General features: G+C 44.4%; 58 protein-coding genes (2 of these 58 running past the window's edge). 4 read left to right on the forward strand and 54 right to left on the reverse strand.

The features are described 5' to 3' along the window. Nucleotides 1-1628, reverse strand: the 5' portion of a protein-coding gene (gene uvrA, locus SALPA_RS05335; protein ID WP_145090629.1) for an excinuclease ABC subunit UvrA. It extends 1207 nt beyond the left edge of the window; the window shows 1628 of its 2835 coding nt (coding positions 1-1628); the start codon lies at nucleotides 1626-1628; its stop codon lies beyond the left edge, outside the window. 182 nt (nucleotides 1629-1810) lie between these two features. On the opposite strand from uvrA, the gene SALPA_RS05340 reads away from it, so the two are divergent. Further along, the gene (locus SALPA_RS05340; protein WP_145090632.1) at nucleotides 1811-2209 is read left to right on the forward strand and encodes a hypothetical protein; all 399 of its coding nucleotides are present in this window, start codon (nucleotides 1811-1813) and stop codon (nucleotides 2207-2209) included. Between the two features lie 61 nt (nucleotides 2210-2270). On the opposite strand, the gene uvrB is transcribed toward SALPA_RS05340, so the two are convergent. The 18 genes from uvrB to SALPA_RS05430 form a co-directional block, all read right to left on the reverse strand. Next, nucleotides 2271-4343, reverse strand: coding sequence for an excinuclease ABC subunit UvrB (gene uvrB / locus SALPA_RS05345; protein ID WP_145090635.1), 2073 nt, complete (start codon nucleotides 4341-4343; stop codon nucleotides 2271-2273). 144 nt (nucleotides 4344-4487) lie between these two features. Further along, the gene (locus tag SALPA_RS05350; RefSeq protein ID WP_145090638.1) at nucleotides 4488-5729 is read right to left on the reverse strand and encodes a PDZ domain-containing protein; all 1242 of its coding nucleotides are present in this window, start codon (nucleotides 5727-5729) and stop codon (nucleotides 4488-4490) included. Nucleotides 5730-5867: 138 nt separating this feature from the next. Then, the gene (locus SALPA_RS05355) at nucleotides 5868-7004 is read right to left on the reverse strand and encodes a S41 family peptidase (protein WP_145090641.1); all 1137 of its coding nucleotides are present in this window, start codon (nucleotides 7002-7004) and stop codon (nucleotides 5868-5870) included. Nucleotides 7005-7137: 133 nt separating this feature from the next. Continuing rightward, the gene (locus tag SALPA_RS32410; protein ID WP_370516699.1) at nucleotides 7138-8277 is read right to left on the reverse strand and encodes a murein hydrolase activator EnvC; all 1140 of its coding nucleotides are present in this window, start codon (nucleotides 8275-8277) and stop codon (nucleotides 7138-7140) included. A 14-nt stretch (nucleotides 8278-8291) separates the two neighbouring features. Further along, nucleotides 8292-9179 carry a permease-like cell division protein FtsX gene (ftsX, locus tag SALPA_RS05365; protein ID WP_145090644.1) on the reverse strand — a complete coding sequence of 296 codons (888 nt, stop codon included), beginning with the start codon at nucleotides 9177-9179 and terminating at the stop codon, nucleotides 8292-8294. Next, nucleotides 9169-9855 carry a cell division ATP-binding protein FtsE gene (gene ftsE, locus SALPA_RS05370; RefSeq protein ID WP_145090647.1) on the reverse strand — a complete coding sequence of 229 codons (687 nt, stop codon included), beginning with the start codon at nucleotides 9853-9855 and terminating at the stop codon, nucleotides 9169-9171. The genes ftsX and ftsE overlap by 11 nt, the downstream gene beginning before the upstream one ends. Before the next feature lie 115 nt (nucleotides 9856-9970). Further along, nucleotides 9971-10711, reverse strand: a complete 741-nt coding sequence (locus SALPA_RS05375) for a site-2 protease family protein (protein ID WP_145090650.1) — start codon at nucleotides 10709-10711, stop codon at nucleotides 9971-9973. A gap of 210 nt (nucleotides 10712-10921) precedes the next feature. Then, nucleotides 10922-11866 (reverse strand): transketolase family protein, encoded by a 945-nt coding sequence (locus SALPA_RS05380; protein ID WP_145090653.1) that lies wholly within the window; start codon nucleotides 11864-11866, stop codon nucleotides 10922-10924. A 175-nt stretch (nucleotides 11867-12041) separates the two neighbouring features. Then, complete coding sequence (locus tag SALPA_RS05385; RefSeq protein ID WP_094603793.1) at nucleotides 12042-12884, reverse strand: transketolase; 843 nt, start codon at nucleotides 12882-12884, stop codon at nucleotides 12042-12044. A 325-nt stretch (nucleotides 12885-13209) separates the two neighbouring features. Next, nucleotides 13210-14055 (reverse strand): YitT family protein, encoded by an 846-nt coding sequence (locus tag SALPA_RS05390; protein WP_145090656.1) that lies wholly within the window; start codon nucleotides 14053-14055, stop codon nucleotides 13210-13212. A gap of 10 nt (nucleotides 14056-14065) precedes the next feature. Beyond that, a complete protein-coding gene (gene csaB / locus SALPA_RS05395; RefSeq protein WP_145090659.1) occupies nucleotides 14066-15157 on the reverse strand; it encodes a polysaccharide pyruvyl transferase CsaB in 1092 nt (363 codons plus the stop codon). Further along, nucleotides 15150-17219 (reverse strand): DUF5693 family protein, encoded by a 2070-nt coding sequence (locus SALPA_RS05400; protein ID WP_145090663.1) that lies wholly within the window; start codon nucleotides 17217-17219, stop codon nucleotides 15150-15152. Before SALPA_RS05400 ends, csaB begins: the two co-directional genes overlap by 8 nt. 137 nt (nucleotides 17220-17356) lie before the next feature. Further along, entirely contained in the window at nucleotides 17357-18049 is a 693-nt protein-coding gene (locus SALPA_RS05405; RefSeq protein WP_145090665.1) for a DUF2993 domain-containing protein, read from the reverse strand. Between the two features lie 121 nt (nucleotides 18050-18170). Next, nucleotides 18171-19281, reverse strand: a protein-coding gene (gene prfB / locus SALPA_RS05410) for a peptide chain release factor 2 (RefSeq protein ID WP_186450924.1) whose coding sequence is annotated in 2 segments (ribosomal slippage) — nucleotides 18171-19208 and nucleotides 19210-19281 — 1110 coding nt in all. Because the reading frame shifts where the segments join, the coding sequence is not laid out codon by codon here. A gap of 15 nt (nucleotides 19282-19296) precedes the next feature. Beyond that, on the reverse strand, nucleotides 19297-21819 hold the full coding sequence (gene secA, locus SALPA_RS05415; protein WP_145090668.1) for a preprotein translocase subunit SecA: 2523 nt from the start codon (nucleotides 21817-21819) through the stop codon (nucleotides 19297-19299). A 306-nt stretch (nucleotides 21820-22125) separates the two neighbouring features. Beyond that, a complete protein-coding gene (locus tag SALPA_RS05420) occupies nucleotides 22126-22824 on the reverse strand; it encodes a cytochrome b/b6 domain-containing protein (protein ID WP_145090671.1) in 699 nt (232 codons plus the stop codon). Nucleotides 22825-22836: 12 nt separating this feature from the next. After that, nucleotides 22837-23148, reverse strand: a complete 312-nt coding sequence (locus SALPA_RS05425; RefSeq protein WP_021169148.1) for an iron hydrogenase small subunit — start codon at nucleotides 23146-23148, stop codon at nucleotides 22837-22839. Between the two features lie 12 nt (nucleotides 23149-23160). Next, nucleotides 23161-24420, reverse strand: coding sequence for a [FeFe] hydrogenase, group A (locus SALPA_RS05430; RefSeq protein WP_145090674.1), 1260 nt, complete (start codon nucleotides 24418-24420; stop codon nucleotides 23161-23163). Between the two features lie 272 nt (nucleotides 24421-24692). Between SALPA_RS05430 and SALPA_RS05435 the strand changes: the two genes are divergently transcribed. Further along, the gene (locus SALPA_RS05435) at nucleotides 24693-24917 is read left to right on the forward strand and encodes a hypothetical protein (RefSeq protein ID WP_255450858.1); all 225 of its coding nucleotides are present in this window, start codon (nucleotides 24693-24695) and stop codon (nucleotides 24915-24917) included. A 59-nt stretch (nucleotides 24918-24976) separates the two neighbouring features. On the opposite strand, the gene hpf is transcribed toward SALPA_RS05435, so the two are convergent. From hpf to SALPA_RS05550, 24 genes are all read right to left on the reverse strand, one after another. Continuing rightward, nucleotides 24977-25516, reverse strand: a complete 540-nt coding sequence (gene hpf / locus SALPA_RS05440) for a ribosome hibernation-promoting factor, HPF/YfiA family (protein ID WP_145090677.1) — start codon at nucleotides 25514-25516, stop codon at nucleotides 24977-24979. A gap of 164 nt (nucleotides 25517-25680) precedes the next feature. Then, entirely contained in the window at nucleotides 25681-25881 is a 201-nt protein-coding gene (locus tag SALPA_RS05445; RefSeq protein WP_021169152.1) for a cold-shock protein, read from the reverse strand. An 85-nt stretch (nucleotides 25882-25966) separates the two neighbouring features. Further along, a complete protein-coding gene (locus SALPA_RS05450; RefSeq protein ID WP_145090680.1) occupies nucleotides 25967-26686 on the reverse strand; it encodes an amino acid ABC transporter ATP-binding protein in 720 nt (239 codons plus the stop codon). Then, entirely contained in the window at nucleotides 26673-27338 is a 666-nt protein-coding gene (locus tag SALPA_RS05455) for an amino acid ABC transporter permease (protein WP_145090683.1), read from the reverse strand. The genes SALPA_RS05450 and SALPA_RS05455 overlap by 14 nt, the downstream gene beginning before the upstream one ends. 132 nt (nucleotides 27339-27470) lie before the next feature. Then, nucleotides 27471-28256, reverse strand: coding sequence for a basic amino acid ABC transporter substrate-binding protein (locus SALPA_RS05460; protein ID WP_145090686.1), 786 nt, complete (start codon nucleotides 28254-28256; stop codon nucleotides 27471-27473). Nucleotides 28257-28457: 201 nt separating this feature from the next. After that, nucleotides 28458-28754 (reverse strand): zinc-ribbon domain containing protein, encoded by a 297-nt coding sequence (locus SALPA_RS05465; RefSeq protein WP_145090689.1) that lies wholly within the window; start codon nucleotides 28752-28754, stop codon nucleotides 28458-28460. Nucleotides 28755-29128: 374 nt separating this feature from the next. Then, the gene (locus SALPA_RS05470) at nucleotides 29129-29611 is read right to left on the reverse strand and encodes a hypothetical protein (protein WP_145090692.1); all 483 of its coding nucleotides are present in this window, start codon (nucleotides 29609-29611) and stop codon (nucleotides 29129-29131) included. Next, a complete protein-coding gene (locus tag SALPA_RS05475; RefSeq protein ID WP_145090695.1) occupies nucleotides 29612-30919 on the reverse strand; it encodes a nucleotide sugar dehydrogenase in 1308 nt (435 codons plus the stop codon). 15 nt (nucleotides 30920-30934) lie between these two features. Continuing rightward, nucleotides 30935-31090, reverse strand: a complete 156-nt coding sequence (locus SALPA_RS30170; RefSeq protein WP_222427882.1) for a hypothetical protein — start codon at nucleotides 31088-31090, stop codon at nucleotides 30935-30937. A gap of 47 nt (nucleotides 31091-31137) precedes the next feature. Beyond that, entirely contained in the window at nucleotides 31138-33417 is a 2280-nt protein-coding gene (locus tag SALPA_RS05480) for a glycosyltransferase (RefSeq protein ID WP_145090699.1), read from the reverse strand. Nucleotides 33418-33486: 69 nt separating this feature from the next. After that, nucleotides 33487-35544, reverse strand: coding sequence for a glycosyltransferase (locus SALPA_RS05485; protein WP_145090702.1), 2058 nt, complete (start codon nucleotides 35542-35544; stop codon nucleotides 33487-33489). Between the two features lie 173 nt (nucleotides 35545-35717). Beyond that, nucleotides 35718-37223: a flagellin gene (locus tag SALPA_RS32415; protein ID WP_145090704.1), complete on the reverse strand. Its 1506-nt coding sequence runs from the start codon at nucleotides 37221-37223 to the stop codon at nucleotides 35718-35720. A gap of 354 nt (nucleotides 37224-37577) precedes the next feature. After that, complete coding sequence (locus tag SALPA_RS05495; RefSeq protein WP_145090706.1) at nucleotides 37578-37907, reverse strand: hypothetical protein; 330 nt, start codon at nucleotides 37905-37907, stop codon at nucleotides 37578-37580. A gap of 1 nt (nucleotide 37908) precedes the next feature. Beyond that, nucleotides 37909-38301 carry a flagellar export chaperone FliS gene (fliS, locus tag SALPA_RS05500; RefSeq protein WP_145090709.1) on the reverse strand — a complete coding sequence of 131 codons (393 nt, stop codon included), beginning with the start codon at nucleotides 38299-38301 and terminating at the stop codon, nucleotides 37909-37911. 51 nt (nucleotides 38302-38352) lie between these two features. Then, nucleotides 38353-40203 carry a flagellar filament capping protein FliD gene (fliD, locus tag SALPA_RS05505; protein ID WP_145090712.1) on the reverse strand — a complete coding sequence of 617 codons (1851 nt, stop codon included), beginning with the start codon at nucleotides 40201-40203 and terminating at the stop codon, nucleotides 38353-38355. Nucleotides 40204-40235: 32 nt separating this feature from the next. After that, a complete protein-coding gene (locus SALPA_RS05510; protein WP_145090715.1) occupies nucleotides 40236-40634 on the reverse strand; it encodes a flagellar protein FlaG in 399 nt (132 codons plus the stop codon). A gap of 67 nt (nucleotides 40635-40701) precedes the next feature. Further along, a complete protein-coding gene (gene csrA, locus SALPA_RS05515) occupies nucleotides 40702-40938 on the reverse strand; it encodes a carbon storage regulator CsrA (protein WP_145090718.1) in 237 nt (78 codons plus the stop codon). 1 nt (nucleotide 40939) lies between these two features. Continuing rightward, nucleotides 40940-41398, reverse strand: coding sequence for a flagellar assembly protein FliW (gene fliW, locus SALPA_RS05520; protein ID WP_145090721.1), 459 nt, complete (start codon nucleotides 41396-41398; stop codon nucleotides 40940-40942). A 25-nt stretch (nucleotides 41399-41423) separates the two neighbouring features. Further along, the gene (locus SALPA_RS05525; protein ID WP_145090724.1) at nucleotides 41424-41984 is read right to left on the reverse strand and encodes a DUF6470 family protein; all 561 of its coding nucleotides are present in this window, start codon (nucleotides 41982-41984) and stop codon (nucleotides 41424-41426) included. 22 nt (nucleotides 41985-42006) lie between these two features. Beyond that, nucleotides 42007-43935 (reverse strand): flagellar hook-associated protein FlgL, encoded by a 1929-nt coding sequence (gene flgL, locus SALPA_RS05530; protein WP_145090727.1) that lies wholly within the window; start codon nucleotides 43933-43935, stop codon nucleotides 42007-42009. A 16-nt stretch (nucleotides 43936-43951) separates the two neighbouring features. Continuing rightward, a complete protein-coding gene (flgK, locus tag SALPA_RS05535; RefSeq protein ID WP_145090730.1) occupies nucleotides 43952-46075 on the reverse strand; it encodes a flagellar hook-associated protein FlgK in 2124 nt (707 codons plus the stop codon). An 11-nt stretch (nucleotides 46076-46086) separates the two neighbouring features. After that, nucleotides 46087-46587 carry a flagellar protein FlgN gene (locus tag SALPA_RS05540; RefSeq protein WP_145090733.1) on the reverse strand — a complete coding sequence of 167 codons (501 nt, stop codon included), beginning with the start codon at nucleotides 46585-46587 and terminating at the stop codon, nucleotides 46087-46089. A gap of 11 nt (nucleotides 46588-46598) precedes the next feature. Continuing rightward, the gene (gene flgM, locus SALPA_RS05545) at nucleotides 46599-46898 is read right to left on the reverse strand and encodes a flagellar biosynthesis anti-sigma factor FlgM (RefSeq protein ID WP_145090736.1); all 300 of its coding nucleotides are present in this window, start codon (nucleotides 46896-46898) and stop codon (nucleotides 46599-46601) included. Between the two features lie 105 nt (nucleotides 46899-47003). Continuing rightward, nucleotides 47004-47405, reverse strand: coding sequence for a flagellar protein (locus SALPA_RS05550; RefSeq protein ID WP_145090741.1), 402 nt, complete (start codon nucleotides 47403-47405; stop codon nucleotides 47004-47006). 283 nt (nucleotides 47406-47688) lie between these two features. On the opposite strand from SALPA_RS05550, the gene SALPA_RS05555 reads away from it, so the two are divergent. Beyond that, a complete protein-coding gene (locus SALPA_RS05555) occupies nucleotides 47689-48291 on the forward strand; it encodes an HD-GYP domain-containing protein (protein ID WP_145090744.1) in 603 nt (200 codons plus the stop codon). A 50-nt stretch (nucleotides 48292-48341) separates the two neighbouring features. On the opposite strand, the gene SALPA_RS05560 is transcribed toward SALPA_RS05555, so the two are convergent. From SALPA_RS05560 to SALPA_RS05595, 8 genes are all read right to left on the reverse strand, one after another. Continuing rightward, nucleotides 48342-48650, reverse strand: a complete 309-nt coding sequence (locus SALPA_RS05560) for a hypothetical protein (protein WP_145090747.1) — start codon at nucleotides 48648-48650, stop codon at nucleotides 48342-48344. Nucleotides 48651-48710: 60 nt separating this feature from the next. Continuing rightward, nucleotides 48711-49367 (reverse strand): ComF family protein, encoded by a 657-nt coding sequence (locus SALPA_RS05565; protein ID WP_145090750.1) that lies wholly within the window; start codon nucleotides 49365-49367, stop codon nucleotides 48711-48713. Continuing rightward, nucleotides 49361-51556: an ATP-dependent RecD-like DNA helicase gene (locus SALPA_RS05570; protein ID WP_145101754.1), complete on the reverse strand. Its 2196-nt coding sequence runs from the start codon at nucleotides 51554-51556 to the stop codon at nucleotides 49361-49363. The genes SALPA_RS05565 and SALPA_RS05570 overlap by 7 nt, the downstream gene beginning before the upstream one ends. Nucleotides 51557-52120: 564 nt before the next feature. After that, nucleotides 52121-52264, reverse strand: coding sequence for a YvrJ family protein (locus SALPA_RS05575; RefSeq protein WP_021169200.1), 144 nt, complete (start codon nucleotides 52262-52264; stop codon nucleotides 52121-52123). An 86-nt stretch (nucleotides 52265-52350) separates the two neighbouring features. After that, nucleotides 52351-52563: a DUF2922 domain-containing protein gene (locus tag SALPA_RS05580; protein WP_145090753.1), complete on the reverse strand. Its 213-nt coding sequence runs from the start codon at nucleotides 52561-52563 to the stop codon at nucleotides 52351-52353. 78 nt (nucleotides 52564-52641) lie between these two features. Next, on the reverse strand, nucleotides 52642-52866 hold the full coding sequence (locus SALPA_RS05585) for a DUF1659 domain-containing protein (RefSeq protein WP_145090756.1): 225 nt from the start codon (nucleotides 52864-52866) through the stop codon (nucleotides 52642-52644). 46 nt (nucleotides 52867-52912) lie between these two features. Continuing rightward, the gene (locus SALPA_RS05590) at nucleotides 52913-53515 is read right to left on the reverse strand and encodes an RNA polymerase sigma factor (protein WP_145090759.1); all 603 of its coding nucleotides are present in this window, start codon (nucleotides 53513-53515) and stop codon (nucleotides 52913-52915) included. A gap of 205 nt (nucleotides 53516-53720) precedes the next feature. Next, complete coding sequence (locus SALPA_RS05595; RefSeq protein WP_145090762.1) at nucleotides 53721-55634, reverse strand: ABC-F family ATP-binding cassette domain-containing protein; 1914 nt, start codon at nucleotides 55632-55634, stop codon at nucleotides 53721-53723. Between the two features lie 182 nt (nucleotides 55635-55816). Here SALPA_RS05595 and SALPA_RS05600 point away from each other — a divergent pair, with 182 nt between their 5' ends. Then, on the forward strand, nucleotides 55817-56407 hold the full coding sequence (locus SALPA_RS05600; protein WP_145090764.1) for a hypothetical protein: 591 nt from the start codon (nucleotides 55817-55819) through the stop codon (nucleotides 56405-56407). 45 nt (nucleotides 56408-56452) lie between these two features. On the opposite strand, the gene SALPA_RS05605 is transcribed toward SALPA_RS05600, so the two are convergent. The 3 genes from SALPA_RS05605 to SALPA_RS05615 all read right to left on the reverse strand — a co-directional run. Next, nucleotides 56453-56929, reverse strand: coding sequence for a glycosyltransferase family 2 protein (locus tag SALPA_RS05605; protein WP_145090768.1), 477 nt, complete (start codon nucleotides 56927-56929; stop codon nucleotides 56453-56455). A gap of 61 nt (nucleotides 56930-56990) precedes the next feature. Next, a complete protein-coding gene (locus tag SALPA_RS05610) occupies nucleotides 56991-57659 on the reverse strand; it encodes a response regulator transcription factor (protein ID WP_145090771.1) in 669 nt (222 codons plus the stop codon). A gap of 5 nt (nucleotides 57660-57664) precedes the next feature. After that, nucleotides 57665-57671, reverse strand: partial view of a glucose-6-phosphate isomerase gene (locus SALPA_RS05615; protein ID WP_145090773.1) — the 3' portion only. Its footprint extends 1433 nt past the window's final position; the window shows 7 of its 1440 coding nt (coding positions 1434-1440); its start codon lies beyond the right edge, outside the window; the stop codon is at nucleotides 57665-57667.

Raw genomic sequence — 57671 nt, forward strand, 5'->3', positions numbered from 1 at the left:
ACCACTAAGAGCGTGTTGCCCAGGTCCCGCATATGCTTTAAGGTAGCAAGCAGCCTGTTATTATCACGCTGATGCAGACCAATACTGGGCTCATCCAGGATATAAAGCACCCCCACCAGACCGGAGCCAATCTGGGTAGCCAGCCGAATACGCTGGGCCTCGCCACCGGAAAGAGTACCGGCCGCCCGGTCAAGCGTCAGGTACTCAAGGCCAACATTGAGCAAAAAGCCTAGGCGGGCGTTGATTTCTTTTAGTATTTGCCTGGCAATAACCGTCTCCCGCTCACTAAGTGTCAGACTGCTAAAAAATTCCTGGGACTCAGCCACCGTCATCCTGGTTACTTCATTGATATTCTTCCCGCCGATCTTGACAGCCAGCGCCTCTGGTTTAAGCCTGGCCCCCTTACACACCGGGCAGGGCTTGGAGCTCATGTATTCCTCAATTTCCTCCCGTGACCAGTCGGAAGTGGATTCACGGTGCCTACGGGCCAGCAGTGGCAGCACGCCTTCAAAGTTAGCGTGATAGGTCTTGGTATCACCATACATATTTTCGTAGTGAAAAGTAAATTTGTCCTGGCCTGCCCCCTGGAGAATAATCTCCTTGAGATTATCAGGCACCTTTTCCCAGGTATCATACAGCGTGTGCCCGTATTGCTCCAGTACAGCCTCTAATTGGCACATAAAGTAAGAGTTGGTATTCTTGCTAAGTGGCGCAATGACCCCATCAATGAAGGCCTTACTGGAGTCTGGAATAACTAGCGCGGGATCAATCTCCAGGTTATTGCCCAATCCCGTGCAATCCGGGCAAGCGCCGAAAGGACTGTTAAACGAAAACATCCGCGGCGCAATCTCCGGCAGACTAATACCGCAGTCCACACAGGCAAAATTCTGACTGAACATGAGTTCTTTAGCCCCGCCGACATCTACGGACACAATACCGCTGCCTAATTTGAGTGAGGTCTCCAGCGAGTCAGCTAAGCGGCTGCCGATCCCGTCGCGCACTACAATGCGGTCAACTACCACTTCGATAGTATGTTTCTTATTTTTTTCAAGCTTGATTTCATCGGTTATATCATGGATTTCGCCGTCCACCCGTACCCGGACGTAGCCATTCTTACGAATGTCTTCCAGCACCTTCTGATGCTCACCTTTTTTACCGCGCACCACCGGAGCCATTATACTCAGCCTGGCACCTTCGCCTAAGGCCATCAGTTGGTCAACCATCTGCTCTACTGTCTGCTGGCTGATCGGCTTGCCGCATTTGGGACAATACGGTCGGCCGGCCCGGGCAAATAATAAACGCAGGTAATCATAAATCTCAGTCACTGTACCCACTGTAGAACGGGGGTTACGGCTGGTAGTCTTTTGGTCAATCGATATGGCTGGTGACAACCCTTCAATATAGTCAACCTCCGGCTTGTCCATCTGCCCCAAAAACTGACGGGCATAAGCTGACAGCGACTCCACATAGCGGCGTTGCCCTTCGGCATAGATGGTATCAAAAGCCAACGAGGACTTGCCTGAACCACTCAGGCCGGTAATAACCACAAGTTGATCGCGCGGAATGGTTATGTCAATATTTTTTAAATTGTGCTGTCTGGCACCCTTAACAATAATACTATCTGGCATTGTCGGTTCCCCTTTTTAGACTATATCTATTAATTGATATTAATTATTTAATATTTATATTATAGCAGCCTTCTTACTATAATGGTAGCAGTCTGCTAACGTAAAAATAGTACTTGTCCTTCCAAGCTGCAGCAGGTAGAATAATAATATAGAATTTCAGAAAAAGATAGAGGGAGGATTGTATGAGCGAAGAACGTTTTGACCGGCTTGAAAAAATGCTGGAACAAACCCAAAATCAAATGAATCAAATGCAAAATCAAATGGGCCAAATGCAAAACCTGACAGAACAGCTAGTTAAAATGGTTGGCCATAATAATGCTGTTACGGAAGAGCTTAGGGAACGCGTGGATAAACTAGAGCACAAGTTTGATAAGTTAGAAACCAAGGTTGATAAACTGGAAACCAAGGTTGACTGCATGGGAGCACAAATGCAAACTGGGTTTGCCGGACTTACCGCTATGGTTAATCTGCTGGGCGAGAAAGTAGATACGATTCCTCATCTCGAAACCAAACTTGAAATACTTAATGATTACATTTTGAATCAAGCAGCTGATATTCGCATGCTCAAAAAAGCACGCTAAAACAATAATTATGCACCAAAACCATCCGGCTCACGCCGGGTATTTTTTTATGTTCAACGTGCTACTTTTTCTGTCGTTTAACAGTTTTACCGGCAACTTTGGCTTTTCCTGCTTCCACCCCTGCCTTTTGCCGCAATTCGACAATCATATCTCTAAGCTCAGCCGCCCGTTCAAACTCCAATAACTTAGAAGCCTGACGCATTTCTTTCTCCAGATTAACAGCCAGTTCCAACATATCATCCCGCTGCATGTTACCAATGCGGTCGGCTTTGTAGTTAGCCGGAGTTTCCGCTACCTTGGTGGTTTCAATAAGTTCTTTTACCCGTTTTTCAATGGTTTTGGGGGTTATGCCGTGCTCAGTGTTATAGGCCAGCTGAACTTCCCGGCGTCGATTCGTCTCGCTCATGGCCCGGCGCATAGAATCAGTAATTTTATCAGCATACATAATAACCTTGCCATGGGCATTACGGGCTGCACGGCCAATGGTCTGAATCAGTGAGGTATCAGAACGCAGGAACCCCTCTTTATCAGCATCCAGAATTGTGACAAGTGACACTTCCGGCATATCCAAACCTTCCCGCAGCAGGTTTATTCCCACAAGCACATCATGCACGCCGGCCCGCAAATCCCTGATAATCTCCACCCGCTCAATTGTCGCAATATCTGAGTGAAGATAGTTGACCTTAATCCCCATGCCTTTTAAATATTCGGTTAGGTTTTCCGCCATTTTCTTGGTTAGCGTAGTCACAAGTACCCGCTCATTGATTGCCATACGCAATTTGATTTCATCCAGCAAATCGTCCATTTGCCCTTTAATGGGGCGAACTTCGATTTCAGGGTCGATAAGACCTGTCGGACGAATAATCTGTTGGACAACCTGACTGGCTGCTTTCAGCTCATATGCGGCCGGGGTTGCTGAAACATAGACAATCTGATTAATCCGTTCGTCAAATTCGTCAAAAGTCAGCGGCCGGTTATCAAATGCTGACGGCAAACGGAAGCCATTCTCCACAAGTGCTTCCTTGCGTGAACGGTCACCGGCGTACATAGCCCTGACCTGTGGCAGCGTAACATGAGACTCATCAACTACAATAAGAAAGTCTTCCGGAAAATAGTCTATCAGCGTATAGGGCGATTCACCTGGCTGACGCTGGGTAAGATGCCGGGAATAGTTTTCAATCCCTGAGCAGTAGCCCATTTCTAACATCATTTCCATATCATAGCGAGTGCGCTGATCAAGCCGCTGAGCTTCTAATAGCTTGTTATTTGCCTTAAGATAGGCCAGCCGCTCATCTAGTTCGGCTTCAATATCTCCTACCGCACGCAGCATGTTTTCCCGTGAGGTAACATAGTGAGAGGCCGGATAGACAGCAATATGCTTACGTTCCGTGAGAATTTCACCTGTTAGGGTATCGATTTCCAAGATCCGCTCGATTTCATCGCCAAATAGCTCTACCCGCAAAGCCTTCTCGCCATATGCTGCCGGATAAATTTCAACAATATCACCACGCACCCGGAAAGTACCGCGGGTAAAGTTATAATCGTTACGCTCATACTGAATTTCCACAAGCTTGCGCAGAATGTCATCCCGATCTTTGGTTTGTCCCTGCCTGAGTGACAACACCAACCCCCGGTATTCATCAGGCGAGCCTAAGCCATAGATGCACGACACACTGGCCACAATAATGACATCCCGCCGCTCAAACAGCGAACTGGTTGCTGAGTGGCGCAGCTTATCGATTTCATCATTAATCGAAGCGTCTTTTTCAATATACGTATCTGTCTGCGCAATATAGGCTTCCGGCTGATAGTAATCATAATAACTTACGAAATACTCCACCGCATTATTCGGAAAAAACTCTTTAAACTCGCTGGCCAATTGAGCCGCAAGGGTTTTATTATGTGCAATCACCAGCGTTGGTTTTTGCACAGCTTCAATAACTTTGGCCATGGTAAAGGTTTTGCCCGTACCAGTAGCTCCTAACAGTACTTGCGCTATATCACCACGGTCAATCCCAGCCGCCAATTGAACAATAGCTGGCGGCTGGTCACCAGTAGGCACAAACGGGGCTTCTACCTTAAAGGGGCTGCTGCCTTCGTGATGAACCGTATTGAGTTTTGGTACAGTTGCCATAATTATCACCTATATGATTTGATTTATCTTGGATACGAGTCAAAACTCCCGCCTCTATAGGCGGCGTTAAATCAGGTGGAGTAGACTCTCCACCTGAAGCCCCAATGTTTCAGCTATGCTGAAACGAGTTCACTCACGCTGTTTCTAGCGCTTTCTAAACTTATCTTTAAGCCAATCAATTAACCCATACCGCTGGGTAACCATTTCAACATAAAATAACTCGTCCCCATCTGGGACTAAGATTACGCCTAACCGGCGTTCACCTTGTTTAAACTTACTATTCTTACGAACTTCCTTACCTGCCCGTTCGAAAATAATGCTGAACTCTTCTGTGGCCTGACTAATTGCGGCTGCCAAATCATACCGGCTATTTATCGGCAAACCAGCCACGTTAATAATAATATCACCAGGCTTAAACATGTTAGCTGCCGGTGAGTCACTCACCGTATCAAGCACCATAAGCCCATAAGACGGCGGCACAAAACGGGGTGGCACCTTCATCTCACGGCGGTTATCCAGTTGGATAAGCAATTCATGACCGAGCGGGGATAAAATAGCGGCAAACACTTGCAGCCAGACATATTTTGCTGATAACAGCGCCAGCACTAGCAAGAGGATGCTGTAACCTGCCAGGTGCAGCGCAGAATGCCACCGCCGCTGCTGCGGTAAACTTGCTATTGCCATGTCAGTATAACCCAGAGCTGCGACCACCGGCGCCATCACATAGAGTAAGCTCGAGCCACTTGGTGGCTCCTGGACTACTGTTAGTAACGGCCACCATTCCGGCATTTTCATGACACCACCAGAAATAGTACCTGAAGGCATAGTCACCGCCACCAGGATAACCAGCGGCAATGGCCAGAAGTTCTGCAGGCTAAAGGCTCCCACCAACCGCCCATCTTGTTTCTTGACAATCATGGGCATCGCACTGTAGCTGCCGCTAATGGCAATTAACAGGCTCTCGGTAATGTGGAGTACAGCTACCAGTGACAGTACTTGCGGTACGTTAACCTCAGGCCAGCCAAAGATAACATTTGCTAATGCCACCAGCCCGCCGGCATAAGCAAAGCACAAAAACCGCATATTGATAAGCATGAGCGCCAAAGCCACCGGCCAGATATAATTGAGACCAAGCTGATTCAGTGTAACGCCAACAATTGTCAACAAAAAGCTGCCAGTGATACCACCAATAAGCCCATATACCCCAGCCAGCAATATTTGCTTCGTCAAGCTATATTTATAAACACCGAACATTTGCCGCTGGCTTTTTTGCATCTGCCAATACTGATAGCCAACCAAGGCTAGAATTAGCCAAAAATTAACATCCAATACTACATCCAATGTCCCGCGAATAATGAGTGAAATTAGATCAGGCCATGGAAACACCTTGTCTCACCTCAATGCATTCTATATACATCAATAAACAATACACCACCCGGCACGCCTGTACCTTCTTTAATTCAAAATATGCAGATAAGGGTTGGTTTATAAAATTATAAACCAACCCTCCCCTTTAGTACAGTACTACATTTTGCTTTTCAAAACTTCAAGGGCTTTATCCAGCTGCACATCCTTATCTCTGCTTTCCGGCAATTGAACTACAATATCTGGTTCAATGCCCACACCATTAATAGACCTGTCGTTCGGCGTCAGATACTTGGCAATGGTCAGCTTAATTGCTGAACCCTCGTCCAAGCGAACGATCGTCTGAACAGAACCCTTACCATAGGTCTTGGTTCCGATCAGTGTGCCTACGCCAGTATCTTGCGCTGCCCCGGCTACGATCTCTGAGGCGCTGGCACTACCACCATTAACCAAAATAGCGATCGGATATTTCGCGGTTTCCAACTTGGAAGAATGAGTTTCGCGTTGCCCATCGCGAGTAACCACTGAAACCACCGGACCTTTGGGAACAAACTGGCTAGCTACCTTAACACTCTCATCCAAAAGTCCGCCGGGATTATCCCGTAGATCAAGCACCATGGCTTTCATTCCTTGTTTTTCCAATTCCTGCAATTTGCGAACAAAATCATTGCCTGTATTTTCATTAAACATAGATATCCGAATATAACCAATATTATTATCGAGCATTTTTCCAGCCACAGTCTTAATTTGAATGTTGGAACGGGTTAAGGTATAGTCTTGTACCTCCTGCTCACGCATAATGGTTAATACAACCTGACTGCCTTCAGGACCCCGAATCTTACTGACAGCTTCATCAAGCGCCAGATCTTTGGTATCTTGGCCATCGATCTTGATAATCTGGTCACCGCTTCTAATCCCGGATTTTTCACCAGGTGTACCCTCAATCGGAGCGATTACGGTAAGCATTTTATCCTTAGTACCAATAACAATACCTACCCCCCCAAAAGAACCTTCAGTCTCAATCATGAACTCTTTGAACATTTTGGCGTCCATATAGATAGAATGTGGATCATTAAGAGACTTTACCATCCCCTTAATCGATCCGGCTATCAGTGCCTCTACCGGTACCTCTTCTACATAACGAGACTTAACAACCTGTAATGCCCTTAACACCTTAAGCGTACTGACAACATCAGATGACCATGCATTCATCAGATATAAAAAACCGGCCGATGTCGTCAGAAATGTCACTAACACCAATACTACGGCGCCAAAAATTAGTTTACGGCGACTCAATAAATACACCTCGCAGAAGTCGCGGGTTCAATACCGGACTTATCCCTTTTTCTTCTTATCCTTTTAACTATATGTTAAATTAGTTGTAAATATTCTTACCTGGAATAAGATTGCACACTTTCCGTGTCTTTCGTTAAGGCAAATATCCCATGGGGCTAACTGGCGAACCATTTTCCCGCACTTCAAAATGCAAATGCGGACCAGTCGAATAGCCGGTCGAACCAACGCGGGAAATTATCTGTCCTTTGTGTACCCTGGCCCCCTCTTCCACCAGCAGCTCTGAATTATGCGCATATAATGTTGAAATCCCGTTACCATGATCAATAATAATGGCATTACCATAGCCGCCCATCCAGCCACTGGACACCACGACGCCACTATCAGCTGCCGCAACCGCATCACCATAATCAGCGCCAATATCAATGCCGCTATGGAATCGACCAGTGCCAAAAATCGGGTGTGTCCGCCAACCGAATGGCGATGTAATCGGGCCTGAGGCCGGCCACATTAGTGCCCCACTACCACCTGCCGGACCAGCAGCATTACTGCCTGAAGACTGAATCCGCCTAATCATCTGCTCAATCTGACTAGAGGTTTCCATGAGTTCCCTATATGCCTGTTCAGCCGTGTCACGCTCATTTACAGCTGATTCCAATACCTTCTCGCGCTCATTTTTTTGGGATTCAATAAGCGCCTTTTTCGTAGCAGCTTGTGCCTTAAGGTCAGTAATTACTGCCTTGTCCCGCTCAAGTTCAGCCCGTTTCTGAACCACAAGCTCACGTTCGGCCTTTACTTGAGCGACAAGATTTATATCCAGATTAACAACCCGTTTTAGCAACTCTGCCCTTGTAGTAAAATCAGCAAAATCTGTGGCCCCGAATAGAACATCCAGATAATTTACCTGACCATTCTTATAGATATCGCGCATTCTCTTATTAAGAATTTGGCTACGCTCAGCCAGATTTTTTTCTACTTTAGCTAATAACGCCGTATTCACCGTTATCTGCTGCTCAGTAGCGGCAAGTTCGGATAAAATACTGTTGTATTCGCTGGCTGCCGTATCAAGATTACCCTGAATCGTCCGCAGCTGTTCAGAGACACTATCCACCTGCTGTTGGGCCTGTGTCGCTTTATTTTGCTGCATTTCTATCTGCAGCTGAACATCTTCGAGTTCACGCTGTTTTTGATCAACCTCATCCGCCAGCGCCGTTGCCAGTACACCGGCAACCAGTACCATGATCAACAAGACTGATAAAATACGTTTACTAAGCAATGCTCTCCCTCCTGTTACACCTTCATAAACCGCTTAAGTGAAATGGTACTGCCTAACGCACCAATGGCTGTGCCCACAACGAGCAACACAATACTAATATGAGTCAAGAATGGACTCTTAGGAATCAATGGTAAAAAGGCCAGCGATTCATAGACCTTTTCGGTAAGAGTGCTATAGGTCTGGCTCAAGATGAGCATTGCACAAAGTGCACCACTAAAACCTAATATCATGCCTTCAATCATGAAAGGGAACCGGATAAACCAATCAGTTGCCCCAACATACTTCATAATCCCGATCTCTTTACGGCGGGCAAAAACGGTAATCCGAATGGTATTTGAGATAATGAACAAAGCCGCCAGCGCCAGAAAAATAATCAGAATAAGCCCAAAAATCCGAACCAATTTCGTCAAAGCAAACAATTGCTCAATGACTTCCTGACCATAGTTGGCATTTTCTACCCCTTTAAGCTGAGCAATCGCCTGGGACACCGATTTCACATACTCTGGCTTGTCTACCTTTACTTCAAAGGAATTCGGCAACGGGTTAGTGTCTCCCAGGGCCGTAAGCAAGCCTTGCTGCTCGCCTAAACGGTCTTTGAACTTAACCATAGCCTCGCCCTTATCAATAAACATTACCTCTGTTACACCAGCTAGCTTGGTTATCCTTGTGCCTATCTCCCTCATATCCCGGTCAGATAACCCGTCTTCCATGTATACAGTAATCTGTACTTGGGTTTCCAGGGTAGAAGCAATATGATTAAGGTTAAGCACCATAACCAAAAACATGCCCAGAATCAGCAGTGACACCGCCACCGTACTCACAGAAGCAATACTCATCAGGCTGTTACGTCTTAGCGAAGAAATTGCCTCACGCACGAAATATTCAAAGGTCCTAATCTTCATAGCCGTATACTCCTTTTACCTGGTCACGAACAATACGGCCTTTTTCAATAGCAATAACCCGTTTGCGCAACGCGTCGACAACAGTTTTATCGTGAGTAGCCATAATAATAGTCGTACCTGCCTTGTTAATGGTATCAAACACCTTCATGATTTCCCACGAGGTATCCGGATCCAAATTGCCGGTGGGTTCATCGGCAATAACAATAACCGGATTATTGACAATGGCCCTGGCAATAGCTACCCGCTGCTGCTCACCACCTGACATTTCAGATGGATAGGTACGCACTTTGTGTCTGAGGCCGACTAAATCGAGCACATTATGCACTCGTTTTTGCATTTCCCGGTGCGGCGCTTCAACCACCTGCATAGCAAAAGCCACATTGTCATATACAGTTTTATTGGGTAACAACCGATAATCCTGAAATACTATACCCAAGCCCCGTCGCAAATACGGCACATCTTTTGGCAGCATCTCGACGACATTCCGTCCATTAACAACAAGCCGTCCGCTTGTGGGCAGTTCTTCACGTAAAATTAACTTAATGAATGTCGACTTACCAGCACCACTTGGCCCCACGATAAAAACAAACTCACCTTTTGGGATATCTACTGTAACATCAGCTAACGCAACTGAGCCATTGCTGTATACCTTCGACACTTCACTCATGTAAATCAATCGTAGAGTACCTCCATCCTAAATTCAAAGACCAAAACATATAGACTATTCGACGTAGATCCACAAAACCCTCCTTACTCGCGGACTATTGATTATGGATTGTTACTTTATCTCACTACTTCAGCAGTTCCAACGTATACAACGTCGTCAGCCCTAACACGCTTAATAAACCAAAATACCACCATGCCACCTTCAAACGCTGCGTCGTTGTCAATTGATAATAACCGTCCGCTTGTGTCTCTTCCCCCCGCCACAATTCAAATAAAGAGAATAAAAAAATTAGTAAAACCAAAATGTTATAAGTAAATAAGAACACAACACCAATAACAAAACTGCCAATCCACCAAAGTCGTGGCGAGATGGCAGCTGCAATGCGTTCTCCATCCAGTGGAGCGCAGGGAATAAGGTTAAAAATATTCAGCAGGCAGGCGGTATACGAAAGTACCAACATCAACGTACTACTGCTCCACAGATAAAAAGCCAAACATACCAATGCGCTCAGCGTCCCCGCTGCGGGACCACCAATAGCAATATTGGCTGTCATTTTGGCATTGATGGGTGGACGGTTTAAGCTAATAACAGCACCAATGAAAGGGATAAAGGTAGGACCGTTGGCTCTGAGGCCAACAATACGTGAGGCCGCAATATGACCCAATTCATGAACCAATAGCAGCAAGATAAAACCGATACCGAACTTAACACCAAAGGCGAGCGCATAAAAAACCAGCGATACCAGCATAGACACGGCCGTAGAAAGAGTACCGCTCACCTGGACTAGCGCCAGTAATCCTACTATCCCGATCCCGGCCCGGCGTAGTACACGCCGGCCCAGATTTATTACCTGCCAACAGTTCACAGCATCCCTCCTCCCGGACTAAACATCTTCTCTGCCTTTGCCACAATGACCGCAGAAGGGTCACTGCGATAAGCAGGTAAAAAAAATCCCGCACATACATCATAGATATGCATGTGCGGGATTTTTTACCCTAACAGAAAGTAAAACTTTCTTCAAGCAAACACGACTTGTCGCCAAAGGCTCAGCACAAATCGCGTTTTCTTTATTATTTTATTGGTTTTTGCGGCTAACTACCTTTTTAGCCGCAACGACAATCGCTTCTGCAGTTAAATTATATTTTTTCAGCAAGTCACCCGGTGTACCTGATTCGCCAAACGTATCCATAACGCCCAAACGTTCCATTGGAACAGGCGCATTTTCGGCAAGTACCTCGGCAACTGCGCTGCCAAGACCACCGATAATGCTGTGTTCTTCACAGGTCACAATCGCACCAGTGTCACGGGCAGCGGCAATAATGGCCTCTTTGTCAATCGGTTTAATGGAAGCCATAGCTAGTACCCGCGCACTTATTCCCTGGGAAATAAGCTGCTCTGCTGCATGCCGTGCCGGAGCCACCATGACGCCGCAGGCAATAATAGTTACATCTGTGCCATCTGTTAACAGCGCAGCTTTACCAATACGGAATTCATAAGCTTCGCCAAAAACATTAGGTACTGCTGACCGTCCCAGACGAATATATACTGGTCCTTTATGCTCAGCAGCAAAATCAATGGCCTGCTTAGTCTCAGTTGCATCAGCAGGTACAATAACCGTCAAATTCGGTAATACCCGCATGATAGCGATATCCTCAATGGACTGGTGGGAGGCACCATCTTCACCGACAGTCAAACCGGCATGAGTTGCAGCAATCTTAACATTGAGCTCAGGATAACAGATTGAATTGCGCACTTGTTCAAACGCGCGGCCGGTTGCAAACATAGCGAAAGTTGAAACAAAAGGAATCTTCCCCGCAGCGGCCAGACCAGCGGCAACCCCCATCAGATTCTGCTCAGCAATGCCAACATTGAAAAACCGGTCAGGATGCGCTTTAGCAAACACATTGGTTTTGGTCGACTTAGACAGGTCGGCGTCTAATACCACGACATTTTTATTGCGATCACCCAGATCCTTTAATGCCAGACCGTAGGCTTCGCGAGTTGCGAGTTCTTTACCCATTATTATCTATGCACCTCTCTCAGTGGATGCTGGTTCTGAACGCCCATCTGCTTTGTTGCTCCTGCGATCCGTTGCTCAACGTACTACGTGTACGTCTCCGCTACGGTTCTCGGTGCGCCTAGCATCTGGGCATTCATAACCAGCATCGTGTATATTCATAGTTTCTTTAAACCTATTAATCGTCCATAGCCTCTAATTCGGCTAAGAATGTTGTGCACTCTTCACGGGTGGGAGCTTTACCGTGCCATTCGGCAACGTTTTCCATTTGACAAACGCCTTTGCCTTTGATGGTTTTAGCTACTATCATGGTCGGTTTATCTTTTACGGTCTTGGCTGCTTGAATGGCATCATAGATTGCGTTATAGTCATGGCCGTCAATAACAATTACATTCCAGCCAAAAGCCTGCCATTTTTCAGGAATAGGCAGTGGCGACATGACTTCGCTAATCGGCCCATCAATCTGCAAACCATTAAAATCAACAAACGCCGTGAGGTTGTCCAGCTTATAATGAGGAGCAAACATAGCAGCTTCCCATACCTGACCCTCTTCCAGTTCGCCATCACCTAGCAAGGCATATACCCGGTAATCCCGGGCATCCAGCTTACCAGCCAATGCCATACCATTGGCAGCACTCAAACCTTGTCCCAAAGAACCGGTAGACATATCCACACCGGGAATTTTTTTCATCTCAGGATGGCCCTGAAGACGGCTGTTAATCTTGCGCAGAGTCAATAATTCTTCCTTAGGCAAATACCCCTTCTCTGCCAGTGTGGCATAAAGCACCGGCGCCGCATGCCCTTTGGAGAGCACAAAGCGGTCGCGGTCAGCGTCCTTAGGATTCGCCGGGTCTACCTTCATTTCGGCAAAATAAAGCACAGTTAGAATATCGGCCGCAGATAAGGAACCACCGGGATGACCGGATTTCGCCTCAGTAACCATACGTACAATATTACCCCGAATGGATTTGGCCCGCCTGGCAAGCTCAGTGAGCTGCTGCGGAGTTAGTTTTTGTGACATTCTTTCAACCTCCTATAGTCCTTTATCTAGGCGGGGTTAATCCCCAATGTTTCAACTAGTCCGTCGTAATCCACAATGTTTCAGCTAGCTGAAACGAGTTCACTACTACTAGTGCACTATATATAATAAATGTGCCAAGGCCTGAAACTGGCTAGAAATGTCCAGCTGCGAGGCGCGACGAGGACGTACCCGTAGTCGTACTGGGAAGTACGTCGGAGGGAACGCCCACAGGAGTAACACCGTCGCCTATGAGACTGCAATACGTCTCTAGGATGGCAGTGAGCTTGTTGTAACAGCCCGTGTAGATGGGCGTTTATAGCCAGTTTCAGCGATGGGTGGTGAAGCCCTCGCCAAGTACCTCATGCGCATCAGTGACAATAACAAAAGCCTGGCAATCAATTCGGTATACCAGGTCCTTGACAGCAGAAACCTCTCTGGTACTGACTACGCAGAAAACGACCTCACGATTGGCATGGGTATAAGCGCCGCGGCCTGACAAATAAGTCACTCCCCGCCCGAGTTCAGTCATAATGGCCTCTGACACCTTCTCCGGTGACTTTGACATGATGAAAAAAGCTTTGGCATTACTTGAACCTTCTTGCACCAGATCAATGATTTGCGTAGTAACAAATAAAGAAATAAGTCCATATAATGACAACTCCGCACTGCCAAACACAAGACCCGCTGTGGCAATAACGAAAAAATCAACTCCCAAGAGCGCCTGCCCAATACTGATCTTGGTTAATTTATGAATAATAGCTGCTGCCAAATCAGTACCAGCCGTTGTTCCTTTAAATTTAAACACAATTCCCATACCAACACCGGCAAGAATACCACCATATAAAGAATTAAGCAACAAATCGTGGGTGAGAACAGGAACAAACGGTGCCGATAAATCAATGCTAACCGCTAAAATACCCGCACCCAGCAGTGTATTCATACCAAAACGGGTTCCCAGGATTTTAACACTAAGCAACAACATGGGAATATCAAAGGCCAGCATAGTCATGCCTACCGGCAACCCAAACGTATGGTGGAGCACTGTGGCCAAGCCGCTAATGCCGCCTGCCGCAACTTTATTAGGGATTAAAAACATATTAAGAGCCACAGCAGTAATTACCGTGCCCAGCATAATTCCCAAATAGTCACGCAGCCACTTTCTCTTCACCATCGCTACCTCCTTACTTTTTTACCAGGCTAAGCGCGAGTTCGGCATTTAGAAAAGCTTTGTTACGCAAAATAGTAATACGTTCTTCCCGCTCCCGGTTAGGCTGTTTGCGTTCATCCCACATCTCCCGTATCCTGGCCATCAGTTTGTCGGCCGTTACCGACTTTAGAGTACCGACATGTTTTTCGCCTATACTTTCGAGGAAGCGATCAATTTTGGGATCATAGGATATACCCGCCATCGGCACATGCATAACAGCAGCAAAAATAAGCGCATGCAGCCTGATGCCAATTAATAGATCCAAATTACCTACCAGCGAGAGTAACTCACTGGTAGTATATTCATTTGGCAGCACACTAGCCCTATTTTTCATACGCCCGGCAATCTTTTCAGAAACACCGAGGTCATCAGGCCACTGCATGGGGATAAATACCACCTTAGCTCCCAGTTCTTCAATCATCTTGTCAGCAGCATGACCCATCACCTGTTTAAAATGTCCCCAATCCTTCCATTCCCGCACAGAGATACCAATTAACGGCGCCACACCTTCTTGTCCATACTTTTTCAGAATGCTGCGTCCAATGGTTTTATCCACCGGATGCATGGCCAAAACCGGATCAGCCGTTATATGCACAGGCGGTGCAGTTACCTTTAACCGCTTTAGCTCCTCATAAGAGCCCTCGTCACGAACAGTAATAAGGTCAACCATATTACCAATATAACGCATAGCCCCTTGAGCCAAGGCTCCCCGTACCGGACCAATTCCCTGAGCATACAGCATAACCGGCTTACCCAGCTTTTTGGCCAGCATCATAATACTCAGGTAATAGTAGAGACTGCGATCACTGGTCACGTCTTGGAGCAAGCTGCCGCCGCCGCTGATTAACAACTGGCTTTGGGACAGTGCCTTGGCAATCTCCGGGTAATTCAAACGATAGACAGCAGCTACACCGTGCCGCTGCCGGGTATCTTCCGGATTACCAGAGATAACTGTAATTTTAATATTGGGCTCAATGTCAGTTAAGGCCTCAATCATAGCCGCCAACATAGCCTCATCGCCCGCATTGGCAAACCCGTAATAGCCTGAAACAACGATATCACTCATGGGAAACCGTACTCCTTCCCAATCGAGTGATTACGGCTTGAACAACATACACGCCAACAACCGCTACTATGCCAATGATTGCACCTAAAACCAAGCCGTCTAATCCCCGGACGGTGGACATAAGCACAGGTGTCCGCAAATGCGCAAAAGTTTCCACAAGTGACCCCTGAGCAATTGAGGCTACTACGATCAGTAAGTATTGCACCAGGCGCGGCCATTGACGATAGACAGCCATGACTGCCAGCAAAAAGGCCGGATGGCCGATTAAGAACTCTTTTCCCCTTGGCCGGGCGTATAGAAGCTGCTCTAATAGTGCCCTGAGTTTAAGTTCAATCCCCAGTATCGGTACACCGGCCGTATGCCCTGAACGGCCAATATAGACCCAGGCCGCAAACGCAGCCATGCCAACCAATAGCAAGGTTTTCATCGTTACCGGATAATTCAAGATAGTAGTCACCTGACGCCACAAGCCTCTGGCATCTGTCAATTGAACATTGTCAAACAAATTATAACGGGTTAAATACACAATGGTAACCAGCAGCAGCGGAGCAACAAAGGTGAGTTTTACCCCCCGGAATATTTCCATTTCCAGAAAAAAGCGCACATCACTAAGCACAGCACCTAAATAGAGACCGCCTGCCAGAGAAATAAACGTAGCAATAACAACAGCGCCTAAACCGGCGGTAATAATTTTACCCAGAGGAGCCGGACGTTCAAACTGACCGGCAGCCTCCAGCCGCCGCCAACGATCCAACAGCCACGTCATAGCCAAAGCCGGGAAAACACTGGCACTAGCCAGCGCAACCATCTGACGGCTAAGCGTACCGCCGCCCTTACTAATCGGGAAGATCAGCAATACTGCCAATATAGCGGTAAGCGCATACTGCCAGCGCGCACCAAAGGGATAGACCAAAGACAAAAACAGCACCCCAGCCGCCGTTGCACCGACCACAACGAGTGTTAAGAGCCATGGCGCAGGAAAATACGGGTTATAGGTACCAGCCCGGCCAAGGCTGAAACCCTCAGCCACTAAGGCTTGTTTAACACCTGACACATAATTCATATTGGTTTCAGTCAGCGTTTTTCCTGGCTCCGGCTTATCATACCGTCGCAAGAGATTGATCCGGATATTGCGTTCCTGATCAGCCAGCGCCCAGCGCTGAATGGCTTCAGCCGCTTTTAATTTAACTTGTTCATCTTTGGGAATAACATAAACCCGCGCAGACCGGTAGTTATTGGCAGCCGCCAGTTGAGTAAGCCCTTCCTGTTTAAGAAACTGCAGTTGCAGTGGGTGCTCAATCATGGCTAATGTAAGCTGTCGATCTCGAAAACGGCTGGCGGTAAGTGGCAATAGATCAGGATAACCCAAGACCTCCTCACCAGAAAACATGATCGCACTCAGGTTATTAACTGCTGCCAAGCGCTGAAACACTGAATCAACATCTGCAGGGGTTACCTTAGTATAGTTCGTCGGACGGGCAATTACGTAAAAGCCCAGCTTGTCAACTACAGCAAGTTCTGCAGAAGATAGCCCCAGGTTCCATTTCACAACTTTTTCAAAGTTGGCTTTTGCTTCCAATACCGGTCGATCACCATCTGTCAGCAGCGTTACCCTGTCAGGTCCCAAACGGCGGCTTAAGTCAGCCATCACTTCCTGAAAGACTTGTTGATCTTGCCCTATGACATATACATCCTCAGCCTGGATCTTTCCTGCGGCAATTAAACTGCGCCAAAAGGGATCTGTCAGCGTGCCGGTATTTTTCTGGTGAAGAATATCTGCACCAGGCAATGCCGTTATTTTGCCGCTTTTATTGAGTTTTTCCAGGGTAGTTTCATACACAGCCAGACTAGTAATGCCAGCGTCTTTAAATTGCTGAAACATGTCAATTGGACGAACACCCTCGATTTGCGCTAATTCCATGATATCTTCATATTCCATAACCATTTCAACCGTGGAATTGGCCTGTTCAACTGTGTGACGCTGCCAATCGATAGTAAAGGATGCCAATAGGCCAACAATGACCAAGCCAATCAGCCATTTGTTATATGTAAAGGTTGACAAAATCTCTCCACCCTTTTTGAAACTGCCACCTATGTGAGCAGTTCGATAATAATATGTACTATTCCCAACACAAGGTTGTATAAGTCAGATTGCCTTGCTAACACTCACAATGACGACAAACTAACCCGGAACCAGTACTAACTTCGGTTGTCGGTATAAATAATAACCTGACCCTGTTCCATAACAACATCCCGTACATTCACATTAAACGGCATTTTTCTTAAATCCATTAACGGCACTTCTGTCAGCAACGAACCACCGATATTGCCAACTGGGGTATTGTTCAGCCAAAACCGCTCGGTAACAAACGTAATGCGCCGGTTCTCACGGTCACTCACAATCCGGCCATCCAACCTGACATCGACCCGAGCAAAACTACCTACGGTTAACGCACTGGTCACCTGGATTTTTTCAGGAGTTATTGTCACAGCCGCATTTTTAACCCCTTTGACTGAGTTATTGAGAAAGGCAGCCAAGTCCTCTTGCCCGATGGTCGCCGTAAGTTCGACCTCCTTTACTTGTTCAAGCACAAGCTTCCTGCTGGCCAATAGTGACTGAATATCAACCTTTACATCGCGTAAGCTAATATGCATATTGCGAAAGGTTATTTTCTCAGTCTTAACCTCACTAACATCTGCCGTCACACGATCAAAATTGCCGTCAAGCATAAACAGAGCCGGGATTTTGTCCACCCTGGCAGTAGCTTGTTTGCTCCCTGTCAGATCGCGGAGTCCCTGGGCCGCAGCATCTGACACCACCTTGGGCAATACGACTTCCACGGCCGCTATTATCATTACCAGGAACAAAACAATGGTTGTAAAGCGCTTCATAGGGTTAATCCCCCCTTAGGAAAACTTCTCTTCCTTTCATCTTTGGATACGAGTCAAGGCTCCCGCCTCTATAGGCGGCGTTCATTCAGGTGGAGTAGACTCTCCACCTGAATGAACGATTTCACTCTTTGACGCCAGACTCACTCTTTAAGTAAGCTTCGATAAATAATTCAATTTCTCCATCCATTACTGCCTGAACATTGCCTGTTTCGGCGGCAGTCCGATGGTCCTTCACCATATTATAGGGATGGAAAACATAAGATCTAATTTGACTGCCCCATTCAATAGCCTGGTATTCGCCACCAAGCTCTGCCTTCTTATCGGCCTGTTTTTGCCGTTCAAGTTCAAATAGCTTAGCCCGCAATAGGCGCATACACTGCTCCCGGTTCTGAATCTGCGAACGTTGAGTCTGGCATTGTACAATAACACCTGTCGGCAAGTGAGTCATGCGGACAGCTGAGTCTGTTTTATTAATATGCTGACCACCGGCACCACTGGCCCGATAGGTGTCAACCCTCAAGTCTACCGAATTAATAGTAATATCTACTGAATCATCAACCTCAGGCATAACATCGACGGCAGCAAACGAGGTGTGGCGTCGGCCACTGGCATCAAAGGGCGAAATACGCACAAGGCGGTGTACCCCTTTTTCGGCTTTCAGATAGCCATAGACATTAGTACCACTAATCATCAATGTCACACTTTTAACGCCCGCCTCATCGCCTGCCTGAAAGTCCATGGTCTCTACCTTGTAATTGTTCTTTTCAGCCCAACGCACATACATTCTGAGCAGCATTTGTGCCCAATCCTGTGCTTCGGTGCCGCCAGCCCCGGCATGCAGTGTCAAAATAGCGTTATTGTGATCATACTCACCCGAAAGCATCTGGGTCAGTTCAAGATGATCCAATTCCTGCTCCATGCTAGCAAGGCTGGCAGTTACTTCAGAATAAACACTATCGTCCTGCTCTTCCATCCCCAATTGCCATAAAGTAGCCATATCACTGTGACGGCTAAGCAAGTCGCGGTACTGGCTGACACTGTCCTTCATGCGTGTGACCTCTTGGGCAATTTTTTGCGCCTCATCAGTGTCATCCCAGAAGGTGGGATCACTCATTCTATCTTCTAGTTCTTCAATACGTTCCCTTTTACCAGCAACGTCAAAGAGAAACCCTCATTTCTTCAAGCCGTTTAGCCAAGGTCTCTATCGACCCGCGCAATTCATCCAAAAGCACTTCCTCAACTCCCTATTATTTGGCGCCACAACAGCGTTTATATTTTTTACCACTACCGCAAGGACATAATTCATTACGGCCTGTTGTATCGGTATTAATAATTGGTTCAAGCGGCTGGGACTGTTCATCTCCTTCTTCGCCACCACGGGTGGCATGGGCGCCGCGCAGATGATCTTCCGGTTGAGCCTGAGTTACAATATTAACTCTGAATATGTACCGAACAATATCTTCCTGCACACTTTCCATCATTTGCTGGAACATATCATACCCTTCAATTTTATACTCAATCAGCGGATTCTTTTGACCATAAGCCCTGAGACCAATACCCTGGCGCAGCATATCCATGGCATCAAGATGCTCCATCCATTTAGCATCAACCGTTTTAAGCATAACAACTTTTTCAAGCTCTCGCATATTGTCAGAGCCAAATAACTCTTCCCGTCCACTATAGGCAACCTGGGCTACACGCACAAGTTCCTCCCGGAGTTCAAAACGACTTAGCTTGTCAAGTTCCTCCTGCTTAAGTCCACCGCTAGGCGCAAAAAAGCCTTCACAGTATTCAATCAGGCCGGCATAATCCCATTCCTCAGGATATATCTTTTCATTAGCATATAAATCCATACCATAATCAATAATTTTTTCAATCATCATATCGATATTTTCTTTGAGGTTATCCCCTGTCAGGATCTTCTTACGCTGACTGTAAATGACCTCACGCTGCTGATTCATGACATCATCATATTCAAGGACATATTTGCGGATATCAAAGTTACGGGCCTCAACCTTTTTCTGTGCCTGTTCAATGGAACGGGTAATCAATGAATGCTCAATTGGTTCGTCTTCTTCCATACCCAATTTTTCCATAATGCTAGCAATATTATCGGAGCCAAACAAACGCATCAGATCATCTTCCAGCGATAGGTAAAACCGCGAAGAACCCGGATCACCTTGACGCCCGGCACGGCCACGCAGCTGATTGTCAATCCGGCGGCTTTCATGACGCTCGGTGCCAATAATACGGAGACCACCTAATTCAGCAACACCCTCACCTAACACAATGTCAGTACCACGACCAGCCATATTCGTAGCAATAGTTACTGCCCTTGCCTGACCGGCTTGGGCCACAATCTGAGCTTCCATTTCATGAAACTTGGCATTAAGTACATTGTGCGGTACACCCTTTTTCTTAAGCATCGCTGACAATTCTTCCGACTGAACAATAGAGGTTGTACCCACAAGCATAGGCTGCCCTTTGCTATGGAGTTCAGCAATTTCTTCAACAACGGCCTTGTACTTGGCACGCTTGGTCTTATAAATAACATCAGGTAAATCCTGTCGCTGCATCGGGCGATTCGGAGGAATGACAATAACATCAAGATTATAAATTTTACGGAATTCAGTTTCCTCAGTCTTAGCAGTACCTGTCATCCCGGCCAGTTTATTATACATGCGGAAATAATTTTGGAAAGTAATGGTCGCCAGAGTTTGGCTTTCCCTTTCTACCTTAACGCCCTCCTTGGCCTCAATGGCCTGATGCAGCCCTTCTGAGTAACGACGGCCAAACATTAAGCGGCCGGTAAACTCGTCAACAATGACAACCTCGCCCTCTTTAACCACATAGTCCTTATCCCGCTTCATCAAAGCGTGCGCCCGGAGTGCCTGATTAAAATGATGCGACATCTCAATGTTTTCGCTATCATAAAGATTTTTAACATTAAGCAGTTTTTCGGCTTTGGCCACGCCAGCCTCTGTCGGAGCTACCGTGTTGGCCTTTTCATCAATGGTATAGTCATCGCCTGCTGTTAATTTTGGCACAACCTTGGCCAATACAAAGTACATGTCAGTAGACTTTTCACCAGGACCAGATATGATTAGCGGCGTCCGCGCCTCATCCACCAAAATACTGTCAACTTCATCGACAATAGAATAATTTAAAGGCCGCTGTACCATTTGTTCCGCGTAAATAACCATGTTATCCCGCAGGTAGTCAAAACCAAATTCGTTGTTAGTACCATAGGTAACATCAGCGCTATAGGCCAGTTTTCGTTCGTCAAAATCCAAACCATGGACAATAAGACCAACAGACAGACCAAGATAGCGATAGAGTTTTCCCATCCATTCACTATCGCGGCGCGCCAAATAGTCATTTACAGTAACAACATGCACGCCTCTACCTGTCAGCGCATTAAGATATACCGGCAAAGTAGCTACCAGAGTTTTCCCTTCACCGGTCCGCATCTCTGCAATTTTTCCTTCATGCAGAGTGATACCTCCCACCATCTGTACATCAAAATGACGCATAGCCAAAACCCGGCGTGAGGCTTCCCGCACTACAGCAAAAGCCTCTGGCAAAAGGTCATCAAGCGTCTGTCCCTTATCTAACCGGCGCCTGAATTCGACCGTTTTGGCAGTTAATGTCGCATCACTCATGTTTTTAAATTCGGGTTCAAACGCATTGATTTTGTCTACCAACTGTAACATGCGTTTAATTTCTTTTTCGTTATCATCACCAAATATTTTCTTTAAAAATTTAAACAAATTATCAACTCCCCAGCCAAAAACCAAATGTATTGCACAATCAACTTAGACCACAACATCACCTGGTTAGGTCTTTTTCCGCGGTCATAGGGTTAGTATGTGCCTAATATATGATTTTAACAGAAAGCCGGTGCAAAGTCAAAAATTGGGTTGCTTGATAATCAAAAATTAGTTTGAGAAAACAAAAGCGAGATTGCAGCGCTAGTGCTCATAATGACCGAAGGAGTAGACCTGTCGTTCCTCTCGTCATTGCACTTCCCGCGAAGCAATCCCGCTTTAAAATTTTATTTTGGATACCAGTCAGTTTTAGCCTGGCTGCTGCTGACCGGGAGTAGTAATTTTACTACCCTTGACTGGCTCGATTTCATTCTCAACCCATACCGGGTTATGATGCTCTGCCTCGTGAAGCGGCTGAGTTCCATCACCAAACATGCACAAAAATTCGCCCCAATTGTAGATTCCGAGGAAGATATGCGCGAATACACTCACTCCCAGGACGATACCAACTACTAAATGCACCATATCAAACCAATACATAGCTGCCTTAGGAGCCACTGGCAGGAAGGCGTATAACGCCCAACCGGTAACAATCAAAAGAATGCCACCAATCAGCATCATAATCCCCATTTGTTTTTGACCAGAATTCATTTTACCCATTGGCGGCACTGGAATGGTTTTGCCTAATAGCATCTTCTGCGGATAGCCACCACAAATCTTCATCCAGGCCATATCCCGTTCATCAAAGGAAAATATCCGGCGGGTAAAGGCGACAATTCTGTCCAAAGCAAAGATGGTATAAAAAATACAAGATAACGTAAGAATGCTTGCACCTATAATATGGATTTGCATAATCATATTTTGCAGATCTTCACCAAATGGTTTAAGCCAAATAAAAAATCCAGTAAGAGCTGCTGGTAAAAAACCTAAAATTAATCCCCAGTGAAATAGCCGCGAGATAAGAGGGTGCTTGAGTACCCGCGGTCCATGTTCATCATGCTGGCTCATCAATTATCCCTCCTACACTAATTTCGTTCTGTCTACATACTTAGTATGAAACAGTTCTTCGGCCAAATTACTGAGTGGATTCTGGGCAAACTTTTTGTACACATCAGTAACCGCCTGATTGTTGTGGCTTTGGCGGACTTTTGCTTTTACATCATCATTATAAATGCCTTGTGCCCGCAGCTTAATGTATTTTGTGCGGTCTTGTACCAAATCTGTAGCAACATAGGCCCCGGTCCATAAGATTGCACCGGCTACACCTACGATGCCGATGAATTCACGTCGTGAGACCTTCACGGCCTTTTCTACATAATCATAATGCGCCATTGTGTTCCCTCCTTATGACCAAGGCAGTACGGCCTTGGCTTTATCCAGCCAGGAAGTACCCATTGGGTTGATTGGCTGACCGCCACCGTTAACACAGCCGGCCGGACAATTCATAATTTCGATGAAGTGATAAGGTGATTTACCGGCTTTGGTTTCTTCCAGGAGCGCTTTTACGTTTTCTTTGGTGCCATGAGCTACAGCTACTTTCAGTGTAACTTCTTTACCTGTTTTAGCATCTACCATCGTAACACTGGCTTCCTTCACTCCTTTTAGGCCGCGAACAGGTTTGAATTCCAGCACATCCAGTTCTTTGCCGGTGATTACAAAATAGGCTGTCCGTAAAGCGGCTTCCATTACACCGCCGGTATTGGCAAAAATAGTACCTGCGCCACTGTATTGGGCTAAAGGATTATCCTTATCAGTAAACTCAGCAACAGTCCTAAGGTCAATATTCAGCTTCTTAAACAGACGGGCTAAATCCCTGGTAGTTAGCACTACATCGATATCAGGATAGCTTCCTGATCTGCCTTGTGTCTTCCAGTATTCCGAAGCACTTTTGAATTCAGGACGGGAAGCCTCAAATTTTTTGGCTGTACAGGGCATAACGCCTACCATAAATATATCTTCCGGGTTAACCTTCCAAACTTCTTTGGCACCATAGGTTTTTCCGAGTGCGCCAGCCATCATCATCGGTGACTTGGCCGAAGACATATTGGGTAAAAGTTCAGGGTAGTATAGCTCTGCATACCTAACCCAAGCGGGGCAACAAGAAGTAAACTGTGGCAAAGGTCCTAAATGATGCTCCGTCGGCTCTCCTAACGCATAGTGGCGAATCTTGGCAATAAGCTCCATACCTTCTTCCATAATGGTCTGGTCGGCAGTAAAGACAGTGTCAAGAACTTTAAACCCAGCCTGTTTCATTGCTCCATACATTTTTTCTGTTACCAGGCTGCCGGGTTCCATTCCGAACTCCTCACCAATAGCAACGCGAACTGCCGGGGCAATTGTAGCAACAACTGTCAGTTTCTTGTTCTTAAGCTTGTCAATAACCTGATCCACTACGTCAACTGTGTCTTTGGGAGCCCCAAATGGACAGTTAATGAGGCATTGACCACAAGAAATACATTTCTCGCTGTTGATCTTGTGAACGGCACCATACTTGCCCTCAATCGCATCTGTTGGACAAAATGCCTTACACGAATCGCAGCCCTTGCATGTCTTGCTGTCAATCTCGATAATACGGGTTACCTCCTGTGATTGAAAACCTTTCAAGACAAAACCTCCTCACCCATGAAAATTAGTTAGATAGTATGCTAATGTGTAGCAACTATCATTGTGAAATTTGGAACATTTGAAGCCTGAAATATCCCAGAAATAAATAATGCCACGAATTAACTGTAATTTATATTGTATGACTTGTCAATAATTTTGGAATACTCTGATTAAGTTATTTCTTTCACTATCAATATTTTCGTAAAAACAGTTTAAAAATCTACCAATTTATGCATACTATTACCAAAGGATTTACCTTGGGAGGTAGCATTGTGAAGCATAATGTCATGGATATCCTCGACATAGTCGGCCAGCTTGCCGACCTTAAGGCTGTTGACTCCAAAAATACATTAGCCATTGCCGTATTGATAGATCTGCTCATTGATAAAGGACTCTTTAGCAGACATGAATTTGCTCAAAAAGCGCAAGAGTTGGAATCAGCCTCCTTGGCTGAAATAATTATGAAACGCCGGTCCGAGCTACGAACACCCCGATAACATAGAAATCAACACTATTAGAAATAGCTGGAAGATAACTTCCAGCTATTTCTTTGTCGCTAAAATTCCGGTTCAATTAATCCATATCGACCGTCTCTGCGGCGGTACACCACATTAACTTCCTCGGTGTCAGCATTAGCGAAAACATAAAAATCATGATTAATAAGATTCATCTGCATAACAGCCTCATCAACAACCATCGGCTTAATGGCAAACCGCTTGGTTTTTACAATGTCAAACTCATCTTCACTAGCAGTAGCCAAGGGAGCTGCCGGGATTAAATCTGTTTTAAAGCTCCCGCCTTTTAGCTTACGGGACAGTTTGGTCTTATATTTTTCAATTTGCTTTTCTAATTTCTCAATAACCAAGTCAATAGAGGTATACATATCAGGTGTCTCTTCTTCACCCCGAAGAAGAATTCCATTGATAGGCACGGTAACCTCAACAATATGACGGCCTTTGTTAACGGTGAGGATTGCAGTAATTTCACCCATGCTTGCACCATCAAAATACTTCGTGATTTTGCCAACACGCTTGGTGACATAGTCTTTCAGTGCTGGTGTAATATCAATGTTTTTTCCTCGTACTACAATTGCCATATTACCCATCCCCTTTCCTGGTTCCTATATTGTTAATATTCCCTATCAAATCAAAAATTCCTGTTTAAAAATTCAATTTATTTTCTTTTCCTATCTTTTTTTGACATAAAAAAATCAAAACCCGGCGATAATTCATCGCCGGGTATTTATATAGATGATATATCCTAGTTAGCCTTATATACGTTGCTGGCTTGTGGTCCACGAGCGCCTTCAACGATTTCAAATTCAACTTGTTGACCTTCGTTTAAAGTCTTAAAGCCTTCGTCTTGAATAGCCGAGAAATGTACGAACACATCGCCGCCATCTTCTCTCTCAATGAAACCGTAACCTTTTTCTGCGCTAAACCATTTAACTTTACCAATCATGTGAAACTCCTCCTAAGATTGAACTACAGACTGCCTTTTAGCAGCCACAAGAAGAAGTATAGCATAAATTGTCATTACTGTCAATTTATAAAATCTTCGAAAGAAAAGCCTTGGTACGTTCTTCCTTGGCATGCAAGAATACGTCTTCTGGCAAACCTTCTTCAACAATCCGGCCTTCGTCCATGAAAATAACCCGGTCACCAACTTCGCGGGCAAAACCCATTTCATGAGTAACCACAGCCATCGTCATTCCCTCTTCAGCTAACGTCTTCATGACATCCAGTACCTCTTTAATCATCTCCGGATCAAGCGCCGATGTTGGCTCATCAAAAAGCATAACCTTAGGTTTCATAGCCAGTGCCCGGGCAATCGCCACCCGCTGCTGCTGACCACCAGATAACTGCTCCGGATAGGCATCAGCTTTATCTGATAACCCTACCTTTTCCAACAAAGTAAGGGCCACCTGCTTGGCCTCCGCCTGTGACATTTTACGAACCTTAACCGGGGCAAGTGAAATATTTTGCAGTACCGTCATATGGGGAAATAAATTAAACCGTTGGAAAACCATCCCCACTTCTTCCCGTACTTTATTAATATTAGCATCACTCGTAAGAGGAATCCCATCCACAATGATTTCGCCTTCGGTAGGCTGTTCAAGATAATTAATACACCGAAGCAGCGTGCTCTTACCAGAGCCGCTTGGTCCAATAATAACAACAACCTCTTGTTCGGCAATATGGACACTAACATCTTTTAATACGTGTAATTTACCAAATTTTTTATGAACATTCTTAATGCTTATCATCAGTCTTATACCTCCGCTCAAGATAATCCACAAAGCGGGATATTGTCAACGTCATCACAAGGTAAATAAAGGCCACAGTGGTCCAAATCTCAAACGAGCCATAGGTACGGGCAATAACCAGCTGTCCGCGCCGTGTAAGCTCCTCAAAACCAATTACCGACACCAATGATGAATCTTTCAGCATGGCAATAAATTCATTGCCTAATGGCGGAATAATGCGTTTAAATGCTTGGGGTAAAATTATGTACCGCATAGTCTGTGCCCAAGTCATACCCAGAGAGCGGCCAGCCTCCATCTGTCCTTTGTCAATGGACTGAATGCCCCCGCGGAAAATCTCGGCCACATAAGCACCGCTGTTGATACTACAAGCAGTAATTGCAGCAATAAACGGGTCAATCCGCTGCCCAACAATAAGCGGCAACGCAAAATAAATGAGGAAAATCTGCACCAAAAGCGGTGTACCCCGGATAAAGTCCACATATATGGCCGCCAACATCTTAACCGGCCATAGCGTTGACAGTCGCGCTATGCCTACAAACATCCCTATTAAAAGACCAAAACCAACACTAAGCACCGTAATTTGCACCGTAACGCCGGCACCCAGAAGGAGCAGCGGAAACGACTGCAAGATTAACTCAAAATCAAAATTCAAATTTCTCACCCTTGCTAAAATTATATAAGGCGGAATAAAATCACATGTCAATTATATGCGGACAACCAATAGGTGTCAATAAATATAGAAGAAAAAAAAGCGGCGCGATTTCCGCGCCATTGCTGTCAACTCTTACTGGGGAGGCTTCTTGCCAAACCACTTGACATAAATTTTTTCATACTCGCCATTTTTCTTAAGCTCGTCCATGGCTTTGTTGATTTTATCAGTCAACTCGGTGTTTTTCTTGGCAACAGCAATTCCATACTCCTCAGAGTTAAGCGGTTCGCCTACAATCTTGGCATCTTTACCGCCAGCCTGAGCAATATAATATTCGTTAACCGGCAAATCATTAACAACGGCATCAACACCGCCGCTGTTAAGCTCAATAAACGCCTCCGGCGCATTGTTAAATTCCCGGACTGTTACGTCTTTAATCTTTTTAGCTTCACTGGCGCCGGTAGTCCCGATTTGTACAGCAATCCGTTTGCCTTCAAGATCTTTAAAAGACTTTAATGTGTTGTTATCGGCTTTGACAACCATCGACAAACCAGACTTATAATACGGCTTGGAAAAGTTAACCTTTTTCGCCCGTTCGTCGGTAATGGTCATACCTGAGATCGCGGCATCAATATTGCCGGCTTCCAGCGCCGGAATCAGACCATCAAAGCCCATGCTCTGCACTTGAACTTCCATACCCATCTGCTTGCCGACAGCCTTGATCAGATCCATATCAAAGCCAATATAGTCTTTGGTCTTCTCATCCTGGAATTCGAACGGTGCAAACGTAGTTTCAGAACCAACCTTAAGTACCTTACCCTGATCAGCGGTTTTTGCTGACTGTTGACCGCCACAACCTGTCATCCCAAATACCACTATAAACATAGCAGCCATCGATAACGCAATCAGTTTTTTAGACACCCATATACCCCTCCCCTAATTGTACAAAGTTCTCCGTAAATAATTATACGGGTATGTGCTAAATTAGACAAGTGGGTATACCATGTATACATGAATAAGGCTACATAATGTACCCAAGGAAAGTACACCTATTTTATGGAGGATAAGCAGAAACCCGAGATATAATATCCCGGGCAGGTTTGTCACATTTTATTGTATATACTATTGCTCTTTCTTGGCAATAAAGCAGTCACGGCAATAAATAGGACGATCATTGCGAGGCTTAAATGGGACTTGAGTAACTACACCACACTCGGCACATATTGCCTCATGCATTTCCCTGGGGGCTGTCTGAGCTTCACCGCCATCACGACTGCGTCTCCTATTACCCCGACATTCACGACAACGAGCAGGTTCATTTTCAAAACCTTTTTCCGCATAAAACTCCTGTTCCCCTGCTGTAAAAATAAAGTCTTTTTCACAGTCCTTGCACTTAAGAGTTTTGTCCTGAAAAGCCATTAACGAAATCCCCTCACCTTAAGAAATTAAAAACCACTGCTTAGCCGACCTGGTCTTTGACCCCACACTCGCCTGCTGGAAGGGTCGCTACTAAGAATTCAATCTCCTCACTACTGCTTCTCTCGATCAATATATGTATTCATTTTCAAGACCGGCAGGACTTACCTCTAAGCCGCACCATGCTCAAAGCCACTTTGGGCTTCTTACGTGGGTCGTTTCGCCTGCGACTGGCATCGACTTTCAACCACAGACCTAAGCAAATTGGTTCTTATATTAAATTATAGGATTGCCTAGCGAAAAAAGCAAGCACATATTGTTCAGATAGTTGCGAAATTGGTTAAATATTCTATTTCTTTCCACGTAACTGCTCTCGTCTATAAGACAATTCTTTCATCAAACCTTCCTTTAAAATCTAGCGTACTGCATTTTATGTGCTCTTCACCCCGCGCCCATGAACCAAACAAATACACTTTAACAGAGGTATATGGATTATTGATTTCCACCATATCCCCACCAAAGCTGTCAATTACTTTTGTAGGTGAATACAAAGCAATATGTTCTCCTGAGTAGGATGCTGTCACATCAGTACCCGCGTTTTTAAGCTGCAAATTAATATCATCAAGTAACTGCTGCGGCGAATGATTGCCTGGTGACAAAGAAATTGAATAGCCCACTCCGTCCAGTTTAAAGGTCATTGTCTGATTTTCACCGGGAGTAACTACCAAACCACTATCATGCAGTATAGTATCGCCAACCATGACCCCAGGGCCGGGAACGAGGTTCTGCTCCTCAATGGTAGGCGGAAACTGAACAAAGATCACTAAACGTATAGTGAGAAGTTTCTTGCTTGGTACCATCTAAAGCCTTTCAATATTAGCGCGTGCTGTAACCTCTTTAAACGCGTTTTTAGTATCAAAAACCATCTTGGCATGCCGCGCAATCCATTCATAATCAAAGCCACTATGCATTGTCGTCAAAATAACCAAATCGGCCTTATTTAAGGTTTGTTCTGTTAGCTCAAGCGAAGTATATTCCTTACCTTTATATGTAAATTTTGACACAAACGGATCGTGATACACCAAATCAGCACCCTGGCTCTCCAAACAAGTAATAACATCCAAAGCCGGCGAGGTTCGCACATCATCAATATCCTGCTTATAGGTGACACCCAACAATAAAATTTTGGCCCCTTGCATAGCCTTACCAAACCGGTTTAATATCTTCATGCTGCGTTCCAGTACAAACTCGGGCATATAGTTATTAATCTCACCAGCGGTCTCAATTAGCCTAGTATGATAATTATATTCCCGGGCCTTCCAGGTCAAATAGAAGGGGTCAATGGGAATACAGTGACCGCCAACCCCCGGACCAGGATAAAAAGCCATAAAGCCATAAGGCTTAGTCTTGGCGGCATCAATAACTTCCCACACATCAATTTTCATTTTATCGCAGAGAATCGCCATTTCATTGGCCAAACCTATATTAATATTCCGAAAGATATTCTCAAAAATTTTTTCCATTTCTGCTACTGCAGGACTGGACACGCGATAAACATTACCCTCAAGAATATTCTCATACATGGCTGCAGCGACTTCCGTGCAATCAGGCGTAATCCCACCCACCACCTTGGGCGTATTCTTAGTATTATAAAATTTATTTCCCGGATCAACACGCTCGGGTGAGAAAGCCAGGTAAAAGTCTTGCCCGACTTTCAAGCCAGTTTCTTCTAGAATAGGTTTAACCACCTCTTCGGTTGTCCCAGGATAGGTTGTACTTTCTAAAATAACGAGCATTCCCGGATGCAAATACTTGGCAATTTCCTTGGATGAATTCACTACATAAGAAACGTCGGGCTGTTGGTACTGATCTAATGGTGTCGGCACACAAATAGCCACACAATCTACATCCTTAATAAGAGAATAGTTTACTGTCGCCTTTAGCTTTCCACTATTAACCACATCTTTTAAGTCTTCAGGTACAATATCGCCGATATAGTTTTCACCGGCATTAACCATGGCTACTTTTTGTGTCTGAATGTCAAATCCAATTGTCTTATACCCAGCTTTGGCTTTTTCCACCGCCAGTGGCAATCCCACATAACCGAGACCGACAACCCCCAATACTGCCTGGCGACTTTTTATTTTATCCAAAAGCACTTGCTTCATATCGTCACACTTCTTTCACTTGATCTTGCTGCCTCTCATAATCCTGTCCGCAACCGGCACAATGGACTTGACTAGTAACGAGACATAAACATTGTCATCAGCTTGTCCACTATTCTCCAGGCCAAACAGCTCATCACAACCCTCTGCCATGCGGATACAAACGGGAATCATGTTAAAAGCCGAATTACTTATACCTCTTTCAACTTTAAATTGCTATTTCAAAGTTTATTTATTAGTTCTTTCAAATCATTAACACACCTACTATTGAAAATACATTTCTCTTGCAAAATAGATAACTCTTCTTTAATAAGCTCATCTTTACCCCAAATATCACTAAGTTTTGCTAATTTATATTGCTTCATATTCACCTTTTTTCTGATGACTAATAATTTTTCTGATAAACCAAATTCTTTATCAATTAATAATTGCCTTTCTTTATTTATTAAATATTTACACAACAGTTTCTTTTCTTTATCATGCAATTCATTATTGGAAAATATATATGATATTGCATTAAATATACTTATTACAGTATCTTGATTCTTATCAATAAGTTGTTTATCAAATGGATAATTCATGAAAAATGCTACAGGAATTATTTGCACCAACTCTAAACCATTTGCTTTTAATATATTATCAACATAATTTTTATCTCTAAAAATAACATGTGGCGATTCGCTTTTAGTATTCAAAACACTTATTGGGTCAAGCAAAATACAAGTACCATCATCTTTTAATGATTTAGATATATTAGCAATAGTAGCCTTATAATTCTCCTCATTTGTTATATGTAATAAAACATCTGCTGCAAATATTAAATCATACTGTTCATTATAATAATCTGCTTGCGATATATCACCATTAATAAATTTAAATTTTCTATATTTCCCGCTCAATTCGTTAATTGATTTTTCTGCTATATCTATGGCTTTATAAGATATTACCTTGAGATCGTAGAAATATTTTGTAAAGATGCCTATTCCAGGACCCAATTCTAACACCTTTAAATTCCTACAATTCTTAAAAGTATTCTTAATAACATAATCAAGAATATCTAGACGATTTTTATATAAGTATTCATTATATAATCTTCCCAATCCAATATATCCTACTCCTTCGATGTCAAATTTACTATTCAATCTATGATTCCAATAATCTTTATAATCAAAGTGTTGCGTACTTTTTTTATCGTCGCCTACTTCCACTTCTTTTATATTTTTTTTAATTTGTAACAGTTGCTTTTCTAATGAATAGTTTTCTTTAATGAAGTTTCTATATTCTTTTGAATCATACTCGCCTTCAATAACATTTTTTACAGCCTCATCTATGGTATTCCAAATATACTTATGGGGATATATTGTCTTAGCACCAACAAAATTATGAATGATAGGCTTTATACCTTTTGTCATCGCTTGCATAACACTAATATTCTGCGACTCTAAAACACTAGTGCATAATATATAATCTTTATCTTCAAGCCATTTATCTAAATTATCCTGCCATCCTTGGTATAGGATGCTACTCTCTAACTTAAACTCTTTAATCATCTGCTTAAAATACAATACATATCTAGCATCCTGAAAAGTCCCTGCTATATATAGTTTAAACCGTGGATCTTGATTATGTATTGCTCTGAAAGCATGCAACAAAAGCATTGGACCTTTCTTATAGTTAATGAATCCAACATATGCAATATTAAAACCTTTCGTTCTATTTCTAAAATTATATTTACTTAAATCCATACCATTAGGAATTACAACTGTTTGATCTTTACGTATAGATTTTGTGTTTTCCAAAACAAATTTCCTAATATGTTCTGCAACAAAAATTACCTTGTCCACGTTTTCCCATAAAACATTCTTAGTGTAATCAGTAAAAGCCTCATAGCTATGAAGACGACAAATAAGCGTCTTTTCTTTTGCTAATTTTAACTTGCTACCATAGCTAACTAATTCATCACACCATTCAAACCAACAGATATCAGCCCATTCCATCCCCTCGTTAATTTGTTTATAATCATTGACTTTCACAAACCGCGTCTCATACTCTTTGGACATTTCTAAAACAATGTCATCTACAAAGCTGTTTATTGTGCTTTTAATAAAAAATATTAATCGTGGCTTAACTATCACTTTCCCTTTTAATACATTTAGGCTGTCATCGATTTTCCCGGAAAATTCAGGTTCATTACACCATTTTTTTGCTTGCATATAATAGTTATATGCAACAGAATAATTTTCTAATTTTTCATTTACCGATCCCATAGCAAACAATAGGTCAAAATTATTACTGTCCTTTTCAAGTCCTTTAGCTAAAAATAACAACGCGTTTTCTGACTGGTTTTCCTGAATTGCAATAGACGCTTTAAGCGCATATATATCTATATCCTCCGGAGCAATAGCCTCATATTGCCCTATTAGCTCTAAAGCCGCTTTGTTTCTTCCTTGCGCAATAATGGCTTTAACATTATCTTTGATTTGCTTTTTAATATTTTCCATTCTACCTTCCATTTCCTTAAATCAAGACTTTATTTCTCTTCAATAAATTTCATAATTATAGTAACGCTATTAATTCAAAAATATCTGGGATTCAAATAGAAGAACTTCAATATCATTAGGAACAATAGTTCTATATTCCTGGATTATTTTTTTCGCTTGATCTAACTGGTTATTTGTAATCAATTGCTTGATGGTACCTTTCACCTGTTGCTTATATTGTTCAAACTCGTTTTGCTCAGTTTGCTTGGATTCTTGCACTTCCTTCAATAATATCTCAATTCCACGCTTCATACCGGGAAAAGCCTCTAACGCCTGGCGTAAAAACTGTAAGTATTTTGCCTGAGAACTTTCTCTATGAATTGATGCGTGATACATATTAAGCAAAAATACTTCTTCGTCATTCTTCACGTCATAGACCATATTATTATCTAGGATGTAGGTGCTATATATAAATTGCAGATATAAAATACCCTCCTCAAGATATCTATCAAATACAAATTTATATTCAGCATCCTCCAATTTATTAATCAATAAAACGTAGCGGTATAATGCTTTATGCAACTTATGTTCAGATAGATTATTTTTACATTCACTGTTTTGTAAATAATCATATATTTTTTCACTCAAATCATCATACTTCCTTGAAAGCTGATCAAATAAGCAATTAATCCAAATTTCTTTAAAATTTATAAATAATTTTTCTAAAGGATAATGCCATTTTAGTAAATAATACAGTATCCCACTACAGTATAAGGGCAACGTCGAAAAGTCAATATTTTGAATTCTATTAACTGTTTCATTAGAAAAAGCACCAGCTTCATCTTCAATAAGCAACCGGCAATATAATCCATACTCATCGGCAATATCAGTAAACACAACCGCTACTTGGCGCTCCGTTTCCTGGTTAACTTGATTTTGGCTTACTGTTTCTGATAGTTTTTCATAAAATATGCTACGCCATTCCTCTTTAATAGTATTATAATAAGTGCGCAAACTCTGGTATTTTTTCATTTTTACATATAGAAAAATTATATTTCCCATGTTTTCCAGAATTAATTTTTCCGAAGATAACTTTTCCGCACAATATAAAGCTTGTTCATAATCTTCTGTATGCTTATACAAATTAACTAAGTTATAGTATGCAAGTTCCTGATTATTCAAGGTATATTCCACAACAGACAAATTTTTATCCAGCTCATCATACCTTGCCAGCAAATCCAAATAATTGTTGTAATTCTCAATTGCTTCCTTGCATTTACTCAGTATAGCCTGAGCTTCCGCCAAATGAAAATAAATATCAATACAACTTCTATTTATTGTAAGACACTCCAAACAACATTCTTCTACTTTCTGATAATTAGCGGCAAGTTTATATACTAATGCCCTATGAGTAAGGACATATATATATTTAGACTGGTTTTGCTGTTTCTGTTTACAAAAAAGCTGGTATGCTTTCTCAATGCTCTCAATGGCTTCATTTATATCTTTATGCATTGCATAACTTGCTGATAATTGATACCAATAGTAGATATTATCCGGATTTTTTTCCAGCTCTTTTTTTAAAATAGTACCTGTACGATTGAACTTTTTATCCATTAATTCCTTATCATCCGACATATAACCATAATGAACAAATGACGCACCGAGTTGCGTTGCTTTTCCTTTAAATTTTTGCTGATTATGCACTGCGCCTTCGTAATGAAAATAGCCATCATTTTTAAATAGACGCAACGTGGAAAAAATAGTATAATGATCAGCTGTATTTTTTTGGGTGATATTCTTACAAGTTAGTGCTGCGGCCCCATAATCTTTACTGCCCTCCGAAAGTAAAAAATCAATTATTGGCTGTGTTTCTTGCAGCTCTTCATCGGCGTCAATTACTAGAAACCATTCGCCTTTAGCATAGCTAATAGTTATATTGCGCATTTCAGAAAAATGATTATTCCACTTATGATAATACACTCTATCCGTATATTGTTTCGCTATTGCCACAGTATTGTCTTCGGACCCAGTATCCACAATAATCAATTCAGAATCTATAGCATCGCGAATGGGCTGCAGGCTTATCAGGCATCGTTCCAGATTGTTCTCTTCATTTTTCACCATCATACCTATGCTCAGTTTCATAAGGACAACCTCCTGTGTTACATATAAAAGTAAATATAGATTATACACAGAACTTCACAATTACCGCATAAATTCTTCAACAGCTAAAGTTTTCTGTATAATTTACATTTAATGTATATGGAATGGATTTAAAAGAGACTCTGGATAATCCAGAGTCTCTTTTAACTTGTCTATTAACCTTGTAACAATTGAAGTACTGACTGAGGCTGTTGATTGGCTTTGGCCAGCATTGCGGTAGCAGCCTGTTGAAGTATATTGTTCTTTTGGTAATTCATCATTTCCGAAGACATATCTACATCGCGAATACGGGATTCAGATGCAGTGATGTTTTCATTGGAAGTGTTCAAGTTGTCAATCGTATTGGTTAAGCGGTTTTGATACGCACCAATTTGTGAGCGCTGTTGTGAAACAGCATTAATTGCTTTATCAATAGTAGTAATTGCAGCATCAGCGCTTTTCTGAGTGCTTACGTCAATACCAGCTTCAGCGGTTGCGTTAGTCGTTACTTGACCCGCATTAACCGTAGCAGCTTTCGAATCAGTATGATCAACGTTAAATGTCAGTGTGTCACCACTGGTCGATCCCATCATCGTATCGTAGTCAAACTTCAAATTAACTGACTCGCCTGACAAGCCATCGCCAACCGTTATCGAAGTATCACCTTTATGTGCATCAATAGATGCTCCAATATTATTGGTACCGTCTGTTAATTGTAAAGTGGTCTTGGAAGCCGTTGCTTTAAAGCTATAGGTATCACCGACTGTCCATTTATCACCGCTAGCAGCTGTAGTCATCTCTAATCTCAAGCCATCAATGGTAACACCTTTACCAGTTGTGAAATCGCCATTAACAGTAGTCCAGCTTACGCCATTGTCGGTAGAGTAGGATATGGAAGTTACACTGTTAGTGGCGGCGGTACTGTCAACAGCAGCCACTTTGACCTGATAATTGGTATCAACAGTGCCAGTAAAGGCTTCATCGCTGGTACCAGCAATAACAAGCGTAGCAGCATTAGTAGCAGTTTGAATGTTAGTAGTAACCGTACCGGCAGCAGCAGCACTAGTTGTAACCGTTACTTCATAGCCGGCAGCTGCTTTCATTCCTCTAGACACGGAAGTTATACTTAAACCAGTCGATTTCGGATCAACACTGGATGCAATCGCCACATGGCCAGCCACACCAAGTGTTTGAGCATCCATTGCAGTAACGGAAACCTTGAGATTCTGACCGGCATTAGCACCAATGTGGAAAGTATCGCTTAGGCCACCAGCCAACAGGTTCTGAGTATTGAACTCGGTTGTGTTGGAAATACGAGTAATTTCTTTAGCCAACTGGTCAACTTCAGATTGGATTTTTTGGCGATCATCAGAAGTGTTGGTGTCAGAAGCGGATTGCACAGCCAGCTCGCGCATTCTTTGCAGGATGCTATGAGTTTGGTCTAGGCCACCTTCTGCGGTTTGCAGTAAAGAGATACCATCTTGGGCGTTGGCAGAAGCTTGTTTCAAGCCGCTGATCTGGCCTCTCATTTTTTCGGAGATAGCAAGACCTGCTGCATCATCAGAAGCACCGTTGATGCGTAAGCCTGTGGAAAGCTTTTGTAGAGATTTGTTAGTAGCGGAGTTGTTTTTTCCTAGCGCATTAAGGGTATTCTGTGCGGATAGATTATGATTGATAATCATTGTTATATTCCTCCCTGATTTTTAATATTCGGGCGTCCTTGCCCAAATTTATTTACTGTAGTACTCTGTCTCTCACACCGGCCGGTTGTGAGTACAGAGTACTTTTGTAACCTCATTAATAATATCGTAAGGGATAGGGAATTTATTAATAGATAATTTAACATTTTTCCAATATTTTTTGTCGATATTTATAATTTATAGTATTATTTTTAGATTGGAATGAAGACACGTGGGAATGGTAAAGCGAGATTGCCACACTACGCTCGCAACGACCAGGAGAAAGGTCTAGTTCTCTCCCTGTTCACTACGAATGGAACTGCGGCAATCTCGCTTTTACTAATCTTTCAGCCTTGCTTAGGTCTTATCATTGATAAAACTCCCAGCAACATTCATTCTACCTTCATACGCCTGGGACACGTCTTCCTGTTTTTTTAACCTGTTGAAAGCGATATGAAACTGAATCATCATCTTCTGATTCTCTTGTTGGACTTGCAATAGAAGGCTTTTCCCTTCAGTTGACGCATAATAATCGTTGTCTGCCAATTTTTCTAAGATAATCTGCAGTTTCTCTCGTTGTTCCACTAGAGACAAGAAGATGTCTAAATCCTGTTTGAATAGAAATTTTTTCATTTCCCGAGTTAGGAAAAGATAATCCTGCCACTTGGCATACAACTCAGTAACCATATCAATTACCGGCAGCTCTGTCTAAGCGCACTTGCTTCATAGCCTGCACCCAAGTGTCCCGAAACTCTGTTAGCAATTTTTCGGCCTGCTCAAGTTGTTCTGTGTCCTTTTTGATATTCCCCTGAACCAGGCAATGCAAGATGTATTCATCCAACAGCAACCAGTTTTTTGAAATTTCATAACTGGTATCGGTTGTGAGCATAAGTTCACGAACTATATTTTGCGCACGGATATTGGCATGATGCGATTTTTCCAGATTTTTTTGCTCAAGCGCCTGAATGCTTTCTTTGACGAAACGGATAGCGCCGTTGTATAGCATCAGTGTCAATTCTTCCGGCGATGCGGTCATAATTTGTTGTCGTTTGTAAGCATTCGCTGTATTAGCAGCATTCATGACAGTGCCTCCCTATGTCTTATCAAATATCTGTGAGTACTTAGGAAAGTATTAGCTACTGGTACCTAACAAGGAGGTCACATAACTGCTTTGTTGACTGATTTTGCTGAGCGCTTCTTCCATTGCATTAAATTTGGTATAATACTGGTTTTCCATTGCAATCAGTTTTTTGTTCAGTGCGGTCAGTTGTGTCGTATATTCTTTGTATTGTTTACCAAGTACACTGGTAATATCGGTTTTTGTACTCGCCGTAATACCTGCTTGCTTGACAATACCATCAGAAGCTGTTTTCAGCATTGCACTTAGCTTTACGGCAATACCGTCATTTTTGTCTGTAGCGCTGTCTGTGCCAAAAATTTTGTAGACGATATCCGGATCTTCCTGCAATGCGGCTTTTAGTTTGTCTTCGTCAAGATATAACTTACCATTTTCTGTATAGTCTACACTGGTACTAATTCCGAGACTTGAGGCACTAGTGTATTTACCGGTTAACCCGGGAACCTTGCTAGCAAAGACATTGCGCATAGAGTTGGCTAGTGTCTGCAACGTAGAATCATTGTGCAGTAAACCGGTCTTAACTTTTTCTGTCCATATTTTTTCGTCATCATCACTCATTGCCTCTTTTTGGTCATCAGTCAACGGCATATAGTCGGTATCCCTTTTTTCGCTGACTTTCGTATTTATGGAGCTGAGGATGGTATTATAGTCTTCAATAAACTTCTTGACACTGCTGACAATTTTGTCAGTATCGGTTTGAATGCCAATAGTTGAAGTCCCGGTAGACTGAAGATTGTAGGTTACACCAGCAACAGTAAATTTGTTGGTAGTTTGCGTCATGGTTGTGCCGTCCAGCTTGAATTCAGCATCTTGTCCTTGTTGCTTGACTGATAATTTCAGCTGGTTATTTAAAAAGCTAATACCCGCATAATCACTACCTGTTAGGCTTAACTCCTCACCATCGTTCTTAGCTTTTAAGGTGAATTTCCCTGTTGTAGTATCAATTTGAGCATCTGCAATAGAATTTCCGCTACTGTCTTTAATCGCATTGATCTTAGCTATGATAGAGTCCATGGTATCTGTTGAAGTATCTACTGCAATGGTTGACGTAGTAGTTCCATCCGATATTTTTAAATTGAAGCTGCCTGTTAAACCTGAAAAGGCTGTTTGCAGGGAAGACGCTTTATTAGCAGCTGTAATCCCCGTATCTGCACTACTCGTAATCCCAGTGCTGCCGATATTGCCAAAGACCCCCATTTTCAAGCTATTGTTTAAAAAATTTAGGCCTCCCAGTCCGGTGCCGGTATAATCTATGCCGGTTTCCGAACCAGTGCCATTGGTGTACAGGTAAAACCGATCTTGGGTAGTATCATAGGCAGCTGTGACACCGGCCCCCGACTTATTGATATTGCTAACCAAATCATTAATACTTTGTGTGGAACTAACTGTAATGTCCTTGCCATTAATCTTAATATTAAATGAACCGTTAATACCAAACTGGCTAGCTAATGTATTTTTACTAGTACCGGTAGTAATCTTTTCCGTACTGCTTTGCGTTACACCGCTGGCAAGCTGCGATACTTTGAGTGTATGGTTAACATTAATCGCATCGCCACTGGCCGTAACTGACGCTACCGAGCTGTTGCTGGATGTTACACTTTTAGCCGCCAGCGTGCTCTTCATTCCAAAATTGAATACTTTATCATTGCGGAACGTATTAATACTGGTATACAGCGTATTATAGGCTTCTTTTTTCCATTCTACCAGCGTCTGCTTCTGTGTCATCTTGGTATAAGGCTGCCGTGCAGCTGTCATTAGCTTTTCAACCATGGCGTCTACGTCCATCCCTGACCCGCTCAATCCATATACACGGTTAGCACTACTCCCGCTTACACTACTTGTCATCCATGACAACCTCCTTTTATTACACTATGAAACTATATTTTTTGGTCAATCAGCGCACCGACAAGGTCATGAATTTTGGCCACCACATCTAATATCTCTCTGGGAGGCGCTTCTTTAAGTACTTTTTGCGATTTAATATCCACAATTTGCACTATCAGTCTGTCCGTTTTTTGGTGTAGAACAAATTTTAGATTGGTATTGAGATACTGCATGAAATCATTTAGACCATCAGTGATGTTTTCCAGTTTCTCTGTGCTGAGATCAGCATCTCCCGTTTTTCCCAATTCTTCAGACACCTGGGAACTGCTACTGTTTTTTACTGACCATTCATCCTGTGGCATAACCTGTGGCATAACCTGTGGTATATTATTCGGGCTAACAGCCAGCGCAACTCCTGTAGTCGCATAGCTGCTGGTACTCTTAATTTCCATTAGATGTTCGCCTCCGTGCGCTTTGATACTTTCCTTTATATGTATATCGTCACATACAGGAAAATACTTAAGGTTTCCTTACCTTAATATCCTTTAATACATCTAAAATACCATCTTTCGCCGGTACTGCGGCCTGCCTATTTTCAACTACAATAGCATCATACAGCTCGCCGCGATATATTTTTATCTCCTTGGGTGCTTCAATGGCCAAACGAATGTTTTCGCCTTTGATATCAACAATGGTAATGACAATATTGTCGTCAATGACAATTCTTTCGCCTGCTTTCCGGGTGAGTGCCAACATGTCACTTACCCTCCTTACCCGGCTGTTTGACAAAGCCGTTTGGGAATAGGCGGTGGCGGGTGGTATAAATCGTTTTTTCCAATACCAGCTGGATAGCAATGCGTTTTTTGGTGTTGACGATAACCGGAGCTAGCAAATTGACAGTCATTTCTTCCGGATTGTCAGGTACCCTGACAATATTAAAAATATGCGGCCGATTAGCATCAGTAAGTCCCAGTTCACTTTCAATCTGGTCACCCAGGACAAACTCGTAGTCTTGGAAAAAAACAAAAGGATCTACCACTATAAAGGTCAGATCTGGCTCGGCCAGTGATTGCAAAAAAGCAAAGGGATTATCTGGTTCGGAAGGCAGATAAGCAAATTCCTGCTCCTGCGGGAAACCTGGTAATCCATGGGGAAAATGAATCTTACTATCTTCAGGAACCTCTATGTCTCCAAATCGTGTTGAACGAATTAGCATAATGCACTCCTCGCATAATTTTCTACTATACCTGAATATCTACTCTACTATCGACAAACCGATAGCTCACGTTAGGATATTGCAGCATAGCTAAATCGACGGTACCCCGTTGCAGCTCTCCAGCTACCGTGCCTTGTTCCAGACCAATGTTTACCCGCCCTGGTACAACCCTGATCTCTGCTTCATGCGGCGTGACCCTGATGGATGGTTCAGCAACACTGGCAATGGAGAGTTCCAGCGGTGTTGGATCCATTGACGCCTTAGCCAGTTGAGCTAACGGGTTGCCTTTGTTCTCGATCTCGGATAGCATTACGCCTTCACTGGCAATTTTACCAATAGCCGCATAGACGGTCTGCATGCCTTTACGAGCGTTATCACGATCAAAATCCATATTATTTTTTATACCGCGAGAGTAATCACTGGGGTAATTATCAATGACAAGTTCAGCCGCCGGTTGATGAATCTCTAACTGCAATGGCTGGGAGGATATCTGCACCTTTGGATCGTTAATCTGCAAATAGAGCATCGGGTCTGTGATGGTAAGCCTGGCTTTTACGTCCTGTTGGCTAACTCTGACTTGAAACATGATTATCCTCCCTTTCAAAACATTAGCTCAAGAAGTCTACCAAAGAAGTCGGCATAATGCGTCCCCCCACCGCCAGGGCACTGCGGTATATATTTTGAGCTGTATTAAAATCAGTAATCGTCTTTGCCATATCAATGTCTTCTGTATTAGCTATATCTGTCTGAATAACGGTATTCTGATTTAGCAACATATTGTACGCCATTTCGTACATCGACATCCGCGCACCGAGGTTTGTTTGCGCTTTTAGCTGCAGGCTGTGGTCGTCACTCACATATTGAGTTGCCACACTTGAAAGCCAGGTAATATCCGGCCCTTTCCCCTGGGGCAAGTCAAAGGAATACGCGTCATGAATCTTGTTGTCCTGATCTGCTGTGATTGTCATGGTTAAACCGCTTGGTGTTGAGCCGCTTGGCAGGTTAATAACGGTAGCTGCGCCGGTAGTTGTAATAAAGGCACTTGCCTTAGCCGTAACCGTATATGTATCACCAGATTTATTGGCTGTATTTGTGGGGATGTGCAGAATCGCTCCATTTGCTAATTGGATATTAGCAGTCGAGGAAGATTTTCCCGTATCGGTATCTGTGGTAACGTCATAAATAATTGTTTGAGCTACTCCATTTATTTTTGCACCGGTTATTTTTCCATTTTCATCTACTGCAGTTATTTCTACGGTGTTATCCGGAAAAGCAATCGCACTGAGATTGCCTGTCACTGCCGCCGCACTGCCGGAAGAATTTGTCTGCGTCACATCATAATTGCTCAAACTAGTCCAGGTGCTGCCACCGTCGCTGGAATAGGATGCCGCCATTACCTGGCCCGAACTGTCGATACCGTCAATCCGAACACTATTAGGAACGGATTCTGTATTCGTTGCCGTACCTGTTATTGCGGCAGTGCCACCGCTGGTGTTACTTTGAGCAACAGCGAAAGCGTCTTGCGGTACGCGGAAGGAGTAGACATCAGCGTGGATAACGCCGTTGGCATCTGCCGTTGCACTCTTGTTATTTGTACTATCGGCAATACTAAAGGTTACACCATCTGCAAAGACTATCTTCGCAGGGTTATTTGCGGTATTAATATAAGGTTTAGTAGTAGGATTTGCCGTATTATCGACCGGTATATCAGTCCATTCGCTACCATCTTTGGAATAAGCTACGGAAGTTACGTGACCAGTGACAGCATCAGCAGTTTTTATTTTTATATCGTAATCAGCATAACCTGCACCAGTATACTTTCCACCAACTGTGCCAGTACCGCCAGTTGCATTTGTCTGAGCCACCGTAGATGTTTTACATAACTCATTTTTGATTTCCAGCAGGTGATTAAGTACACTCAATGTCTTCTGACCGTAAGTATACTCTGCAGGACCAAATACATCAGTACCGGTAAGATTGACACTGTCCTGGGTGGGATTAACCGCTCCTGCCTGTATGGGCATCGAGATACGGCCATCATCACCGTTATATATCACAACTTCTTTAGTTAAGTCAGAATTAGGATCTTTTATAGTCGTGCGTACAAATGGCTGTGTCGAATCACTTTGCCCGGCGAATAAATATCTGTCACCGATTTTGGTATTACCAAGTGATACGACTTGATTAATTAAGCCGTCGATTTGTTTACCTATGGCGTTTAATGCATCAGTCGGTTTGGTATCATCGGCACTAACCACCAGCTCTTTTATCTTAATCATGACCGAACTTAAATCAGACATAACTCCATCGGTGTTTTGCATCCAAGACTGCGCATCCTGCAGGTTTTGCGTATATTGTTCATTCAGCACCTGACTGGTTTTATAAGTTAAATCACGCACAGTCTTGACCGGATCGTCGGACGGACGATGCAGCGCTTTGCCGTCTGAGAGCTGCTCTTGAAGAGTATTCTGCGTTTCCATGGAATTATTGAGACTGCGCAGAAAGTTGTATCTCATCATATTACTGGAAATTCTCAAATTAATTCACCTCGTTTTATCGGCCCACTACGCCGGTGCCGTTAATCAGTTTATCAAGCATTTCATCCATTGTGGTCAGCACCCGCGCGGCGGCGTTATAGCCTTTTTGAAACTTAATCATATAGGTCATTTCTTCGTCCAAATTGACGCCGGAAATGGACTCCCGCCAATTGACGATCTGGTCAACCAAGGTTTGCTGGTTGTCTGCGGTATTCTGGGCATTTTGGCTGTGTGAACCTAATGTACCAATTAAAGAGGAGTAGTAACCATCAAGTGACGAATTGCCAAGCGTTCCAGAAGTGTCGGTCTTCAAACGTTTTCCTATGAGCACAGCATTATCACCGCTAGCTACATTGCCTTTGGATACGGTGAAGGAGTACTGTGTCCCTGCCGCATTCGCCGTAGCAGTGGCTATATTCATCGTAAGTTTAACGCCATTGACTGTAAAAGCAAATGTTTTGGTACTGCTATTATACGTTGCATCTGTCAACCAGGTAGTGCCATTGTCAGTAGAATATTTGACAGCAGTAACTGTTCCTTTAGCAAGCGTACCTGTTCCATCAGCAACTGTTGTTGGCTGTACAAGTACAGAAGTAGCCACATCCCCGTTTGTATAGGTGCCTTCGGCTTTGACAATACTCGCCTCGCCAATACTTGCAAGACTCTTTTGAATAGTAAAATTGCTATCCGCGCTATGGTTGTTTAAGGTAAAGCTATATGTGTCATCTACTTGGTTCGCACTACCATTTTCCAAATACATATCAACAGTAAGACCATTAATACTCAATTGTCCATGGTTGCCAGTAACCGTACTGGAAGTCCAGTTTGTGCCGCCATCAGTTGAATACTTAACACTTGTGATATTTGGTGGTGTGGATGAGTCAATACTATCAACCTTAACCACAACCGATGTATCTGTAGTCCCCAATGTATAGCTGCCTGTAGCAAACACAGTAGCCTTACTGCCTGCCGCATTACTCTGCACAACACCAATACTACTCCCGGACGACTTTGCTGCAATCTTAGCCGTGCCACCAGCCACAAACAACTCCGAATTTACCGCAAGGGCTTTAAGCCAGTCATTGGCAGTAAATTTGTCGGTGGCGTTGGATGAATAGTCTATTGTTGCTTCACCAAAGAAATTATTTCCTGTCGAGTTATCAGTACCATAGCCGCTGCGATGCACAGCATTAAAGTCCTGCAATAAGAATTGACTCATACTGCTGAGGCTGTTTAAATACATTTTCACACCAGACTGCTCGGATTTTTGCATATCTAGCAAGCTTTTGATTTCACCATCAGTAAAATTCAGTTGCTGGTCTGAACCCTTAACTTTAATTGTTTTAATGATATAATCCGGATAGTCCTTATCCGGAGTCTCTTCTGTTGTCAAAACAGCACTCCCGGTACTGTCCACCAAGGTTGTGCCGCCTGATTGTATGGTATATGTACCGTTAGCATTTTCGTATATCCGGACATCCACCTGTTTGGAAAGCTGATCTACCAGGTAATCGCGTCTATCCCGCAAATCGTTGGCATGATCAATGCCTCCTACTTCGACTGTGGCAATCTGTTTGTTTAGAGTATATATTTCAGAAGTAATCTGATTAATCTTCTTTACATTAAGATCAATTGCAGAATTGATATCAGTACCCATTGCTTTCAGTTGTTTGGTTGCAAGCTGAATAGCGTTAGCCAGTTGCACACCGCGTTCGCGCACTGTGGTGCGGGTGCCATCATCAGAAGCATTCGTTGATAATGTCTGCCAGGAATCCCAGAAGGAATTCAAGATCGACTGCATTCCGGTATCACTAACCTCGCCAAAGATACTCTCGATCTTGGACAAATACGTCTCGGTGCTTTGGGCATTGCTAAGAGTGGAAGTTTCTTGCCACATTTGTTTATCAATATAACTGTTTCTTGCCCGAACCACTGATTGCACCTCTACACCAGTTCCAATCTGAAAGCTACCGCCATTCGCATAAATGGTCTGGGGCGCAGTGGCTGATAAATTAACGTTTTGCCGTGAATACCCTTCCGTACTGGCATTGGAAATATTATGTCCTACGGTATCAAGGCCGGTCTGCTGCCCATATAGACCAAGTACCACTGTGTTTAAACCACTAAAGGTGGATCGCATTGTATCAACTCCTATACTTTCTGATCAATAAAGGTTCTGGCCTGCGCCGGCTTACTTGGCTGACCCTGTGGAGCATAAATGGGGTCAGCGGCATGTTGGGCCAAAATATTGATATTAAAATTAGTAAAGTTCATGGCTTGCTGAAGAAGCTTGGTATTTGCCTCATTGAGCGCGGAAAGATCAGTTACTATCGCGCTTAATTTATCCGAAATCTGAGCAAATCGTTCAGCGTCCTCACTATTGGCCAATACCTTAATCTGCGTTAACGTTAATGTTTCACAGTTAAGATTATGCGCAGTAATAATTTCTTTGATTATATTCTCCCGTACCTTTTCGATCTTAGTGATCTGCAGAATCAAAACCTCTTCCTGCTTGGTAATGAGTTCAAGTTCTTTAGGGTTACCGCCTGAGACCAAAACACCGCGCTTATTTTGGCTAAGTTTTACTATGCCCTGATACATACTAATTAGTTCCAGTAACAGGCTAATCAGCCTGTCGAGCTTTTCTTTCACAACATCCTCCCCTAGCGCCAGTTAGTTGGCAGCGAGTATCCTAGTATTTTTTCAGCAACTGCCTGCGAATCCACTCGATAGTTGCCAGCAGCAATTTTGTCCGCAAGTTCTTTTACCACCTCTTCACGTACTTCAGGCATTGCCTTGATTTTTTGCAGATATTGCCCGAATTCCTGCGCCTGAGAGGATAAGACGACTTCATCAGGCTGCTGCTTGGAAGCTGTTTTTTCAATCTTATCGTTTTTACCAATTTTATTTTGGTCACCATATGCCTTAACTACACTTTTGACCCCTTGGCTTGGAGTAATCATTTCCTGCACCTCACAAACTCTCGCATTTCTTTCTAGATATTATATCGAAAAAAATAGCAAGGATATTAAATCCCTGCTATAAATATTTTTATAATATTTTAAATCCTATTCTTTATCGATAATATTTCCATACATCCGTGACCGGTTTTTGGGCGAAATCGAATGCTGTTCATGCTCTTGGTGCCGTTCATCGGTTTTTATCTGGTCCAGGATATTTTTGCTGCATTTATCACATAGGCGGCCCACAGCAATTAAAGTGCCACAGGTTTCGCAGGGATAGGAAATAGCACTGCCCATTATGCGTCCACTATGAAGCAGTCGCAGGATTATCTTGTGCTTAACCCCAGTGGCCTGGTGAATTTCTTCTAACGTAGCTTTGTCTACATCCCGCAGATACTCTACTACCGTTTCCGCATCTTCTTCTTGTCGGCGATAACAGTCCGGACAAATTCTCGCTGCATTTTCAACATAAAGCTTTCCACATTCCGAACAATTCGTAAGTCCCATGAATATCCCCCCTTTTTCCATATAGACTGCAATAGAGAATAGCTGCTTCCTAGCGAATATTCTATATTGCACTAATATAATTATCGTTATTATATAGTATTTTAGCTTTATAGCCTAGGCCTTTAGACTCATTTCTTCAATAATAAACTTTTTTTTATTTCATTAGGCAGGATTATGACGGTTTTTAGCTAATTAACAATATTGCTAATTTAACGGTTTTTACGATTACGGAAACCAGACAAGGTCAATCCATGTACTGGTCTCCAACGAAAGGCAGTTTGTAGTGTATATGCTAACGCTCATGCAGGACCCGGAAGTTTATGCGGACGATACGGAAACATTCAACGGTGTTTTTGCCACTTTTATGCAGCTTATTCAACTAAAAAATGCAAAGTTATTTCTCCACAGTCATCAGGTAGCCAATTATGCGGTCAGTGTTGCTGCTAAGATGCGCCTGCCGCGGGAAGAAATTGAGCGCATCCGTTTGGCCGCACTCTTACATGATGTGGGGCATATTACTGTACCCAATCAGGTGTTAGCCAAGGTTCCTTATTTGTCTACCCGCGAGATGAGTGTATTCAAAAATCACTGCAATGCCGGCAGCTACATGTTGGAAAATATCCCTTTCTGCCAGGAGCTTATTCCGTATATTCGTTTTCACCATGAACGGTTTGATGGTACAGGTTACCCTAAGCGGCTAAAAGGTGTGAATATTCCGCTTGGTGCGCGTATTATTGCTGTGGCCAATCACTATGACCGCTTTATCAACCCCTGCACGCAGAACTGGGTCAAGACTAAGGATGAAGCCGTCGGCGAGCTCTTGAGTCTGTCTGGCATGGCATTTGATCCTGAGGTCGTGCGGGCATTTATTGATGCATTAGGATAGGTTGGAAATTATTTCATGTAAAAAAACAACCGGCACATTGGCCGGGGTAACTACTTGACCGCTTTTAATTGGTGAATGGCTGCTTTCGGCTGAAATAGGCGATTGTTAAGCAGGTCAAACTTAGCATTTAATTCAGTAACATCCTCTTTTGTGGCAGCTCGTCCAGTAAGTACATCCAGATTATGGCCGATGTTGTGAAGCTGAGCATTAACTTCTTCTGAGTTATGCCGGAGAGCCTGAATAAAGCGGCTATTCTCTATCTGCTGACCTTCGATGTTAGTAACGGTTGTTCTAATTTCAGCGATATCTTCTTTAAGCTGTTGCTGGCCTTCTAAGAGCTGTCTTAATAAGTTTTCCATTACCAACACCTTCTTTTAACACTATTATATCCTGCTAAAGACAGAATGGGCAATAGTAAATTATCTTGCCCCGCTCGCTAGTGCCAGTCCCTTCACTGCTACTGCGCCAGCTTTCTTCAATACCCTGGCACATTCCTCCATGGTTAGGCCACTGGTAAAGATGTCATCCACCAATAGAATGTGTTTTCCAGTTATAAGCTCTGGGCGCGTTACAGCAAACGCGCCTTTGATGTTTTTCCGGCGTTCTTTAAGGGTAAGTTCCCATTGCGGTACAGTAGGTCTGGTACGATCAAGCGCTTCTGTCCAGATAAGTTTTTGGCGTGCTGCCCAAGGTTTAAAGACCAGCGCCGTCTGATTAAAGCCGCGTTCTTTGATGCGTTCAGCATGCAGTGGTACAGCTACAATAACATCTATGTCCGCATACCTGCCGCAGACTATGGCATAATCGAGCAGTTGACTCAGTTTAGTGGCCTGCCTGGTCATACGGCGGAATTTCATGTCCCGTATCAGACGCTGGACTGGGCCGGTATAGTCGGTGACTGTCAGACACTCGTCCAGCCACCGGAGATTGTGGAGCGCCAAAGCCACCTGACGGGGCTTGGAAACCTGGGCAATACAGGTTGAACACCAGCCGGTTCCCTCCGCCCAGGCATGGCAAGCTGGACAGCGCTGGGGGAAGAGCAAAGCAAGCAGTGCCGCCCACCAATCTTTTAACATAGACTCTCGCCCCGCAAACGTTCTGCCAGCAGCGAATAGCGTCTGCGGGTTCGGTCACTCCTGACTGCCGTATTGAGCGCCGCACGCGTTCCTAGCAAAATGACGCGTTCTTTAGCCCTTGTTACTGCTGTATACAGCAGATTGCGCTGCAGCATGATATGATGGCCAGGCGTAAGCGGCATAACGACAACAGGGTATTCACTACCCTGGCTTTTGTGGACACTCATAGCATAGGCCAGCGTCAGTTCGTCATACTCGCCTTTATCATACACAACATCCTCTTCAGGGTAACGAACAAGCACTTTGCCATCAGCAATGGCCAAAATAAAACCAATATCACCGTTAAAGACCCGCTTGGTATAGTTGTTGCGAATTTGCATAACCTTATCGCCCTCGCGTAATACCTGATTGACACCCTGCAGGTAATCCTTGCCCTCAACCGGAGGATTGAGAGCCGCCTGCAGCAACCGGTTGAGATTCTCGACTCCGCACGGCTGGCGGTGCATAGGAGATAACACCTGGACATCGCGCCGGCTGTCAAAGCCCTCTTGCGCCAACTCATTTTGGCATAGCTCAACAATGGCCTGAGCCGCCGCCTCACTGCCTTCCAGTTCGCGAAATTGAAAATCAAGGCTGCCATATTCGGGTAGGCGTCCCCGGTTAATCCGGTGGGCATTAAGTACAATCATGCTTTCGCCAGCCTGCCGGAATACTTCGGTCAGCCGAACTACTGGAATGGCAGCTGAGCGGATAATATCCTTCAGCACCGAGCCTGGGCCAACTGCCGGCAGCTGGTCAACATCACCGACCAGCACTACCCGGCATCCGTCCGGCACAGCCTGCAGAAAGCAACTCATCAAAACCATATCCATCATTGAAGTTTCATCAACAATGACAACATCGGCATCCAGCGGATTATCTTCGCCCCTGGCAAACAGGGGGTCCTCCTCCATACCGCCTCCGGCTTCCAGCAGCCGATGAATGGTCGCGGCCTCCCGCCCTGTTGTCTCAGCCAGCCGTTTGGCCGCCCGACCGGTAGGCGCACCTAACACAATTTTAAAACCCTGCTGTTCCAGTAAAGCCAAGATTCCTTTAACAGTCGTCGTCTTGCCTGTTCCGGGCCCGCCGGTCAGCACCAGCACGCCATAAGTCAGTGCCGCTGCCAGAGCATCACGCTGCGCCACTGCCAGGGTAACCCCCGCCGCCGCCTCCCAAGCATCAACCAGCGCCTGGCTGTCGATATCGTCAATAGGCTTGGCCTTGTCCTTGAGCCTGAGCAGCCGTTCGGTGACCTGCTTTTCGGCCCGGTACAGATAGCGGGGATATACTAAGGTCATGCCATGAAAATCCTCAGTATATAGCTTGCCTAACCGGATTTGCTCACTGACGACATTAGCAATCTCAGCGGCATCAATTTGTAAAAGTTTGGCGGTTTCAGCAGTTAGTGTTTCTGCCGGCACACAGCAATGACCTGCCTGCCCGGTCATGAGCAAAGCAAACTGTACACCTGCCGCCAAACGCGATGGGTGTCCCCGGTCAAAACCTACCGCCATGGCAATTTGGTCAGCAATACGAAAGCCAATGCCTTTTACCTCTTCGGCCAAACGGTAGGGATCAGCCTCCACTATGGCTACCGAGTCAGAACCATAGCAGGCAAAAATCCGGGCCGCGTAAGCGCCGCTGACCCCGTGCATTTCCAGATATAGCATAACCTCTTTGAGCTCAGACTGCTCAGCAAAGGATTTGCGGATTTGCTCCACCTTCTTGCTGCCAATCCCCTCAATTTCCGTCAGCCGGTGCGGCGACAACTCGATAATCTCCAGAGTACGCAAACCAAAATGCCTGACCAGCCGGTCCGCCATGGCCGGACCAATTCCTTTAATGGCCCCAGAAGCCAAGAAACGTTCAATCCCCTTCTCTGAGGTTGGCGCAATACGACGGCAGCTGACAGCCTTAAACTGCCGTCCATAACGGGCATGCTCCACCCACTCCCCGGTTAACGTGACTTGTTCACCAACTAAAGGGGGTGGAAAATTGCCAGTTACAGCCACTATGCCGCTTTCACTGCCAGGCTTAAGACGAAATACCGTAAAACTGCCATCTACGGCCTGAAATGTTATATTTTCAACAGTACCTTCTAGTTTATTCTCCACTATTCTACTCCCAATACACAGGATATATCCAAACATAAGTTCCTGTTTCTTTATTCGCAGCAACACAGATAAACTCCTGCCAACTTTTTTTCTTAACAAGCAGGATTTTTCTCATAAATGTAGTACATAATACATAACTGTAGAATTTACTACAATGATTTACAAATTGTGAGGCATAAACTGTGAAAGAAAATATGTACACCTATCATTACTTTCAAAACCGTATCATAGAACGCCCGTCTCGTTTCCCTGATTTTATATTCCACATCGTACTTTTATCCTCAACTATGTATATTGCTGCTACTCTTTATTTTGTCCGCTAAGAAGACAATTCTTAAATGATACGCGAGAAAGACCCTGTTTACCACTCTGATAAACAGGGTCTTTCTCTTTGCGCTTCAGCCTTCAACAAAAATGAGCAACGAGTGTACTCTATGAGACACCCCAATGAGCAAATAGAAGACTACCCATTATTTGAATAACCTGCATATACCGCCGAGCGGTACGTTCGGTAGTGATATACGTCAGTTATGTATCAGCCATAGTTACCAAAATTACCAAATAACTGCAAGCTGAAATCACGCTAACCTTATTCTTATGTTACAGTCTTTCCGCGATTATCTTCGCCAAGTCGTTAATGCTGGCTACTAACTTTTCTAATCTTCCCTCCATACGTACCAACAGGTAGGCGGCTACTACCATCGGAAAGCCGTAGCTGGAAGCATAGTTAAGCAACTGTTCCACAGCGCTCCCTCCTTTTCAAAGACGATGCTTAACTTATAGCGAGAAAGCGCCCCGACCTAAGCCAGAGCGCTCCCCCCTTAGTGCCTTTACACCAAGGCCACCGTATCCAGGCTGCGAATGCGGGCTTCTACTACTTCTGCCAGCCCACTGCCTTTGATCTCAAAGATGTTTTTGGCAACAATATCTTGCATCACGATTTTCGCTTGCGCCAACGTCAGATCGTCTTTGGGATCAGCCACACTGATGGTGGTCTCATTACCTGCGCTGGTGCGAAACACCATTTCCAGGGTCTTAGCCATGCTTATTCCTCCTTTCTGCGCTTTATATAGCACAAGTACTGAGCTTAGCGAGCGAAACAATCTCGCCGTCAGCTGGTATTACTGGTTAACGAGGTTATTCAAATCTTGCCGAACAATGTCCACCAGCGTATTTTTCTGCAGACTAGCCAAACCCTCAGCAACTGCGAAAATATCGCTATCCGATGCGGCTGCTTTGACATTTGCGAATGTACGGGACCGGTAAACCGGATCGCCGCTGGCATTCACACCTGTCTGCACCTTAAGAACCAGCTTGACACTTTGCGGTACTTTAACTACTGCCATTTGCTCACCCCCTTTATACTCGCATACATTCCGGGGAGTTGAGTTTTTAAATGGAGAGGTAGATGGAATTTTTCCTTAATTCCTTTTTAAGCCGGGCTAATCCCCGCTGGCGCAAGCTATATACCGCCTGGGGCGAAACTCCGAGCTCTGCTGCCACATCAGCTAAACGTGCTTCACCTAACATAGTCTTTACTATGGCTATCTGCTGCTTGGCAGGCAAGGTGGCTAAGACTTCGCAAACGGCGGCGGTAGTCAACCGCGCCTCGACCTCAGTCTCCACGTCGCAAGCAGCAGCCAGGGTTTCCAGCCAACTGAGCGCTGCCTTCTCCTCGTCACCGGTACTGCCTCTGTCCAGCGGCATTTCCTGCTGCCAGCGCCGACGTTCCCGCTTAAATAGATTCCACACCGCATATTTGACCCGGCTCTCGACATAGCCGGCAAACCGGACACCAGCAGTCTGATCATAGCTCTGTACTGCCGCCGCCACTGCCAGCCACCCTTCAGCTATGGCGTCTTCTTTTATCCCTTTCAAATGCGGCTGATTGGCATATTTTTTTACTAAACCAGTAAACCGCTGACAAACCTCCGCAAATGCCGCCCCGCCCGCTCTTTCGGTCTGAGCTTTTATAACCAGCTGTTCCAAATTCATTATCCTCACCTGTCGGCGAGGAACCGGTTCCTCTGTATTAGCGCTTGCAGTAAGAATAGCATCCCGGATAAAAGAAAGACAAAAACCATTTTGGCTCAGTTTAAAAACTAATCCAAAATGGCTTTTATTAACCAGACTACAACTTACAATTAATCCCAAAAATCTCGAATATATACGATGCTGGCTAGGAAAGTAGTGCAGAGTTTTATTCTGTCAACTCCAGCCACGCAGTATACTTCTCATCAAGTTCCGCCTGCCGGGCGGCATATTCGTCAGCTATTTTCCGGCTGAGTTCTGCTTCAGCATGGCTGGCCGGATCATTTAGCCTAACCTCAAGCGTTGCCAGCTCGTGCTCTAGCATGGCAATCTCCTCTTCCAGCTTTTTAGCCAGCTTGGCCGGATCAGGTTTGCGCCAATTTCCGTCTTTACCGTCGGCCTGCATCTGTGCCGATTTTTCCTGTTTATTGTTTTGTTGCTTATGGATAGCCGGTTGACTGGCGGCCTGTGCCGCTGCTTTGGCAGCAGCGGCCTTTTTATCATGGTAATAGCTGTAGTTGCCAGCATACTCAGTCAACTGTCCACCGTCTAACTCAACCATGCGGTTAGCCACTTTGTCAAGAAAATAGCGGTCATGCGACACTGTCAAAAAAGTCCCGGGAAAGTTCATGATAGCTTCTTCCACGGCCTCCCGCGCAGCAATATCGAGATGGTTGGTAGGTTCATCCAGAATGAGAAAATTGGCCCCGGCCAGCATAAGCTTTAACAGTGCCAACCGTGCCTTTTCACCACCGGAGAGATCGCCTACCTGTTTGTATACCTCCTCGCCACGAAATAAAAATGCCCCCAGGTAATGCCGCGTCCGCTCTTCACTAAAAGCAAATTCCCTCATAACCTCATCAAGCACACTATTGCTGTCTGTAAGTGTTTCATGCTCCTGGGCAAAATACCCCAGTCGCACCCGACTCCCCAGCTTGACCTTGCCGTGATTGGCCATGATGTCCCCTGTTAGTAGCTTTAGCAGTGTTGTCTTACCTGCGCCATTCGGCCCAACCAGCGCCACACCATCGCCGCGCCGCACCAACAGCGACACCTTATCAAGCACGGTCTTATCGCCGTAGCCAGCCACAACCTCCCCCAGCTCCGCCACTCGTTCGGCACATTCTGCCGGCGGATTAAAGGTAAAAAAGTCAAACCCTTTCATATCTTCCGGCTGGGCCAGTCGGACTAACCGGCTAAGCTGACTTTGCCGCCCGCGTGCCTGCTTTGACTTAATACCTGCCCGATAGCGGTCAATGTATTCCTCTGTTTTAGCAATAAAAGCCTGCTGCTTACCATACGCCTTTTCCTGTGCAGCCAGCTTTTCCGTCTTTTTCTGCAAATAGTCACTGTAGTTGCCGCTATAATCGGCAATACTGCCATTTTCAATAGCCAATATTCGCTCAGCTACAGTATCAAGGAAATAGCGGTCATGGGATATCACCAGTACAGCCCCGGAATAGCCTGTCAAAAATTCCTCCAGCCATTCCACCATCCCCAAATCAAGATGGTTTGTCGGTTCATCCAAAAACAAAAAATCAGGCTGACGGATAAGCGCCCGCGCCAGACAGATCCGGGTCTTTTGCCCCCCGGAAAATTCATTCGTACGGCGCGTCAATTCTTCAGCGGTAAAGCCCAAACCAAAGGCCACCCGGCGAACAGAATTCTCAACCTCATAGCCGCCGCCCCGCTCAAAGCGCTCCACAGCCTGCGCATACTCCTTCATACATTTTTCAAGCTTGTCCGCATCCTTTTCACTGGCAATAGCGGCTTCCAGCCGACGCATATCCTGCTGCCAGCCCAGCACATCACCAAAAGCGCCTACCAACTCCTCGTAGAGCGTATTGTCACCCAGACCGGTATCTTGTTCCACATAACCGATCCGTTCACCTGGAGTCAAGGCCACATGGCCGCTGTCCGGCTTTTCAAAACCCAGTAAACAGCGCACTAAAGTGGTCTTACCCACACCATTAGGTCCTATTAGGCCGACCTTTTCTCCACGCCGCACTTGAAAATTAATATCTGCAAAAATATTTTGTATACCATAGGCCTTACTTAGGCCGCGAACTTCCAATAAACTCATGTGTTCCCTCCCTGTCTGCCACTACTATTGTACCGATTAACACAGTTAGATACAAGAGTTAGATTGCTGCTCTAACGCTCACCTGTTCCCAGCCAACCCCTCTGTCCCCTTGCCAATAAATTACTTTTCTGTTACTATAGAAATAAAATACAAACATATGTTTGCTAACGGGAGGTATTACCATGAACCCATCTTTACCTGCTCATACACAGATTGCGGCCATTGTACCATGCTATAACACCTCAGGCGACAGTACTACCGTATTCTCTATCGACGGCAGCGCAACCATCCTTGCTTCCCGCGTCCGTGCCGTCATTCAGCGGCTGGCTAAAAGCCGGGCTATTGACCTGGCAGCGTTGCGAAAACATATCCGTAGCCTTACTGAGCGGACAAACTTAGAACCATTGCCTTTGGCCCCTGGGCTTGTTCTCGTCCCAGTTAAAGTTCGGCTGCCCCGGATAGCGGGTGATGTTACTACCGGATATATCAATTTTCACGCTATTGATAACATCTGCGCCAGCACCAAAAAGCCTTTCCAAACAACCATTACCTTATCCGGGAAGACGGAAATTCCGGTACTCTGGACAACCGCCACCGTCAGCCGCCAATTGGCACTGGCTCGTCTGGCCGCCAAAACAGCGCCTACCACCCAGCCACGGTATGCCGGTATACTGCGGGAATCCTTCCCTGGCTATGAGCCAGAGCTATTAAACCTGGCAGTAAAGCTTATCGACATTTTCCATGATATCCTAAGTATCAAACAACACCAGTAGAAAAAAGCGAGATGCTTCGCTAACGCTTGCAATCTCGCATCCTCATTAACTATCACTTCTGACTGCTACATCCCGTTGATTTTGTTTTAGCAGTGCTGACACCACGAGCATAAACTGCTTGCTTTTAAGCCGTCCGGTCAAATCAAGCACATGCACCACCGCCCCCCGGCATAGTGGCAATACCTCAACCACCGGCCGCGATGACCGTGGCGCGCTGACCACCGTCAAGACTGTCATCTCTGCAGCCAGACGCCGTAATATCGTCGGAGTCAAATCATCGGAGCCGCAATCCACCACAATAGCATCATATTCATGGCCGCCTTCTGCCATTTCATTGACTAAGTATCGCAGCAATTCTTCCACTTCATATTCCATATTATAAACAAGAATCACAAAGCTGGCATCAGGCAACTGCACAAATTGTAACGTGGTAAACCAGGTCCATACATCTTTACTAATATACCATAAGCCATATAGGGCCAGTGAAACCAGGATAACACTTGCAGAATATGACAAAAGCATACTATCCTACCCCTTTCGCTTTGGGATAGGATAGTATATGCACGCTACTATATAAGTGCCATCAATCCAGTACTACAATCTTGTTCTTAATGGCATACAACACAGCCTGTGTGCGGTCGACCACACTGATCTTGCGGAAAATATTGGTCAAATGATTCTTTACCGTTTTTTCACTTAAAAATAGTTCCTGCGCAATTTCCTGATTATTCATTCCCCGCCCGATAAGCTTCAACACTTCCACTTCACGGTATGTCAACCGTTCCTCCTTGCTGCTGCGGCGCTCCGGCGGCGCTGCCCTTCGTTCTTCCTGGCGAGACAGCTCGCCAAATAACCGTTTTGTCAGTGTCGGATAGATAAAAGACTGACCCTCATATACCAGGCGAATAGCCTTAACCAGCATGCCTGGCTCAATGTCTTTTAAAATATACCCGTCTGCGCCGGATTTAATGACCTCAAACACGTAGCTTTCATCATCATGTATGGTCAAAATAATAACTTTTACCGGCGTATTGTCAGCCTTGAGGCACTTCGTTACCTCCAACCCATTCATATGCGGCATATTCACATCAAGTAACAGTATATCGGGCTTCAGGCTCTCAATCTTGCTAATGGCTTCTTCACCGTCAGCCGCCTCGCCAATTACCTCCAAGTCAGGTTCTAAAGACAGCACATTCTTAATTCCTTGCCTAAGAAGTGCGTGATCGTCAGCAATAACTATTTTAATTGGCAAAAAGTTCACCTT

The organism is Sporomusa sp. KB1 (assembly GCF_007830295.1).
GTDB lineage: Bacteria > Bacillota > Negativicutes > Sporomusales > Sporomusaceae > Sporomusa.

Coding starts and splice junctions, on each gene's coding strand:
- SALPA_RS05605 (WP_145090768.1), bottom strand. CDS start 56,929: ATGCTTTTGTCATATTCTGCAAGTGTTATCCTGGTTTCACTGGCCCTA.
- flgM (WP_145090736.1), bottom strand. CDS start 46,898: ATGATTACTCCAAGCCAAGGGGTCAAAAGTGTAGTTAAGGCATATGGT.
- SALPA_RS05480 (WP_145090699.1), bottom strand. CDS start 33,417: ATGGAAAATATTAAAAAGCAAATCAAAGATAATGTTAAAGCCATTATT.
- SALPA_RS05560 (WP_145090747.1), bottom strand. CDS start 48,650: ATGGAAAACTTATTAAGACAGCTCTTAGAAGGCCAGCAACAGCTTAAA.
- SALPA_RS05600 (WP_145090764.1), top strand. CDS start 55,817: ATGAACCCATCTTTACCTGCTCATACACAGATTGCGGCCATTGTACCA.
- SALPA_RS05390 (WP_145090656.1), bottom strand. CDS start 14,055: ATGGTGAAGAGAAAGTGGCTGCGTGACTATTTGGGAATTATGCTGGGC.
- SALPA_RS05380 (WP_145090653.1), bottom strand. CDS start 11,866: ATGGGTAAAGAACTCGCAACTCGCGAAGCCTACGGTCTGGCATTAAAG.
- SALPA_RS05585 (WP_145090756.1), bottom strand. CDS start 52,866: ATGGCAGTAGTTAAAGTACCGCAAAGTGTCAAGCTGGTTCTTAAGGTG.
- SALPA_RS05420 (WP_145090671.1), bottom strand. CDS start 22,824: ATGAGCCAGCATGATGAACATGGACCGCGGGTACTCAAGCACCCTCTT.
- SALPA_RS05450 (WP_145090680.1), bottom strand. CDS start 26,686: ATGATAAGCATTAAGAATGTTCATAAAAAATTTGGTAAATTACACGTA.
- csrA (WP_145090718.1), bottom strand. CDS start 40,938: ATGTTGGCACTCACCCGGAAAGCAGGCGAAAGAATTGTCATTGACGAC.
- SALPA_RS05525 (WP_145090724.1), bottom strand. CDS start 41,984: ATGTTTCAAGTCAGAGTTAGCCAACAGGACGTAAAAGCCAGGCTTACC.
- SALPA_RS05445 (WP_021169152.1), bottom strand. CDS start 25,881: ATGATTGGTAAAGTTAAATGGTTTAGCGCAGAAAAAGGTTACGGTTTC.
- SALPA_RS32415 (WP_145090704.1), bottom strand. CDS start 37,223: ATGATTATCAATCATAATCTATCCGCACAGAATACCCTTAATGCGCTA.
- ftsX (WP_145090644.1), bottom strand. CDS start 9,179: ATGAAGATTAGGACCTTTGAATATTTCGTGCGTGAGGCAATTTCTTCG.
- flgK (WP_145090730.1), bottom strand. CDS start 46,075: ATGCGATCCACCTTTAGTGGTTTAAACACAGTGGTACTTGGTCTATAT.
- SALPA_RS05570 (WP_145101754.1), bottom strand. CDS start 51,556: ATGTTTGGATATATCCTGTGTATTGGGAGTAGAATAGTGGAGAATAAA.
- SALPA_RS05470 (WP_145090692.1), bottom strand. CDS start 29,611: ATGGTACCAAGCAAGAAACTTCTCACTATACGTTTAGTGATCTTTGTT.
- SALPA_RS05590 (WP_145090759.1), bottom strand. CDS start 53,515: ATGAATTTGGAACAGCTGGTTATAAAAGCTCAGACCGAAAGAGCGGGC.
- SALPA_RS05385 (WP_094603793.1), bottom strand. CDS start 12,884: ATGTCACAAAAACTAACTCCGCAGCAGCTCACTGAGCTTGCCAGGCGG.
- SALPA_RS05465 (WP_145090689.1), bottom strand. CDS start 28,754: ATGGCTTTTCAGGACAAAACTCTTAAGTGCAAGGACTGTGAAAAAGAC.
- SALPA_RS05405 (WP_145090665.1), bottom strand. CDS start 18,049: ATGAAGCGCTTTACAACCATTGTTTTGTTCCTGGTAATGATAATAGCG.
- SALPA_RS05340 (WP_145090632.1), top strand. CDS start 1,811: ATGAGCGAAGAACGTTTTGACCGGCTTGAAAAAATGCTGGAACAAACC.
- SALPA_RS05565 (WP_145090750.1), bottom strand. CDS start 49,367: ATGTTAAAAGATTGGTGGGCGGCACTGCTTGCTTTGCTCTTCCCCCAG.
- SALPA_RS05475 (WP_145090695.1), bottom strand. CDS start 30,919: ATGAAGCAAGTGCTTTTGGATAAAATAAAAAGTCGCCAGGCAGTATTG.
- uvrB (WP_145090635.1), bottom strand. CDS start 4,343: ATGGCAACTGTACCAAAACTCAATACGGTTCATCACGAAGGCAGCAGC.
- SALPA_RS05485 (WP_145090702.1), bottom strand. CDS start 35,544: ATGAAACTGAGCATAGGTATGATGGTGAAAAATGAAGAGAACAATCTG.
- SALPA_RS05425 (WP_021169148.1), bottom strand. CDS start 23,148: ATGGCGCATTATGATTATGTAGAAAAGGCCGTGAAGGTCTCACGACGT.
- csaB (WP_145090659.1), bottom strand. CDS start 15,157: ATGAGTGATATCGTTGTTTCAGGCTATTACGGGTTTGCCAATGCGGGC.
- fliS (WP_145090709.1), bottom strand. CDS start 38,301: ATGAATGCTGCTAATACAGCGAATGCTTACAAACGACAACAAATTATG.
- SALPA_RS05595 (WP_145090762.1), bottom strand. CDS start 55,634: ATGAGTTTATTGGAAGTTCGCGGCCTAAGTAAGGCCTATGGTATACAA.
- SALPA_RS05510 (WP_145090715.1), bottom strand. CDS start 40,634: ATGGAAATTAAGAGTACCAGCAGCTATGCGACTACAGGAGTTGCGCTG.
- fliW (WP_145090721.1), bottom strand. CDS start 41,398: ATGCTAATTCGTTCAACACGATTTGGAGACATAGAGGTTCCTGAAGAT.
- SALPA_RS30170 (WP_222427882.1), bottom strand. CDS start 31,090: ATGATTCCCGTTTGTATCCGCATGGCAGAGGGTTGTGATGAGCTGTTT.
- SALPA_RS05580 (WP_145090753.1), bottom strand. CDS start 52,563: ATGGCTAAGACCCTGGAAATGGTGTTTCGCACCAGCGCAGGTAATGAG.
- SALPA_RS05550 (WP_145090741.1), bottom strand. CDS start 47,405: ATGGGACTTACGAATTGTTCGGAATGTGGAAAGCTTTATGTTGAAAAT.
- SALPA_RS05495 (WP_145090706.1), bottom strand. CDS start 37,907: ATGGTTACTGAGTTGTATGCCAAGTGGCAGGATTATCTTTTCCTAACT.
- fliD (WP_145090712.1), bottom strand. CDS start 40,203: ATGACAAGTAGTGTAAGCGGGAGTAGTGCTAACCGTGTATATGGATTG.
- hpf (WP_145090677.1), bottom strand. CDS start 25,516: ATGGCAATTGTAGTACGAGGAAAAAACATTGATATTACACCAGCACTG.